Below are 54747 nucleotides of genomic sequence, written 5' to 3'. Positions count from 1 at the left end.
ACCCGGGAATAGCCGGCACGGGCCGCGGTTGATCACACCATGACCTCTGAGACGCGCGAGACATTCGGACGGATCGGTATCTGGAGCGGTGCGCTGCACAGCTCACGGACAGACGACACGGGCAGGAAGGTGATCGCGGAGGCGGTCGCCGAGCTCGAGGAGCTGGGCTACGGGACTCTCTGGCTCGGGGGCAGCCCCTCGGTCGAGGACGCGGCGGCCGTCCTCGCCGCCACCCGCACCATCACCGTGGCCACCGGCATCCTGAGCATCTGGGATCACACGGCCGAGGAGGTGACAGCGGGAGTCGCGGCCATCGAGGCGGGCGCACGTGACCGGTTCGTCCTCGGCCTGGGTGTCAGCCACGGTCCCATGGTGCCCGGGTACAAGAAGCCGTACAGCGCCATGGTGGACTACCTCGACGCACTCGACGCGGCGGCACCGCCCGCGGAAGCCGGACACCGGGTGCTCGCCGCGCTCGGCCCGAAGATGCTGAAGCTGGCGGCCGGGCGGACGCTGGGAGCGCACCCCTACCTCGTCACCGCCGAGCACACGGCGGAGGCCCGCGAGGCGCTCGGCCCCGACGCGCTGCTCGCCCCGGAGCTCTCGGTCGTGCTCGACACCGACATCGACCGGGCCCGCACGACAGCCCGGCACATGTTCGCCATGTACCTACGGCTTCCCAACTACACGGACAACTTGCTTCGCCTGGGATTCACGGAGAGCGACTTCGAGGGCGGCGGCAGTGCCCGTCTTCTCGACGCTCTCTTCGCGCTGGGCGACGCCGAGCACGTGAAGGCCCGTGCGCAGGAGTACTTCGACGCGGGGGCGGACCATGTCGCGCTCCAGGTGGTCACCGCGGCAGACCGCGGCACGGAACTGCCGCGCGCCCAGTGGCGAGAGCTGGCCGGGGCGTTCGCCGGCGAGCTGTAGCGGAAGGCCGGCCACGGAGGCCGGTCCGGCCGGGCGGATCAGCGGACACCCGGCCGGACCGGCCATTTCTCATGCCGTACGGAGCGCGGTCAGCCGGCCCGTACACCGGCCCGCGCGTAGTCGGTGTACTGGTCCAAGGTCCCCGCGCTGGGGACCTGAGCCGGGTCGGCCCTCGTGGCGGTCAGGGTGGGGTTGACGGCCCGGAGCCATACCGGCGGCTCCAGGGGGTAGAGGGCGACAAGTAAGGTCGCCCTGCCCGTTTACCCACAATTCACCAGGTGAGAGATATGTCCAGCCACATAGATGAGAGATCCACGCACGACAGACCCGAGGAAACCTTCCACGAGGAGCGCGCGAAGCGGCTGCGGCGGCGGCTGGAGCGCCTGATCGGCATCGCCGCGACCGAGGGCAACAAGCTCGTCCCGCTCCGCAACGGGGACGAGATCTTCCCCGCGATGCTCGATTCCATCCGTGGTGCCGAACACACCGTGGACATGATGACGTTCGTGTACTGGCGCGGGGACATCGCCTGCGAGTTCGCCGAGGCGCTGGCCGAGCGGGCGCGCGCCGGAGTACGGGTGCGACTGCTGCTGGACGGCTTCGGGTCCCGGCTGATCGAGAAGGAGCAGCTGGCCCTGATGGACGAGGCCGGGGTGGATGTCGCGTGGTTCCGGAAGCCGCTGTACCTCTCTCCGCTCAAGCAGAACCACCGCTGCCACCGCAAGGTCCTCATCACCGACGAGGAGACCGCGTACACCGGCGGGGTGGGGATCGCCGAGGAGTGGTGCGGCGACGCCCGCAACGAGAACGAGTGGCGGGACACCCATGTGCGGGTTCAGGGTCCCGCGGTGGACGGTCTGGCCGCCGCGTTCGCACAGAACTGGGCCGAGTGCCACGACGAGCTCTTCACCGAGCGCGACAGGTTCGTGGACGCCACACGGCACGGCGACTCGGTCGTCCAGGTGGTGCGCGGATCGTCCAGCTTCGGCTGGCAGGACATGCAGACCCTGCTCCGCGTCGTGCTGGAGTCCGCGGAGGAACGGGTCCGGCTCACCACGGCGTACTTCTCGCCCGATGCGTACTTCGTCGAGGTGCTGTGCGCCGCCGCCCGCCGGGGTGTGTCGGTCGAGATACTGCTCCCCGGGCCGCACACGGACAAACGGGTGTGCCAGCTGGCAGGCCAGAACTTCTACGAGGATCTGACCGCTTGCGGCGTGAAGATCTACCAGTACCAGCCGACCATGATGCACACCAAGGTGCTGACGGTGGACGGGATCGGCTCGCTGATCGGATCGACGAACTTCAACCGCCGCTCGCTCGAGCACGACGAGGAAGTGATGCTCGCGGTGCTGGACCGGGAGTTCACCGCCACGCTGGACGGCCACTTCGAAGAGGACATGGAGAAGAGCGTCCTGATCGACGGGAGCCGGTGGAAGCGCCGCTCAGTCGTGCAGCGGGTGCGGGAAGCAGCGGTCCTGCCGATCCGGCGCTGGCTGTGACACCCGCGCTGCGGACGCGTGCGCGTACGCAGGTACCGGCCTGAATCACGGCAATATACGTGTACCCCGCAACTATATGCGCCAGGGGCTCAGGCGGTACGGCCCCCCAGGCGGTGCGGGTGCGCCGGATACACCCCGAGGACGCGCACCTCGGAGGAGAAGAAGCGGAGTTCGTTCAGCGCGAGGTCGACGCGGGGGTCGTCGGGGTGCCCCTCGATCTCGACGTAGAAGTGGCTGGCGTTCAGCCCCGCGCCCATCTGGTAGCTCTCGATCTTGGTGAGGTTCACGGAGCTGCTGGCGAACCCGCCGAGGGCCTTGTAGAGGGCGCTCGGAATGTTCCGCACGCTGAAGAAGAGGCTCGTCATCGTGGGTTGGCCCGTGTCCGGTGCGATAACCGCGTCCCGGGAGAGGACCACGAACCGGGTGGTGTTGTCCGGGTCGTCCTCGACACCGGCCCGCAGCACGTCCAGACCGTGCAGCTGAGCCGCGGCGGGCGGGGCGAGGGCCGCGTGCCGCGGGTCGCCCAGTTCCGCGACCTCGCGCGCCGCACCGGCGGTGTCATCGGCGACGAGAGTGCGCCAGCCACCCTCTCGCAGGACCTTCCGGCACTGGCCGAGTGCGTGCACATGGCTGCGTACGCACTCCACGTCCTCGGGGGTGGCGCCACGCACACCCATGAGGTCGAAGCGGATGGCGAGGAAGTGCTCGGCGACGATGAACAGCCCCGACTCGGGGAGCAGGTGGTGTACGTCGGCGACGCGTCCGGCCGTCGAGTTGTCGACGGGGATCACCGCGAGGTCTGCCGTACCGAGGGTCACGGCGTCCAGGGCCTGCTCGAAACCGGTGCAGGGCAGTTCACCGCATTCCGGGTAGAGGAACCGGGCGGCCGTCGCCGAGTTCGACCCGGGCTCGCCCTGATATGCAACGGTCGTCGTCACCGTGTCTCGCCTTCCACCGTGCTGATCGCGTCCATGAACGGCAGAAGCTCCACCGAAATCGCGTGTACTCCAGTATCGGGGGTACGCCCGGGGCCGGATTCACAGGGGTGCGGCCCTTCACCTGGCAGACACCCCGGCCGAGCGCGTGCGACGACTACCGCCGCGTCCTGCGGGACATGCGCGCCAACCGGAACCGTCCGGGCGGCTTCTGGGTGGCCAAGGACGATCCCGGGGCAGCGGAGGAGGCGATCACCGGCAGCTGTCAGGTCTCCGGGCTGAGCGCTGCCGCGCTGCTCAGCAATGGCGCCGGCCGCATCGTGGACCTATTCGGGCTCACCGACTGGCCGGGGGTCATGGCCACCCTGGCGTCGGGCGGCTCCTCCGACATCATCCGCCGGGTCCGCCGGGCGGAGGACCGCCGCGCGGTCGCGGCGGACGACGCGACGATCACGTACTGCACCTGCCTCGGCCCGGCCTGACCGCCGCCTTGGGGCGCCGGTCGGGGCCGGGTCGGGTGACGGCATGCCGATGAGGTCCCGGGGGCCGAACACCGGTGAACGCACCGGTCGCCGCCGGAACCGGGCCGGTGACCGGCGGGCGGGCAGCTCATGGGCTGTCCGCCTGCCACGCCCACCGCTTCGGGTCGGCGTCCACCGGTCCGTACACGGCGCTGCCTCCCGCGCCGAACTTCCCGAGCTCCGTCCCGAGAGCCGCGCCCACCGCGCGACGGTCCTCGGGCCAGCCGGTCACGTCCAGGAGCAGCCCGTCCAGCGGGCCGCCCACCAGCTCCACGTAGACGTGACCGGGCCGGGGCCCCGGATCGGGGTCGTCGTGGTCGGCGCCGTAGACGCGGCGTCTCATCAGTTCGTCCATGCCTTCCAGCATCACAGCCACCACTGACAATCCACCGTGGAGCACCGGGAGGGGGGCGGTGCTCAGCCGCGCGTCGGCGGGCGCCAGACGGTGAAGTCGCTGATCCTGAAGTGGCTGGTGACCGTGCGGAACGCGAAGTGACCGCTGGTGTACGGCTCGGGGTCCTGGTAGTCGAAGACGAGGCTGCCGTTGTTCCACCACTGCACGGTCGGCCCGTCCGAGACGATACGGACCCGGTTGGGCTCGTTGGCCGTCAGCAGCGGGGCGGTGTAGTCGAGCAGCAGCGGGCGGCTGCCCGCCTCGCCGACGTAACGGCGCAGCCTGGACGTGGTGTTGGAGTTGGCGCCGTAGCCCACGTAGTAGGTCTTGAGATGGTCGTACTCCGCCAGGGCTCCCCCGCGTCCGGTGCCGAATATGTCGTCGGGTGAGCGGACGTCCGTGGCGTTCCAGAAGTTGTTCAGGTCGGACACCCGGTCGTTGGCTCCGCCGGCGGACACCGCGGTCGCCGTGTACTCGATCTCGTACGGTCCGCTGAGCCTGCGGTCGAACCAGACCGTGGCTCCGGCGGGCACGTCGATGTCGAGGACTCCGTCGGCGGCCGTCACGCTCCCGCCGTCCTGGAGCTCGGAGGTCCACAGGCCGGTGCCGGAGCGGAAGGTGTCACCTGCGATCGCGGTCCAGGCCCGGTCGGGGCCCGTGTCGGTCCGGATCGCGGGCCTGGACGGGTTCTTGGAGCCGTAGCCGAGGTAGTAGTCCGTGAACGTGGACTGGAGGTAGCCGCGCACGGTCCAGCCGAGGCGGTAGGCCGGGTTGTGGGCCAGGGTGTAGAGACGGGTGGAGGTGGGCTCGGTGGTCGTGTAGAGGCGCAGGGCCCTGTGGTCCTCGGTCTCCGCGAGGATCTCCTCACGCCAGTCGCCGAGGATGTCCCCGTAGAAGGGGGTGGCGTTGCGGGCGCCCGCGACGACTCCGCTGGGGTCGAACACGCGGGTGCTCGTCTCGGTGGTGGGGCTCCACTTCTCGACGTGCGTACCGTCCAGGAGTTCGGCCCCCTTGTCGCCGTCCCACCACACACGGAAGTTGACGCTGGGTGTGGTGGCGGAGACCTTGCCGTCCCGGACGTTGCGCACGCCCGCGCCGGGTGCGGTGACGTCGGCGGTGGACGTCCAGTATTCGAGGCCCTTGTGACGGGGGTCGATGTCGGCCGTGGTGCCGCGGCCGACGTCGAGGTCCGCCTCGCTCGCGGGGTCGGCGGGGTGCTCGCCGGTCACCAGGCGCTCGCCGGTGTCCGCGTCGTAGTAGTACCAGGGGAAGCGGGAGACGACGCCGAGTTCGGACTGCTGGATCGCGAAGCCTTCCAGCCCCGGCCTGTCGGGGTCCAGGTCGGCGATGTGGAAGCGGTCGCCGTGGCCGGCGCCGTCGACGACGTAGCGCAGGGTTCCGTCACTGTTGACGACGTAGTTGCCGTCGGCGATGTCGTCCTTGCCGTCCCGGTCGACGTCGACGGTGCGGATCTGGTGGAAGCTGGTGGCGCCGCTGTCGGCCGGCACGACGTACTTCCAGTTCGGCTTCAGCGCGCGGCCGTCGAAGTCCCAGGTCTGGATGAGCGTCCGGAAGGCACCGCGCTTGGCACCCACCCGTGTGACGAGCTTGGTCACCAGGCTCGGGTGGACGCCGTCGAGGTAGGCGATGCCGAACTGGCCGCCGGAGGGACCGTCGGGGGTGAAGTCGCCGGGCACCGGCTGCCGTGTGCGTTCGACGCCGGTGGCGCCGTCGATGACGGAGACGAACTGGTCGGCGGGCGATGCCGCCCGGACGCTGCCCCCGTCGGCGAAGGTGGTGCCGTCCGCCGTGTGGACCAGCACCTCGGCCCTGCCGTCGCTGTCGAGGTCGTACACGGTGACGTTGTCGTCGTTGCGGTATCCGCCGATGGCGGTGGAGCCGCTGATCGCGGCCGGTGCCGGGTCGTTCGCCCCGTTGCCGGGCAGCTGGGTGTACGAGCCGGGACCCTGGTCGACGCGCCACAGGCGCTCGCCGGTGAGGGTGTACGCCTCCAGCAGGTCCGGCCGGTCCCGGGTGCCGGACAGCCGGCTGACCACGAGCTCGTAGCTGCCGTCACCGTCGAGGTCACCGGGCCAGGCGTGCTGGACGGTGTACCCGGCGGCATCGGCCAGCGGTATCTCCGCGTACCCCTTCGCGAGGTCCAGGGCGCCGCCGCCACTCGCCTTCCTCTCACGGCCGTCGACGACCGCGCGCACCGTGTAGGCGCCGTGCCCGCGGCTGTCGTCCTGGTAGGTGGTGGAGGAGGTGACGGGCCGGTGGTTCAGCCGCTTGCCGCCCCGGTAGACGTTGAAGGCGATGTCGGAGCCGTACTCCGTGCCGAGCAGCCGCCAGCTGAGGAACGTGCCCTTTCCCGAAGGTACGGCGACGAGCCCCCGGTCGAGGGCCTCCATAATCCTGCGGGTCTGTGGCTGGGCGGCGTGACCGGCCTTGTCCCCTGCGGGAGCGGCGTGTACGGACGGGGCGGCGAGCAGGCCGGCGAGAGCGGCCACAGCGCTCACCGCCGCGAATCTGCGGCGCCCTGGACGGACGGGGAGCATGGTGGATCCTCCGAAGCTTGGAAAGCGCTGTCTGCGAAGATCCACACTGCGGGCGGGGAAACCCCGCTGTCGATGATTTCCGGCGCGCTGCCACGTGACCGCAATCTGCGGCACATCCGGCCGTCACGGACCGGGCGCGGCAACGGAGTGACGTGGAACGGCACGGAACGGACCGGGAGCGCACGGCGTTACGGCGCACATGGTCACGGTGTGGGGCCGGACGGCGTTTCCAGGTGCGCGCCGGCACCCTGCCGGGTGATGGTGGACCTCCTTCGGACTCCGCCGCGGCGCCCTCCCCGTCCCGGCTCGGCCGAGGGCGACCCATTCCCGCCAGGCGTACTGGCTCTGCTGAGGAGGCTCCATGAACTGGACACTCGAGGTCATCCCCGTCCCCGTCACCGACATGGACCGGGCGAAGGAGTTCTACGCCGAGAAGGCAGGCTTCAAGCTGGATCTGGACGACGAGGTCGCTCCGGGGATGCGCATCATCCAGCTGACCCCGCCCGGCTCACGGTGTTCGATCGCCATGCTCCAGGGCATGCCCGCGGCTCCCGGTATGGAGGTGATGGCTCCCGGCACGCTCCAGGGACTCCAGGTCTGCGTCACGGACATCGAGGCGGCGCGTGCGGAGCTGACGGGCCGAGGCGTCGACGTGTCCCCGATCCGGCATGTGGGGGCGACGGGCTGGGAGGAGGGCAAGGGTGACACCTGGAACTCGTTCATGTCCTTCTCCGACCCGGACGGCAACGGCTGGGTGGTCCAGGAGGCGCCCACGGAGCTGTCGGAGCGCTGACGCCCCGTCGGCCCGGCGGGTCACGGGGGCTCGACGCCACCCCTGCCCGCCGGGCGGTCCGTTCCTCAGGCGTAGGAGTCGAAGGGGATTCCGGCCGGTTCGGCCTTTTCCAGGTGGTTGTTGAAATTGCCGTCCTTGAGGCCGAAGACGGCGCTGCCGAAGTCGGCCTGGCTCAGTTTGTCGCGCAGCCCTGCCGGGTAGCCGTTCCAGCCGACGAGGGCCGGGTAGCGCCAGCCGTGGTAATGGTTCTCGGGCGGCTCGTCGTTGGAGTTCGCGGGGCGGAAGCAGTGGGTGCTCAACCCGTCCTTGTGATACACGATCTTGGGATGTGTTCCGTCCCAGCGGATCGCCCCGGCGGCGTGGACGTCGAAGTCGCCGTGGGCTGAGGTGGAGACGTAGCGGGCCACGTCGTCCTGGATCCAGACCACGACGTGCTCCCAGTCGTGCCTGTGGCCGCCGAGCCCGCTGCCCGCCACCGCCTGGTCCTTCTCGAAGTAGAGGCCGTACATGACCGCGCACCAGCCGTTGTTGCACTTGGAGCGGGCGTAGCCGTTGGTGTTGTCCAGATCCACGGCGTCACGGCAGCTCCCGTTCACGGCGCCGGTGGTGTTGAGTCCGGCGGCGATCGTCCCGTCGGGGCCGATGGCCGGCGTGGGATAGCAGCCGTCCGTGTCGTAGTCGTACGCGGGCTGGAAGGTCTGTTCCAGTCCGTCCGCGGCGGCGGGCAGCGCGGCCGGCGGGGCCGCGAACGCGCTGCTTCCCGATGCGACGACCAGTGCGACGGCACTGGCGACGACGAGTGAGACCTTGCGGATCGGGGCTCTGCTCTTCACTGTGTCCTCCCGGTCGGCGCGTGGTGGGGGCACGCGGCTACGCCTGACATGCCCATCGCAAGCACATCGAACCGCGCGGGCCCGAGTCGACGGCCGCCGGGAGTACGGACAGAGGTGAGGGGCCGGGGCCTACGGCGCGGGGCGGCGCGCGGGCGCCCCGGCTGACGTCGCGGCACCCGCCGCGCCGGCCTGGGCGTTCCGGCCGGGGCGCAGGGTCCACGGCACCGGATCGGTGTTCATCAGCCACCCGTCGGCGATCAGCCGGCGGATGACGAAGATCCGCAGGTCCCTGGACATCTTTCCCCAGCCCATCCCCTTGCAGAGCTGCTTGACGGAGGGTCCGTGGCCGTGCGAGGCCCGGAAGGAGGCCGCGAACCGGGCCGCGGGAGGCCCCTGGTCGGGATACCTCGCCTCCCAGACGCCGTAGGCCCTGCGCACCTTCTCCTCGAACTGGGCGGGCACGGCCTTGCGCATGAAGGCCTCCGACACCCTGACGGTGGACAACGAGCAGTCGGCGCACTTCTCGACGGCCTCGACGTGCCGCCGCAGGGCGACGCTCACCCCGGCCTTCCACTCGTCCCAGCTCGGCGTCTGCTCCACCGGGCCGTCGTCCGCCCGGGGCGGGACAACGGGCACGGGGCGCATGCCCGAGAGGTGCCGCACGGCTTCGCCGAGCAGATAGCCGCTTCCGTCCAGCTCCCGCAGGAAGCCCTTGGCGAGCAGTTCCGGCAGAGCGGGCAGGCAGTCCGCAGGCAGGTCGGCGGGCAGGGTGCCGCGCTCGTCGGCCGGCCCGTGGGCCGCGAGGTAGAGGGCTGCCAGCCGTGCGGCGGTCGAGGTCTTCTTGACGGGCTTGGCGGACAGCGTCCTGGTCGTCCATCCCGAGACCCGGGACCGCATCACCTTGCCGAAGGGCAGCCGGCGGTCGGCGAATTCCGGCAGAGTGATCGCCACAGGAGTGACGAGGTCGTCCCCGAGCAGCGCCTCCTGACCCTGCCAGCCGAGGGCGGAGACGGCGACGACGGCCCCCTCGGCGTCGGCCAGGCGGAGGGAACGCAGATCCTGGCCGGTGAGATTGCCGATCCCGCTCCGCGCCGCACGGATGGTGACCACCACCGCGAGGAGCCGCGCATCGGCCCCCTTCAGCGGCAGCGAGGACACATGGGCCAGGAGCTCACGTGCTGCTTCCCCCTGGCGGGGCGTCAGCAGGAAGGGATTCGGCTTCACGGCCGGCGGGGCCGGGGCGGGGGGCGAACTCGGAGAGGAGGGAGGCACGCCCTGTACAACGCGACCGACGGGCCGAGGTCACCCTTCGTACGGACATTCGCAGCACGGCCCGGCGGAAACGACACTCAGGACTCGTTCCGTGACGGCGGCCTCCGACGTGAAGGGGGCAACGTTCCGGGCCACGGCGACGACTGTCCTTCCGTCAGCCGCCTCATCGTGAACCGGGAGCTCGTATGCGTATCGTCGGCCCGTCCCTGGCAGTGGTCCTGGGGGCCGTCATCTCAGCGGCACCGGACGACGCCTCGGCCGCCACGTCGCCCATCGTCGTGGCGGTGGACGGCGACGACGCCGCCGCGGGGGCGCGGGCGACGCTCACCGCGAATCTGTCCGTCTCGGACGCACGCCCGGCCGCGGTCGGCGCGGATACCGCGTCCAGCGGCAACTCCTGGGACATCGGCGGCACCTGGAACGACGCCGCGGTCATCAGCACGGACACGGGCCCGATCACTGGAGCGCGCGGGGCGGTCGGCTCCCTGCCGTCGTCCCCGGCCTTCCTCGTGCCGCGCAACGGCGCCGCTGTCGGGGCCCGGCTGTGAGCGCGGACCGCACGGCCGGGCGGCCTGGGCAGCACTCCCCCGGGGGTCCCGGCGGCAGCGGCTCTGTATCGTCGCCGCATGACCGTCCTCGAGCGCCTTCGCCCTGATCACGCTCCGGCCCTGCTCGCCTTCGAGCGTGAGAATCGCGCGTACTTCGCCGCCTCGATCCCGGACCGGGGGGACGATTTCTTCACCGGGTTCGCCGCGCGTCACGCCGAGCTGCTCGCCGAACAGGCGGCGGGACTGCACCACTTCCATGTCGTGGCGGACAGCGGGGGCGCGGTGCTGGGACGGTTCAACCTCGTCGATGTCGAGGACGGGGCCGCCGAGCTCGGGTACCGCGTCGCCGAGCGGGCCTCGGGGCGGGGGCTCGCCACCTCGGCGGTCCGAGACGTGTGCGCGCTGGCCCTCGCGGAGTACGGACTGACCGTGCTGAGGGCCAGGACGACGGTGGACAACGCGGGTTCCAGGACGGTGCTGGCCCGTGCGGGATTCGCCGAGGCCGGCACCCTCACGCTGATGGGGAAGCCCGGGCTCCGCTTCACCCGGTATCTGGCGGCCCCCGGCGGCTGAGCCTGGCGCCCTCCGGCCCGCGCGTGCCGGGAATGCGCATCGGCGGCGCACCGCGAAGCGGTCCGCCACCGATGAGTGGTCCGGGATGGTGCGGTGATCAGTTGTCGTCGACCTGCTCGTCCGTGATCGTGCCCTTGGCAGCGTCCACGTCGAAGACGGTCTTGTTCCAGTCCTTGGTGACCACGTCGATCTGCCAGACCAGGACCTGGCTGTCGTTCTCGTCGAGGCTCATCGAGGTGACCCAGCCGTCCGCCTTGTCGGTGGCGACCTTGGCGGCCTGCTCGGGGGTCTGTGTCGCCTTGGCGACCTGATCCGCCAGCTCCTGCTTGTCGGCGTCGCTCTGGTCGGGGTCCGTCGTGGAGTCGAGGACCTTTCCGGACACGGCGTCGATGGTCACGTCGTGCGCGGTGCCGTCCTCCTCGACGACCTCGGCGACCCACTTCGGCGCGTCGGAGCTGCCGCTGGGGCTGGCGGAGCCGGTCGGGCTCGGACTGCCGGTCGGGCTTCCGGTCGGGCTGGGGCTGCCGGTCGGACTGCCGGTCGGGCTTCCGGTCGGGCTGGGGCTGCCGGTCGCGTCATCGTCATCGTCCTCGTCGAGGGGCTCGAGGTCGAGATCGACCAGCTTGCCGCCGGACACCTCACCGACGGCCGTGGTGGCCGCCTTGTCGAAAGTGATCTTGACGTTCGAGAGCAGGTCCTTGCGCTTGGTCTGCGCCTCGGTCAGCTGGGCCGTCGCGGACGGGCTGCCGGAGGGGCTGGTCGTCTGCTTCGGAAGGACCTTCGCGGCCTCCGAGGTGGCCGCGGCGGTCTTGTCACCGCTGTCCTGGCCGCAACCGGTCACAAGGGTGGCCGCGAGGGCGGCGGCACACAGGGCGCCTCCCGCGACGCGGAGGCGGCGGGAACGCAGGGAAACGGTCTTATTTCGGCGGGGCTCAAATCTCATGCTGGCATGCCTAGCCGCCCACACGAACAGTCATGTTGTCCGACCGGCGGGTGTCACCCGATCGACGGCATCGTCCGCCCATTCGGCGTGTCGCCCGGCACCCCCGGGCGACACGCCATCCACACACGCGGATGACGCCGGTTCCGTGGAACCGGCGTCATCCCCGTGGGCACTGTGCGGCGTCAGGCGGTCAGCTGCACCTCGGCCGGTCCGGCCGACTTCCCGAGCGGACCCGCGGAGGGCACGGCGCCCAGCCGGGCCGCCGCCGCGGCCAGCGCGTCCGGCACGGTCCTGGTCCCGGTCGTGACGCAGAGGGTGTACGACACGTCCTCCAGCCGACGGCTGCTCTCGGAAGTACCGAGCCGCGCATGGGCACTTCGCAGTGACTCGTAGCGCTTGACGAGATTCCGCAGCGTTGCGGGATTGGCCATCAGCACGGCAGTTCCTCTCCACAGGGCGGCCGGGAGCCCGTGGGCCCCGCGCCGACGAAGTCCGATCGCGCCGGCGGAACCGCCTGGCGTCACGGGCGGCCGTGCGAAGCCGACAGCACGCGTCCGATCCCTTGCAGATGATGGTCGCCCCGGCTCACCCATTCCGCATCCGCAGTCACACAAGGTCACTTATCCGGGCTCCCGAAGCGCCGTGCTCCCCCGTGGGAAACAATGGAGGACGACGGGCGGTCGCCGCCACGTGCCCGCCCGGTCGGGAGGTCGGTCATGGATTACCCGGAGAGTTACGAGCTCATGTTCCAGGCGGGCGGCGCCGAGGACGACGTGGTCGTCGTGCACCTCACGGCCCGCTCCGGTGCGGGCGGTTACCCCGTCTACGAGGACGAGACCGGAATCGTGCGCGCCGAGATCAGCGAGCGCGGCGAGGTGCGCATGCAGGCCAGCGGCGGCCACCAGATGCTCGGAGCGCCCCTGCGGGTCCGACCGCTGAGCCGGTCCGCGGCCACGCACCGTCCCCGCTGAGCACCTCGGGCCCCCACGGAGGGGCCCGGGCCGCGCGACGGAGTCCGAAGTTCGTCCCCGCCCACGTCTCGTCCGAATGTGTTTACTTTCTTGAGGCGTGTCCGTAGTCTGCCGGTGAAACAACAGACTCGGGCATGAAACGGAAACGTAACCACATGTACGCACCGGAGCGGCAGCAGGAGATTCTCCGCATCGCGAGCGAGAGCGGCCGTGTCGACGTGCTGTCCCTGGCCGAGCAGTTCCAGGTGACCGCGGAGACCGTGCGCCGTGATCTCAAGGCACTCGACAGGGCGGGGCTTCTCCGCCGGGTGCACGGCGGAGCGATCCCGGCCGGGAGGCTCGGTTTCGAACCGGATCTCGCCGAACGCGACACCGTGGCGGCCGGCGAGAAGGACCGCATCGCGGCCGCCGCCCTGAGCGAACTCCCCGCCGACGGCAACATCATCATCGACGCCGGAACCACGACCGTCAGGCTGGCCGCCGCCATGCCGATCGACTCCCGCCTCACCGTGGTCACCCACGCCCTGCCCGTGGCCGCCCGTCTGTCCGACCACCCGGACATCGCCCTGCATCTGGTCGGCGGACGGGTCCGGCACCGCACCCGCGCTGCCGTGGACGCCTGGGCCCTGAGCGCGTACGCCGAGATCAACGCGGACGTGGTCTTCCTCGCCACGAACGGCTTCTCCCTCGAGGGCGGCCTCACCACCCCGGACCTGGCCGAGGCCGCGGTGAAGCGCGCCGTGATCGCGGCAGCCCGCCGGGTGGTCCTTCTCGCCGACTCGGGCAAGGGCGGCCAGGAGCACTTCGCGCGCTTCGGCGACCTGTCCCAGGTCGACCTGCTCATCACCGATGCGGGGCTCAGCCCCGAGGCCGCCCGGGACATCGAGAGCCGGGGCACGGAAGTAGTGCGCGCATGATCCTCACCGTCACCCCCAATCCGAGCCTGGACCGGACCTATGAACTGCCGGGTCTCACCCGCGGTGCCGTCCTGCGGGCCACCGCCGACCGGGTCGACCCCGGCGGCAAGGGTGTCAACGTCTCCCGCGCGATCGCCGCCGCCGGGCACCGTACGGTCGCGGTCGCGCCGCTGGGCGGGCCGGAGGGCGCACTGCTCGCGCGGCTCCTCGGCGAGCACGGCATCGAGGCCGCCGGTGTGCCGATCGCCGGCAGCACCCGTGTCAACATCACTCTCGTCGAGCCCGACGGAACGCTCACCAAGGTCAACGCCACGGGCCCCGAGATCACCACCGCCGAGGCCGAGTCCCTGCTGGACACGGTCAGGGCCCGGTCGGCGGGGGCGGACTGGATCGCCTGCTGCGGAAGTCTGCCGCGTGGCCTGCCGCCCCGCTGGTACGCCGAGCTGGTAGCCCGAAGTCACCGCGCCGGTGTCCGGATCGCTCTCGACACCTCCGGCGCCGCGCTGCTCGCCGCGCTGCCGGAGCGGCCGGATGTGATCAAGCCGAACACGCAGGAGCTCGCCGAGGCCGTCGGCCGTCCGCTCGCCACGGTCGGCGACGCGCTCAAGGCGGCGCAGGAGCTGTGCGAGCTCGGCGCCCGTTCGGTGCTCGCCAGCCTGGGAGCCTGCGGACAACTGCTGGTGGAGCCTTCGGGAGCGCAGTTCGCTGCCGCCCCGGTGGATGCGGTGCGGAGCGACGTCGGAGCGGGAGACGCCTCCCTGGCGGGGTTCCTGTCCGCCGGCGGCACGGGCAGGGCTGCCCTCGCCGCAGCGGTGGCGCACGGCGCCGCCGCCGTGCAGCTGCCCGGGAGCGTCATGCCGACGCCCGATGACCTCGATCCGTCCGCGGTCGTCACCACCGCGGACGTCCCCGTGGACCTGGTTCTGCCGGAGCGGGCCCTGTGACCGCCCGGCCCCCGTCCGGTCGTACGACTCCCCGTCCCCCCGCGCCGTCCCCCGGACGGTCCACGAGCAAGGAGCCCCGCGATGAGTGAGCTGATCACCGCGGAACTGGTCGATCTCGATCTGTCCGCCGAGACGAAGAGCGCTGCCGCCCGTTCACTGGCCGACCGGATGGTCACGGCCGGCCGTGTCACGGACCTCGACGGGTTTCTCGCCGATGTGGCGGCCCGTGAGGCCCAGATGCCGACCGGTCTCGACGGCGGCATAGGCATTCCGCACTGCCGGAGCGAGCATGTCACCGCGCCGACGCTGGCGTTCGGCCGCAGCCCCCGGGGCATCGACTTCTGTGCTCCGGACGGGCCCGCGGATCTGATCTTCCTGATCGCCGCGCCCGCGGGCGCGGACGACGACCACCTCACCATCCTGTCGGCCCTGGCCCGGCGGCTCATGGACCCCGGATTCACCGGCGCGCTGCGGGCGGAGAGCGATCCCGCTGTCGCCGCCGCCCTGATCAGCGGCGAACAGGTCCCCGCGGAGGCCGGCGCGACCGGGGCCGCTGCCGGCCCGGAGGCCGCCGAGCCCGCGGTCGCCGAGCCTTTCAGGATCGTCGCCGTCACCTCCTGTCCGACCGGCATCGCGCACACCTACATGGCAGCCGAATCGCTGGAGGCCGCCGCACGCGCCGAGGGTGTCGTGCTGCACGTGGAGACCCAGGGCTCGGCGGGGTTCGAGCGGCTGGATCCGGCAGTGATCGCCGCAGCGGACGCCGTCATCTGGGCTCATGACGTGGAGGTGCGGGAGAGGGCGCGGTTCGGCGGCAAGCCGGTCGTCGACACCGGGGTGAAGGCCGGGATCAACCGGCCGGCCGAGCTCATCGCCGAGGCGCGGCGCAAGGCCGAGCGGGGAGAGATCAGCCGGATCTCCGACGCCCGCGAGGACGCGGGCGCAGGTGGCCCCGACGCCGCTCCAGGGCACTTCGGCGTCCGGCTGCGGACCTATCTGATGTCCGGCGTCAGCTACATGGTGCCGTTCGTCGCGGCCGGAGGACTGCTCATCGCCCTCTCGTTCGCCATCGGCGGCTACGAGATCGCGAGCGCGAAGTCCGTGGCCGACCACTTCGTGTGGGGCGAGGCGGACAGCTGGGCCGCCCTGCTCAACCAGATCGGCAGTGCCGCCTTCGGCTTCCTGGTCCCGGTGCTCGCCGGGTACATCGCCTACGGGATGGCCGACAGGCCCGCTCTCGTGCCCGGGTTCGTCGGCGGCGCCATCGCCCTCACCATCGACGCGGGATTCCTCGGCGGCCTGGTCGCGGGTCTGCTCGCGGGTGCGGTGGTGAGGGCGATCCAGCGGGTCAAGGTGCATCCCACGCTGCGCGGCATCATGCTGGTGCTGGTGATCCCCCTGCTTGCCTCGGCCGCGGTCGGCTTCCTCATGTTCATCGTGGTCGGCAAGCCGATCGCCTCGCTCCAGAACGCCCTGACCGACTGGCTGAACGGCCTCTCGGGCTCCAACGCCGTCATCCTCGGCGTCGTGCTCGGGCTGATGATGTGCTTCGACATGGGCGGCCCGCTGAACAAGGTGGCGTACGCCTTCGCGGTCGGCGGCCTGGCCGATCCGACCCCCGGCAGCCTCAAGGTCATGGCCGCGGTGATGGCGGCCGGGATGGTGCCTCCGCTGGCGCTGGCCTTCGCCACGACCGTGCGCGGCAGGCTGTTCACCCGGACCGAGCGCGAGAACGGCAGGGCCGCGTGGGTCTTGGGCGCCTCCTTCATCACCGAGGGTGCGATCCCGTTCGCCGCGGCCGATCCGCTGCGGGTGATCCCGTCCGCGATGGCGGGCGGCGCGGTCACGGGTGCGCTCTCCATGGCCTTCGGCTGCACGCTCCGGGCCCCGCACGGTGGCGTGTTCGTCGTCCCGCTGATCGGCGAGCCGTTCCTTTACCTGCTGGCGATCGCCGCCGGAACGGCGGTGTCCACCGCCCTGCTCCTCGCCCTCAAGGGAATGCGCCGCGATCCGGAGACCGCCTCCCCCGCGAAGGGCGCCGAGGTCGCCGCAGCTGTCTGATCCTCTGCTCCTCACCATCCGTCACCACAGATCCCCACACCACAGGAGTGAACCCATGTACCAGCGCACCGTCTCCGTCGGCTCCCGCAGCGGACTGCACGCCCGTCCGGCCTCGCTCTTCGTGCAGGCGGCCACGCGTCTGCCGGTCCCGGTGACCGTCGCCCGCGACGGCCGCGATCCGGTCGATGCCCGGAGCATGCTCTCGGTGCTCTCGCTGGCCGCCCAGCACGGCGATGAGCTGGTGCTGTCCGCTGTGGGCGAAGGCGCGCCGGAGGCGGTCGACGAGCTGGCTACCCTTCTGGCGGAGGACCACGACGGGAAGGCCTGAGCAGCGCCATGGACAGCTGGAATCCGGCAGGTGAAGGGGTGCTGCGGCTGCCTTCGGGGCGGCTTGTCCGAGGGCGCGGTCTGCGGCGCCCGCTCCCCGAAGGGCTCACGCCCACCTTCGCGGTCCACCTCCTGGGCGCTTCCCCACCCCCGGTGGCCTGGGAGTCGAGGTGGCTGCGCTGGCCGGACTTCCTTCTGCCCGCCGACCGCCCGGCCGCGCGTGCGGTGCTGAGCGAGACATGGCGGCGGGCAGAGCTGGACCGGGTGGAGGTCGCGTGCGCGGGCGGCAGGGGACGCACCGGTACGGCGCTTGCCTGTCTGGCCGTGCTGGACGGCGTGCCGGCGGCCGAGGCGGTCGCGTACGTACGCGGGCACTACCACCCCAGGGCCGTGGAAACTCCCTGGCAGCGGCGGTACGTCATGCGCTTCGCCGAGGGCTGACGTACCGGAGCCGCCGGGGTCGGTCACTCCACCGTGTGCGGAACCGGAACCGTTGCTCCGCCGCCGGCGCGTACGGCGTCGACGACACTCTGGTGGAAGGTCCGGCTTTCCTCCTCCGAACGGCACGGCACCGGACTGCCGGCCAGTGTGAACCAGTCCGAGGCACCGCTGTACTGCACGGCTACCTCTGCCTGCCCTTCGGTCCACGTCGTGTGCACGGTGAGATCACCGCTCACGACACCTACCTCTTCGGTGCGCACTCCGCCGGTTCCCGCGAAGACACCGAGGGTAGTCCACGATGCCCAGTTCATGACGCGTCGCCTTTCGGAGACAGTGACAAGCCTGTCAAGCGGACTTGGTTCGAGTATGGCACCGGGAAGCATCACCCGCACGGGTGTGCCCGGGAGTATCCGGGCGGTGACGCCGGGGCACCGGTCAGGGGTGCATGGAAGCGCCCTTGAGGATCTTGTCCACGGCGTTGCGGGGCCCGTGGACGGCCAGGCCGACCAGGTCCATCGCGTCCCGCGACACGGCACGGACGGCTGCCCTGTTGGCCTCGTCATGGCCGGTGGCGAAGAGGTCGGAAGTGAACACGGCCAGGGTCGCGCCCCGGCTCACCGCCCGGGTGTGGGCGGTCGTCAGCAGTTCCTTCGAACCGGCGAACACGAGGACCGGCTGGCGGAACATGGGCAGGTAGGGGGTGTCGTCGGCGTCCGCGTACGGTTCGCCGACGACTTCGGGGACCTTCGTGCCGAGGCCGCTGACCAGGAAGGCGGTGACGTTGAGCCGCTGCCAGGTCTCCAGGTCGTCGCGGAGCAGTACCGCGATCTTGGTGTCGAAGCGTACGGGTGCGTTCTCGTCGGTCATGGAGACAGCCTGGCGCCGGCCACCACCGCGGGTCTTGTACGAACTTTGCACGCCGGGCCACGGTGGGGTTCTTGTATGGTTCAACCATGGGTGCACGTCCGGACATCACCGCGTGGCGTCCGCGGGTCGAGGGAATCGACGAGGTCTTCCACGCCCACTTCGCGGACCACGCGTATCCCATGCACACGCACGACGCGTGGACGCTGCTCATCGTCGACGAGGGAATGGTCCGCTACGACCTGGACCGTCATGAACACGGAGCGCCCAGCTCGGTGGTGACGCTGCTGCCTCCGCACGTCCCCCACAACGGCGACGCGGCGACTCCCGAGGGCTTCCGCAAGCGCGTCCTGTATCTCAACACCTCGCAGATCGACGCCGGGCTGGCCGGGCGCGCGGTGGACCGCCCCGTGCTGCACGATCCCCGGCTCCGGCACCGCGTCGACCAGCTCCACCGGACGCTGGAGCGGCCCGGCGACGAACTGGAGGCGCAGAGCCGTCTCTCGCTCGTCTCCGAACGCCTCGCCCACCACCTGCGCGACGAGTCCGCCGCCCCGCCGGTGCCCGATCCCAAGCTCGCCCACCGGCTGCGGGAGCTGCTCGACGAGCACGTCGTGGAGGGTGTGACGCTCCGCGAGGCGGCGGAGCTGCTGCACTCCCACCACACCCACCTGGTACGGGCCTTCAGCCGTGAGTTCGGTATGGCCCCGCACCAGTACCTGACGGCGCGCCGGGTCGATCTGGCCCGGCGTCTGCTGCTCGGGGGGATGCGCGCGCCGGAGGTGGCGACCTCGGTGGGGTTCTACGACCAGTCGCACTTCTCCCGGCACTTCAAGCGGGTGGTCGGCACGAGCCCGGGGCACTACGCGCGGGCCGGGCAGGCTGCCTACCGGCGCTCCAGCGCACCGCGGACGAAGGCTGCCTGACCGGCGTGCTGCAGATCGTCGGCGATGACGCTGACGAGCCGCACGCCCAGGGTGACCGGGGGCGACCAGGAGTCGTCGACCACGCGTTCGAGGGCGCGGCCGTCGAGTCCGCGGACGAAGTCGAGGGTCCGCGCGTGCACGGCGTCGAAGTAGTCGAGGAGGAGGGCGGGCGACTCCACCCGTACCGAGGCGACCTGCGCGCTGCTGTGGCCGTAGCCGGTCGAGCCCTTTTCGAGGGGCAGTTCGAAGCGGGACGCCCAGTCCTTCGCGAACCAGAGCTGTTCGGTCCCCGCCGCGTCGGCGACATGGTCGTCCTGGACACGGGTGAGGTGCCAGACGAGCCAGGCGATCGAGTTGGCGTCGTCGTCGAGCCTGGCGTTGAGGTCCTCGGACGGGAGACCTTCGACGGCGGCGTGCACCGCTTCATGGATGCGCTCGAACGCATCGGCGAGAATCCCTGCACTGTTCATACGACCACCATGGCCCGTCCCCCGTCCGGCCCCCGACTCCGACACGCGGCGGTCACGGGTGCACGGTGTGCAGCCACTTCGTGAGCAGGGCGTTGACCTCCGCGGCACGTTCCTGCTGGATCCAGTGGCCGCACCCGTCCAGGATGTGCGAGGAGACGAGCCCGGGGAGCGTGGTGGGGTAGGCGGCGATCGCGTCGGCCATCCAGGTGGTGGAGGAGTCCAGGGCACCGCCGACGAAGAGCGCGGGGGCGGTGAGCCGGGCCCCGTCCCACACAGCCAGGTCCTCCCAGTCGCGGTCGACGTTGCGATACCGGTTGAGTGCGCCGGTCATGCCGGTCCTCTCGAACTCGGCCGCGTAGACGTCCAGTTCGGACTCGGTGAGCCAGGACGGCAGGGGGCCGCGGGTGAAGCGGCCGCTCATGGCCGCGCCGGCGGGCACGAAGAACGGGCTCTCGGCGCCGGGCCCCGGCATCGTGTCGGCGGAGAGCGAGGTGTAGAAGCCGGCGAGCCATCCGCGTACGTCGGGTTCGATCTCCGCCTCGGCGCGGCCGGGCTGCTGGAAGTAGCTGACGTAGAACTCCTCGCTCCCGCCGATACGGGCGAAGCCGTCGGTCGGCCGGACCGGGTTCCAAGGGGCGTAGGGGACGCTGAGCATGCCCACGGCGGTGAACATGTCGGGCCGCAGCAGCGCGCAGTTGGCGGCGATGGGAGAGCCCCAGTCGTGGCCGACGACTGTCGCTGTCTCCTCGCCCAGCGCGTGGACGACACCGACGGCGTCGGCGACCAGCGCCGTCATCCGGTAGGCCTCCACGGGATCCGGGGCCGAGGAACGCCCGTAGCCGCGTACGTCGACGGCGACCGCGCGGTAGCCCGCGGCGGCGAGGGCCGCGAGCTGATGACGCCAGGAGTACGAGGTCTCGGGGAATCCGTGGACGAGGAGGACGAGAGGGCCCGTCCCCTGTTCGAGCAGATGGATCCGGCCGCCGGGGACGTCCACCAGACGGTGGACCGCCCCGGGGACGGTCACGGAGGGCTCTGCGGCGGGAAGGGGCTGGGGCATGTCTCTCCTCGGGCTGCCGGGGCCGGCCCACGTCGGTCCGTGGGGCCGGCTGCCACCATGATTCGGCTCCGGCGCAGGAGCGGACAAGAGAACTTGCCGTTCCGGCAAACCGGCCCGCCGCCCGCTCAGCCCGCGCCGACGAGGAGGCGCATGAGGTGTGCGCAGGCCGAGGCCTCGTCGGGGTGCCGGGCGATCACCTCGTACGTCCCGCGCTCGTACGCACCGGTCTCCCACACCCCGTCGGGCGCCTTCCTGAGGAGCAGGAAGTCCGGGGGTGTGGGGACCGGTTCGTGAACGCCTTCGATCCTGTAGTAGCCGTCCGCGACGCCTGCCGCGTCCAGCGCTTCCCGCAGTTCCCGGCGTTCCATGGGCTGCTCCCGCCTACCCGCCCGCGGGGGTGAGGTAGTCGTGGTCCAGCAGCCACTTCACGTTGAGCCGCTGTCCCTCGCCCGGGCCGAGGAAGACGGCGTCGAGCTTGATCTGCTGACCTCCTCCGGACTGCTCGACCCAGGGGGCGATGCTGCCCTGCCAGACCCAGAACGGCTTGGCGACCTTGTAGACGCGGTAGTCGCAAGGGACGTCCGCGTCAGGGGTGTTCAGGTTCTGCGGGGGCAGGGCGCGCTCCTCGTACGCGTCTCCGGCCGGCGCGAGGTAGCCGCCGTGCTCCGAACCGAAGCGGTCCAGGCGCTGACCGGTGCGCAGCCACTGGGGGCCGGGCCGCGCGTCTCCCAGGAACTCGCCGGTGCAGGGGTCGTGGCGGACGGCCGCCGTTGGGTAACCGTCCAATTCCGCACAGTCGTCACGCCATGCCGTGGGGGGCGCTCGCCGCTGAACAGCCGTGCCCCGAGGGCCCTGGTGCCGCCGCGGCACGGGTGCGCGGGGTCAGGTGGCCGCATCGGTGTAGGTGACGGTCACCTTCTCGAATCCGAGCGAGCCGAGCAGTCCCTGGAGCATGGAGGTGGTGTTCTTCTCCGCCCGTTCCGTGAGCCCGCTCTCCTTCGCCGCCTCGCCGATGTGCTTGGCGGCCAGTTTGTTGACGGCCTGTTCGCTGCCGGGGTTGTCGGAGAAGAAGTCGCCCAGCCGGTCGAGGAGTCCCCGCTGCTTGGACACGGCGTAGGAGCGGTCCGGATTCAGGGCGGGCTTGCCCAGCACCGCGTGGGGCAGGCGGAGTTCGGCCGTGGTGCGGTCCTCGTTGACGCGCACCCCGTTCGCCCCGACCTTCCCGAGGTCGACGGAGGCCCCGACCGTGCCCGCGCCGACGTACAGAGTGCGGGTGCCCCGGATGGCGTCGGGCAGGAACTTGGCGTCCTTCTCCAGGTCGACGACGACCTGGAAGTTGCCCGACGCGGCCTCGTAGGCGCTCATGTCCTGGATGGACTTGAGGACCGCGGGACCGGAGCGGTCGGTGGTCTCCTCGCCGAAGAGGTCTCCGAATCCGGGCACCAGGCTGAGCCTGCTGCCCAGGAACAGCAGGACCAGCGCCGCCGCGCACACCCCGGCGAACGGCAGGCATCCTCGCGTGCGGGCGCGGCGGCGCGGCGTGTCGCCATGGCCGGGTTCGCCCTTGCTGTCTGTCCTTACGTCAGTGGACGTCATACCTTCCGTGTGACCCCGTCGGGCGGTTTCAGTCCGCCGGGTTGTGCCGACTACGCCAGATCCTGTAGTGCAGGCGCAGCACTCAGGCTCCGGTGCTGCCGTCGAGGCGTTCCCGCAGCAGGTCCGCGTGGCCGATGTGCCGCGCGTATTCGGCGATCATGTGGACGTGCACCGTGCGCAGCGAGTAGAGCGTGCCGCGCCGGGTGAAGGTCTCGTCCAGCGAGGCTCCGGCCGCGGCCTCGTCGGCGAGGCGGATCTCCTCGACCAGGCGGGCGTAGTCGTCGGGGGCGCGCTCCGGTGACAGGTCCTCGAAATCGGCGTCCTTGCCCTTCTCCGGGTCGTACATCGGTTCCAGCGAACGGCCCGCGAAGCCCTCGCGGAACCAGATGCGTTCGACCTTGGCCATGTGTCTGATCAGGCCGAGCAGGGTGAGGTTGGAGGGTTCGACGGTCTGGGAGGCCAGTTGCTCGCCCGTCAGACCGGCGCACTTCTGCAGGAGTGTGCTGCGGTAGAAGGCCAGGAACCCGGCCAGGGTCTCGCGCTCACCTCCGGTCAGCGGTCCTGTGGTGCGGATGGCTTCGGGTGCTGTCCATGTCATCGCATGATCATGCCCGGGGACGCGGATGTCCGCGAGCCCCCTGTGCGCGCTGAACGGGGTCCCGGCAGCCGGCGGCTGCTGCCGACGGCCGGGACCCCTGGGGAAGCGGTCGTTCAGGTGCGGTCAGTCACTCCAGGAGATCCGCGTATGCCCCCAGAGCCAGGGCGATGTCGGCCTGTGCCCAGAACCGGTGGTAGGTGAAGACCGGGGCGGCTCCGCCGTCCAGGTATGCCTGCACCTTCGGCCAGTTCGGGTCGTCCTTGTAGAACGACCGGATGGAGAGGAACGTCGAGTCGTTGTCGACGGTGTCTCCGTTGGGCATGGCGCCCGTCCAGCCGTTCGGGACGTACACCGGGTCGTCGAACCGGTTGTAGTCGGCGCGCGTCTCGGGCACCGCGACACCGGCGTCGTCCTGGTAGTGGCTCCACATGCCGTCGAGCAGACCCTCGGCGACGGTCTTCGCCTCCGTGTCACCGGACTTGGCGGCGTAGTAGGTCAGCGTCCTGGCATAGGCACCGGCCACACCGACGTCGTTGGTGTAGTCGGCGACCGTGACGTGGAGTCCGGCGTTGGCACCGGGGCTCGACGCGTTCCAGGTGTCGGGGGCGCCGGACCACTTGAGGGTGGACGGCATGAGATAGGTGCCGTCCGGGTTGATGGTCGTCTCGGAAAGGGCCCAGTCGACCCACTTGTCCAGCACGGCCTTGGCCTGGGCGTCGCCCGACTCGTGGTAGTACTCGGCGACGCGCTCCATGGACCACGCCTGGAAGCCGAACCACTGGTTGGACGGCGGGTCGTGGTACACGGGCTTCTCGTCGTAGTACATGCCGTAGAAGGTCGGGGTACCGGCCGGCGGCTGGGCGTAGCTGCCCTTCCAGCTGTTGGTGGCGCCGCCCGCGATGGCACCCTCGTCGGACTGGAGCCACTGGTAGAAGTCCATCTGCCGGTCCAGGCTCTTGGCCCAGTCCTGCTGCCCGGTGGCCGACTTCGGCTTGAGGTCGGCGACCGAGCTCAGCGCGTAGGCCGCCATCGGGTTCTGGTATCCGCCGTGGGCGTGGCTGGATCCGATGCGCCAGGACCAGCCTGCCGAGGTGTTGGTGGCGCCGCCCCAGGCGTAGTACCAGGACATCAGGTAGTGCGCGCTGTCCTTGCCGCTGCCGGCCGGGCAGGTGGTCGGGCCGACGCAGTTGCCGACCTTCTTGAAGTACTTGTCGAACATGGAGTAGCGGAGATAGTCACCCATCTTCGCCGCCTTGCCGACGGTCGCCGAGACCTCGGCCGACTTGCCCTGCTCCTTCGCCCAGACGTCCGCCCAGTAGGCGGCCTGTACTGCGCGTGCGTCCGCGTCGGGGGCGTTGGTGAACTTCCACTGCTTGGCGTAGGAGGCGTCACCCGTGAACAGGTCCAGGTAGCCGTTGTCCCCGCCGTAGGTGAAGTTGTCGCAGGTCGGGTGGGTGACGGTCTCCCAGACCGACTCCTGGGACCCGCGCTGGAAGGTGTTGATGTACGAGGGCCCGGTCTCCGTGGGACCTGCCGAGCACTTCCCGGGCGTGTTGCCGAATCCGTAGACGTTGTCCACGTCCTGGATCCAGTGCATCCCGTAGATGTCATCGGTGCCGTACGCGCTCTTCAGCTCGGCCGCGATGGGGTCCGATCCGGAGGTCGCCGAACCGTCGAGGACGGCCGGGTACTCGTTCGGGGTGTCGTGCTCGGGCGCGTAGGTGGCGGGCTTGGACGCGTTGTAGAAGGAGTTCGTGGGCTGGTCGGCGTGGGTGGGGATCATGTACTTCTCCATGGTGTCCCACGCACCGTTGAACTTCGTCCAGTCCCCGGTGATCTTTCCGTACATCGCCTGGATCCAGATCAGGTAGCTGTACGCTTCCGAGGTCGTCTCATGGCCGTGGTCGGGCGCCTCGACGATCAGCGTCTCCACGGAGTGGTAGGGGATGCCCTCCGAGGAGAAGTAGCCGTTGGCCGGGTCCGTGATCTTCCCGTACAGGTCGAGGAAGCGGGCGTCGTAGTCCTTCGCCTCCGCGAGCTGGGTGACGGTGACCTCGGACTTGCTGTGGCCCGGGGCGGTCACGGTGAAGGTCGCGGCCCCGGTGCCGGAGGCGTCCGCCGTGACGGTCACCTTCTGGGGCGTGGACCAGTTCGCCGAGGTGAAGGTGAGGCTCGCACCGCCGGTGACGCTGAGGCCCGTGTTGCCCGCGGTCCTCGCCACCGTGACGGTGACCGGGGAGGTGGGCGCGGTGGACAGCGATACGTTGAAGGTCCCCGACTTGCCCTGCTGAACGCCCAGTTGGGCGGGTGTGGCGACGACGGCCGGACCCGCGACGACGGTGATGCCGGCGGGTGTCGACTCGGCGGACGCGCCGAGGCTGTCGTACGCCCTGGCATACACGGAGTGGCCGCCGGCTGCGAGGCCTGTGGCGCTGAACGTGTACGGGGACGTCGTGTCGGTGCCCAGCAGCGTGGTGTCGTCGTAGAACTCGACCTTGCTGATTCCCGCCCCGTCCGCGGCCGCCGCGGTGGCGGCCATCGGAATCGCGTCGCCGGCGGAGAAGACGGCGCCCGCCGCCGGACTGGTGAGGACGGCGATCGGCGGCTGGTGCGCGCCCGTGCACGCCGTGCCGTTGACCGCGAAGGTGGTCGGTGCGGTGTTGGTGCCGCTGTAGGAGAACTGCGCCCCTGTGGTGACCGCCGCTCCGGCGGCCACGGTGCCGTTCCAGGCAGCGTTCTTGACGGTGACGTTCTTGCCCGACTGGGACCAGGTCCCGTTCCAGCCGTTGGTGAGCTGCTGGTTGCCGGCGTACGCGTAGGTCAGGGTCCAGCCGTCGATCGCGGCCGTGCTCCTGTTGGTGACGGTGAGTTCGGTGCTGAAGCCCGAACCCCAGTCGTTCGCCTTGTAGTCGACGCTGCATTGGACGGCTGCGGCCTGGGCCGGTGTACCGGCTGCTGCGGTCATACCCAGTGGGAGGGCCAGTGCGGCAACGAATGCTGTCCACAACCGTCGGTTTCCGGCTCCGGTTCTTCCCGGTCTTCTCGGTAACCACGTTCTTCGTGCGCGTCCCGATGGCATGCGCGGTACCTCCTCGCGGCTCGGCGACATGGGGGGCGTGCGGGGTTGAGCACAAGCCTTGAACCAGTGGGAGCGCTCCCAGCATGGGGATGAGGAAAAAGAGAGTCAAGAGACTTGAAGAGTCGAATTATTTCGATAGCAAGAGTTGAGAACTGGTGTGTTGACCGACACCACTTGACGCTCTAACGTCATGCCACACCAGTGGGAGCGGTTCCATCAGTGGACGTGCCGTAGGGGGCATGCCCGATCTGCAAGGAGTCGCTCATGCGTCACCCCTCGCACTTCTCGCACCTGTTCAGGCTGCTCCTCGGAGCAGTGTTCGCCACGGCCGGCCTCGTTGCCGCCCGCATGGCCGCTGCTTCCGGATCCGCCCCCGTACGCACGGTGGACGGCGGCATCCAGGAGGCCGGCACCGCGGCAAAAACGAGACCGGACGGGACATCTGCGATCGGTGCGAGCCCCGGTCCGACCGGATCCACTGCGCCGGCGGTTCTCTCCGCCTCCACCCACGGGCTGCCCGAACCGGGCGCCCGGAACAGCGAGCTACTCGACGACGCCTCCGTGCGGGCGGCCGACGACGAGCACGCCGGGACCCCCCTTGCCCCCTCGACGAAGGAGTACCGGCTGGGCCGGACCACGATGAAGCCGCAGTATGCGGGCGAGAACGACCACAGCGCCGTGAAGGACCCCTCTCCGTACGGCGAGGACCACGGCACGGCTCCCCCGGGCCGGAAAGCACCCGCCCCGGGAACACCACACCGGCGACATCGCCGGCAGCTCCGACGCGCACCCCGGCCGTACCTGTCCGGGCGACGGCCACGAGGCCGCGGGCATCCAGAGCCCGCCGCCACCGCCCGGCGCGTCCACAACTGAGAAGTCCGTGCGAACGAGGACCGCTGGAAGTCCCCGCTCGCACCGGTCGACACCGAAGTCCCCCTCGCCACAGGCGAGACCGGTGTGAACCCCTGTCCCCACGGCTTCGGCCGACGGGTCACGCAGCGGTTCGACGACCGCGGACCCCGCTCCACCGGACGGACCTGTAACGCGTGGGACCACTCCACAGGCCTGTCCTTGATCAGCGACTACGAACGGAATCCCCACCCCGTACGGAATCGGGCCGCGTCATCTCCGCGCGCCCTCTACAGCTGAGGAAACGGAATTCGCATGAGCCGCACGAGCCGCACCACCCTGCGCCGACCCAGAATGGCGCTCATAGCGGCGGGAGCCCTCGTCGCCGCAGCCGCGGGATCCGCCGCCGCGGCGGTCCCCTTCGGTACCGCCGCAGCAGCGGCGGCCGGCTGCACCGTCGACTACAAGATCCAGAATCAGTGGAACGGCGGGCTCACTGCCTCGGTGAGCGTCACGAACACCGGTGACGCCGTGTCCAGCTGGCAGCTGGAGTGGTCGTTCGCCGCCGGCGAGAAGGTCAGCCAGGGCTGGAACGCCACCGTCACCCAGAGCGGGGCCGCGGTCACCGCGAAGAGCCTCTCCTACAACGGCGCGCTGGCCACCGGTTCATCCGCCTCCTTCGGCTTCAACGCGACGGGCAGCGGCAACAGCACCGTCCCCGCGACCTTCAAGCTGAACGGCGTCACCTGCAACGGCGATGTGACGGGTCCGACCGACCCGCCGGACCCGACCGACCCGCCCACCGATCCCCCCGCGGGCAGCAAGGTGAACAACCCCTACGAGGGCGCCAAGGTCTACGTGAACCCGGAGTGGTCGGAGAAGGCCGCCGCCGAGCCGGGCGGAAGCCGGATCTCCAACCAGCCGACAGGTGTCTGGCTCGACCGGATCGCCGCCATCAAGGGCGCCAACGGCGGTATGGGCCTGCGCGACCACCTGGACGCGGCCCTGACGCAGAAGGGCTCCGGCGAGTTGGTCGTCCAGCTCGTCATCTACAACCTGCCCGGACGTGACTGTGCGGCTCTCGCCTCCAACGGTGAGCTCGGCCCCACCGAGATCGGCCGTTACAAGACGGAGTACATCGACCCGATCGCGGCGATCCTCGCCGACTCGAAGTACGCGGGTCTGCGCATCGTCACCACCATCGAGATCGACTCGCTGCCGAACCTGGTCACCAACACCGGCAGCCGCGCCACGGCCACCCCGGCCTGTGACGTGATGAAGGCCAACGGCAACTACCAGAAGGGCGTCGGCTACGCGCTGAACAAGCTCGGCGACGCGCCCAACGTCTACAACTACATCGACGCCGGGCACCACGGCTGGATCGGCTGGGACGACAACTTCGGAGCCTCCGCGGACCTCTTCCACGAGGCCGCGACCACCGAGGGCGCGACCGTCGCCGACGTCCACGGCTTCATCACCAACACGGCCAACTACAGCGCGCTCAAGGAGACCAACTTCAAGATCGAGGACTCCGTCAACGGAACCTCGGTGCGTCAGTCGAAGTGGGTCGACTGGAACCGCTACACGGACGAGCAGTCGTTCGCGCAGGCCTTCCGCAACGAGCTGGTCTCGGTCGGCTTCAAGTCCGACATCGGCATGCTGATCGACACCTCGCGCAACGGCTGGGGCGGCACGCAGCGTCCGACCGGGCCTGGCGCCACCACCAGCGTCGACACCTACGTGGACGGCGGCCGTATCGACCGGCGCATCCACCTCGGCAACTGGTGCAACCAGTCCGGTGCGGGTCTCGGCGAACGGCCGACGGCGGCGCCCGCGGCCGGCATCGACGCGTACGTCTGGATGAAGCCCCCGGGGGAGTCGGACGGCTCCAGCAAGTTGATCGATAACCCCGATGGCAAGGGATTCGACCGGATGTGCGACCCGACCTACACGGGTAACGCACGCAACAACAACAGCATGTCCGGTGCGCTGCCCGACGCCCCCATCTCCGGCCAGTGGTTCTCGGCGCAGTTCCAGGAGCTCATGAAGAACGCCTACCCGGCGCTCTAGGCTCCACGTCGGCGGGTTCCGGGCGCTCTCCCGCCCGGGTCCTCCCGATGACCACGCCACTTGTCGAGAAGAGCGCGTCCGCGAGCTACCGGCGCGGGCGCGCTCCGGCGTGCGCCGGAGTCGGCCTTCGCACCGGCCCCGGTGCGGGGCTTGACCTTCGCCATCACGCCCGACTTTCCCTGCCCGGCCTTCGTGCCGGGAGCGGCCTTCGTGGCGGGGGCGGCCTTCGTGCCGGGCCTGGCCTTGGCGGCGGGCTTTGCCTTGCCGGCCTTCGTCTTCGTGCCGGCCGTGTCCACGGGAGCCGGCTTCACGGACAGTTCGTGGTAGCGGTGGCTGATGCGCCGCCCCAGCACCAGGTATCCCAGCAGCGCACCCGTGGTGTTGAGGATGACGTCGTCGATGTCGAAGGCCCGACCCGCCACGAGCGCACCCTGCGCCAGTTCGACGACCGCTATGACCAGCACGGTCAACACGATCATCCTGAACATCCGCAGCCGGCGCGGCACCATGATCGGCAGCAGCACCCCGAACGGCGCGCCGAGCAGCAGGTTTCCGCCCGCCTGCTTGCATGCCGCGAGGAAAGTGTAGTCCTCCGCGTACTGCCGCAGGGACCGCCCCGGCCGCAGGTTGGACGTCACGATGCCCTCCGAAGCGGGTGACGGGGTGAGCGTCACCTTCGCCAGTACGACGGAGAAGGCCACCAGGGCCAGGAAAGCCGCCGCCAGAACCACCGCCCGCAGCAGAAGTCGTGCCATACCTCTGCGTCGTGCACTACGATCCGCCTCTGCTGTCATGGCGGATCGGATGCCCCCAACTCCGTCGGCCACACCCACCGCCGGGTGCGACCATGTGCGCATGAGCGCACAGAACAAGGACGAACCGCTGGCGGAGGCCGTACGGCTTCGCGAACAGGGCCATCCCGAGCAGGCCAGGGAACGCCTCCTCGCCCTCACCGCCTCGTTCCCGGACGACGCGGACGTCGCCTATCAGACCGCCTGGGTCCACGATGTGCTCGGCCTGGAGGCGGAGGCCGTGCCGTACTACGAGCGCTGTCTCCAGGGCGAGGGGCTCACCGAGGAGGACCGCCGGGGAGCTCTGGTGGGACTCGGCAGCACCTACCGCGTGCTCGGCAGGTTCGGGCAGGCCGTCGAGACGCTGCGCCGCGGCGTGGAGGAGTTCCCGGACGACGGCGCCCTGCGCACGTTCCTGTCCATGGCCCTCTTCAACACCGGCGAGCATCACGAGGCCATGCAGCTCCTGCTGCACCTGGTGGCGACGACGAGCGACAGCCCGCACGTGCGGAGCTACCGGCCCGCGATCGAGCACTACGCCGCGGACCTGACGCGGACCATGTGATGCCGGTCCGACCCCTGCGAGGGGGGGCAGAGGGAAGCCCCGGCCGGATCGGGGGAATCCAGCCGGGGCGGTCTGTGTGCGGGGGCGAAGGCGGCTCGCTGTCCAGCGGGCTCCGCCCGGCCGCTCCCACGTATAGATGAACGATAAACCACCACGCCGCGTTCCCTGGAACCGGCACCCCTTCATGTGATCCACACCACGACCGCACAGGTCAGAGGGGTGCGCCGGCGGCGGCGCGACGGCACTGCCGAAGGTCAGCGGGCCTCGCGGAACACGACGTGACGCCCGGCGGCCGGGTCGAACTTCCGCAGCTCCAGCCGGTCGGGGTCGTTGCGCCGGTTCTTCCGCGTGACATAGGTGTGGCCGGTTCCGGCCGTCGACCGGAGCAGCACGACGGGCCTGGTCTCGTTGCGCGCCATGAGGCCTCCAGAGAAGGTGCCGACCCCAGCCCCTGGATGGGAATGGGTGTCGTTTTCTTTACTGACCCCTCCAACGCACGAGGGCGCGCCGTCATTCCCGCCGCACGAGGCGCCGGAACACCCCGTCGCGGCGCCCGCACGACCGCTTCCGAACGGGCGACCGAGGGGCACCTGACCGCCACTCCGAACACACCGTCGAGCCGCAGGCCGGCCGGAGCGCGTTCCGCGCCGGGCCGCGACTTCGCACCCCTCCGCATATGCCCTGATCCCGGCAGGTGCGAGCCGCGCGAGTCCCCGTGCGCGGGCGTACGCCGGACTGCTCGCGCCGGGTGACTTGCGTCAACTCCCCCACAACAGCAAGGGTGTTCGGCAGACCTTCGCTCCACCGCGCCGATGGCATATGCCGGAAGCAAGAACGTATCGAGTGTTGCCAAACCCCTTACGGGCCCCCGCCGGCTGTGCAACAGTCGTGTTCGGTCCACCCCCACGAATCGGCCGTACCGCCTGTATCGGAGTACCAGATGCCGTCCCATCTGTTTGCGGACCGCCCCGCCCCACAACCGCCCGAGCGGGAAGCCGTCGATGCCCTGATCAACCGCGCTCGACTGCTCCGAGGCGATGTGGACGCCGTGCGGCGCGACACATCCGTGATCGACGACGACGATCTTCAGCTGCGCTGGCAGCGGGCCCTCTGCGAGCTCGCCGTCCACCAGCTCGACGACCTCGGCGAGCACCTGGGACAGCTGCGGGACGGCATATCCGGCGGCCCGGCGGCTACCGGGTCCGCGGGCACGGCCTCCTCCGAGGCGCAGGCCGGCCCTCCGACGGGGTCGCTCCTCAGCAGGGTGGGCAGTGCGGAGTGGAATCTGCTCACCGACGAGGTCAGCTGGTCCGAGGAGCTGTACCAGATCTTCGGCAGGGACGCGGGGAAGGGAGCACTGTCGCTGGACGAACTGCCGTCCGTGCTTCTCTCGGAGGACCAGCCGCTCCTGACGTCGATGGTGACGGACTGCCTGGTGGACGGCAGGCCGATAGACGGCGAATTCCGCATCCTGCTGCCCGACGGCGGCATGCGCACGCTGCACATGATGGGCGAACCCGTCCTGGACGCGGACGGCTGCACCGCCTCGATGTGGGCGGTCCTGCGTGATGTCAGCAGGCTGAGGCGCAGTCAGCACATCGTGGGCAGGACCCGGGACACCCTGCGGCAGCGGGAGCACAGGGCACACACGGAGCACCGGATGGCGGTCGAGCTCCAGGAGGCGGTCGTACCCCCTTGGAGCGGCTCGCTGCCGGTGTCCGGCCGGAGTGCCGGCCGCCTGGACATCGCCGCGCACTACCTTCCGTCGGGGTCGAGCGATCTGATCGGCGGCGACTGGTACGACGCGCTGCCGCTCCCGGACGGAAGGACGCTGCTCACCGTCGGTGACCTCACGGGCCATGGCATCCCGGCCACTTCGGCCATGGCGATGCTGCTCGGGGCCCTGCGGGGCATGGCGGTGGCGGGCGTCGAGCCAGGGGCCGTGATGAGCCATCTGAACCAGCTGATCGAGTGCTCGGCACAGCCCGCCCTGGGAAGCGCGGTGTACTGCCGCTTCGACCCGGTGGCGTCCACGCTGACCTGGGCACAGGCAGGGCACCCCGCACCGCTGCTGTTCCGCAACGGAGTGGGGCGCCCTCTGCCCGCGCCGGACGGGGTGCTGCTCGGTGCCGCGTCCGGGGTCACCTACGAGCAGGACCAGGTGGACCTGCTGCCCGGCGACGTGCTGGTCCTGCACACCGACGGACTGACACGGCACGACGAGCGGAGCGCAGGCCCGGACACACTCCTGGGGCTGGCACCTCGGTTCGCCGCGGCCCGCACGGCGCAGGACTGCGTACGGGCCGTCGTCGAGGAGATCGGATCAGCCGAACGACGCGACGATGCCTGCGTGTTGGTGGCCCGCGTCGAGGCATGAGGAATCGCCTGAGGGCGCGGCGCCGGTGAAGGACCACGGAGAACGGCAGGGCTTGCCCTCGCCCGGACACGGCTGATCCCGCCGTTGACGGGTCTTCCCTGCCCCGGGCCTCCGGCCGGACTCCCTCGTCGCTCTTCCTTGCCGAGTCCGCCTGCGTGTCTCTGACCGGGATCCGGTTCAGATCTGCGAGCCTCTGGCCTTCTTGGTCATCGACTGCGGGGGCAGGACGCGTTCGATCTCCTCACGCAGGTCCTCGATCTTGCCGTATCCCGCGAACTGTCCGGTGAGCCGGTACATCTCGCGCAGCCTGTCCCAGGTGCGGTGCGAGGAGGTCTCCCCCATCGACACCAGGGCCAGCCGTGCGTAGCGGTCGGCCTGCTCCGGGTCGTTGGCGATGAAGCAGGCCGACGCGAGCGAGATGTAGTCGAAGATCTTGGACCGCTGGCGACCGTTTATCCGCAGGTCGAGTGCCTGCTTGGCGTGCCGCTGAGCCGTGGTCGCCGCCGACGGATCGTGCTCGGCGAGCGTACGGAAGGCCAGGGCCTGCATCCCGTGCATGTCCGCCTCGTCGAACATCTGCATCCAGCTGGGCGACGGCACGTCGCCCTTGTCCGAGACGAAGAGTTCCTCCGCCTCGCCCAGGGTGCGCCGCATGGCCTGTCCCCGGCCCATCGACGCCTGCGCCCAGGCCTCGATGGTGTGCAGCATCGCCCGCGTACGGGGCAGGGTCTCCTCCCCCGAGCCGGACTTGGCAAGCTTCATCAGGTCCAGGGCGTCGTCCGGCCGGCCCAGATGGACCATCTGGCGGGCGGCGCGGGAGAGGGCCTCGCCGGCGCGCGGGCGGTCGCCGCCCTCGCGCGCCGCGTGGGCGGCGATGACGAAGTACTTCTGTGCGGTGGGTTCGAGGCCGACGTCGTGGGACATCCAGCCGGCGAGGACCGCCAGGTTGGCGGCAACGCCCCACAGGCGGCGCTGCAGATGGTCCGGATGACGGTAGGCGAGCATGCCGCCCACCTCGTTGAGCTGGCCCACGACCGCCTTGCGCTGGAGTCCGCCGCCTCTGGAGGCGTCCCAGGCCCGGAACACCTCGACCGAGTGCTCCAGGGCCTCGATCTCCTCGGATCCGATGGGCGCCGCCTCGTAGAGGTCGAAGCCCGCTTGGTCGGCGTACTGGGGGGCGTTGAGGTGGGAGGTCCGGGCCGCCGGAGCGGGCTCGGAGTGCAGCCAGTCGTGCATGGCGCCGGTGAGAGCTGAGCCAGCGGCGAGCGCGGCGCCCGCGCTCACCAAGCCGCGTCGGTTGAGCATGAGGTCCATTCCCGTGAATTCGGTGAGGACCGCTGCCGTCCGTTCGGGCGCCCACGGCAGTCCGTCGGGATTGTCCTGCGTCCCGGCTTTCCGCCGTTTCCCCACACGCCCGCGCCGGCCGAACCCGAGGTCCTCGATGGTCACGACACGGCCGAGTCGCTCGGTGAACAGAGCTGCCAGCACTTCGGGCACCGGATCGCGGGGGGACTCCCCCATGTCGATCCAGCGCCGGACCCGCGAGGTGTCGGTGGCGAGTTGGAGGTGGCCCATGGCCGCCGCCTGCCTGTTCACCATTCTCGCGAGTTCGCCCTTGGTCCATCCGGCGAGGCCGAACAGGTCGGACAGGCGGGTGTTGGGTTCTCCGGTCACGTCAAGCCCCCAGGTTCTCGGCTGACTTGACCCTAGCCCCCCAGCGGATGCCGGGCGAATATTCGCCAGGGTTCGCCAGGGGTCGCCAGATGTTCCACTACCCGCAGGTCGGTGTCAGGTAGGAAAGCGCCACCCCGCCCGGCAGCCCTAGGTACTCCCCAGGGTGCCGAACGGCCGCCGGCCGGGGCGGCGCACGCAACTTGTCGGCGCACGAAGGGATCTGTCTCGCCCATGTACACAGCATCGTCCTCCGTGTCCGCCCCGCCCCGGCCGCTCCGTCCCATGGGGACGGGCAGCGGGCCGTATCTCGACCCCCGCGCCGCACCGGCGTCCGGCACGGGTCGGACCCGGCGGGCGGCGGGGCCGGGCACCCAACCGCTCAGCGGACGGCTCGACCTGTCCGGCGCCCAGGGCGCACAGCTGAGGATGGCCATCGCCTCCGTGCACCGCATCTGCCCGGAGTTCAATCCGGTGCAGGTGCTGCGCCGCAGCGGCCGCTCGGTCCTCATCGTGGGCACCACCGGACGCGCGACCGCGGTGGCCAAGTGTTTACTCGATCACTCCCCCGCGTGGACCGAGCGCTTCCGGCACGAAATAGCTGCATATCGTGCCTTCGTCAGGCACCGTCCGCCGGTCCGGGTCCCTCGGCTCATCGCAGCCGACCCGGAGAACTGCACCCTGGTCATCGAGCGGATGCCCGGCCGGGTCGCGGCTCTGACGAGGCATCCTGCGGAGGCCCCGCCCCGCGCGGACCTGCGCGCCGTTCTCGGTGCGGTCAGCCGGGTCAACGCCTGGCGTCCTCCGGCCGGACTCTTCGACGCTCCACTCGACTACGCCTCGCGCATCGCCCGCTATCACGAGTTGGGGCTCTTCACCGACCGTGATCTCGGCGATCTGCAGAAGCTGCTGCACGGTCTGGCCCACGCGGGCGGCCGGCAGGGCATGGGCCAGTTCTGCCATGGCGACGCCCTGCTCTCCAACATCCTGCTGCCGCCCACCGGCCCTGTGCTGGTCGACTGGGAGCACGCCGGCTGGTATCTGCCGGGGTACGACCTGGCGACGCTGTGGGCCGTGCTCGGCGACGCCCCGGCCTCGCGCCGCCAGATCAGCCAGCTGGCGCAGGCCTCCGGCGCTGCGGCGCGTGACGCCTTCCTGGTCAACCTGATGATCGTGCTGACCCGGGAGATCCGTACGTACGAGACGGCCGTGCAGAGGGCCATGCGCGAAGGTGCGCCGTCCGGAGGCGGCCAGGCGCGGCAGGGTGTGCTGTCCTCCGGCGAGGAACAGCGGCTGCTGCTCCGCAGACTGCACGACGACTGCGCGATGGCGCGGCGGGCCGTGCGCGCCGCGGTGGGCACCCGCTGAGCACGCGGGGACGACAGGCCTGACCGACGGGGGACGAGAAAGGCGCGCTGCGGGACCGGTGCCGACACACGGGTCCCGCAGCGCGTTGTCGGTGCTGCTCAGCCGCGGCTCATGAGCCGGCCCGCACCACATCGACGTCGGACGCCTTCACGAAGCCGATCCGGTGGCCGATCTGGACCGTGACGTACTTCTGCGTTCCCTGGAAGTACGTGTGGTCGTACGGCTTGGACGCGTCGATCGTCGGTGCGTAGTAGTAGCCGGTGGGTGCCTCGCCGCCCCCGGGGAAGGCCTGCCCCTCCTTGATGGTGTAGACGAGCGGGCTGCCCACGGTCGGCTTGACGAAGTCCGCGGGATATTCCGCCTTCTCCGGGTACGCCACGCCGTACACGGGCACCTCCGTCCTCCCCGCCTTGGGCCGGACGACACGGCCGGATGTGGGGGTGACGACCCGGGAGCCTGCCGGGGTGCGGAACCACGCCTTCTCCCCGTACCACCAGATCGCCGTCCAGCCCTTCTCCTTGCCCGCGACGACGGCCTGCTGGGTGGCGCTGATCTTGCTGCCCCAGTCCGCGGCGCAGTTCGTGCCCGGAGAGCCGTCCGGGTGCAGACCCGGGTCGGAGAAGAGCGGCGCGTCGTCGGACGGCCCGGTGTGCAGGGGGACGGCGCTGCTGCCCTGCCGGGGGAGGTCGACGCTCTTCTCGCAGTCCCGGAACTCCTGCTGGTTCTTCCGGAAGTCGGCGCTGACGGTGACCAGTTCGCTGCTCGCGGGGGCGCTGGGCACGGTGGGCTTCCCGAGCATGGCCATGAAGCGGTTCCAGTCCCAGTAGGGGCCCGGGTCCCAGTGCATGTTCTTCGTGCCCGCGGCGCTGGTGGGCGGCACGCCGTCGTGGCCGAGGATGTGCTGCCGGTCGAGCGGGATGTCGTACTTCGCCGCCAGATGACGCACCAGTCGTGCGGTCGAGCGGTACATCTCGGGCGTGTACCACGTGGCGCCCTCGGCCGCCACGCCCTCCTGCTCGATGCCGATGGAGTGGGTGTTGAGGTACCAGTTGCCTGCCTGCCAGGCGACGTCCTTGTTCTTGACCATCTGCGTGACATGGCCGTCCGAGGAGCGCACCACGTAGTGGGCGGAGGTCTGGTTGGCCGGGTTCTGGAAGATCTTCAGAGTGGTGTCGAAGTCGACCTCGGTGTCGTGCAGGACGATGAACTTGACGGCGTTGCTGTCGGGCCGCTCCGCCGTGTCGTAGTTGCCGTACGTCTCCTTGTCGGCGGGGTCGCCGGTCTGCTGGTAGGCGGCCGGCACCCAGTCGCAGTCCAGGGTGCGCGGACAGTCGGGCCGTACGGTGTCCGCGCCGGCCGCCGCCGGGGAGAGGAGCGCCACACTCAGCGCCCCCGCCGTGGTCAGAGCGAGCGCGAGTCTGATCCTCTGCTTCGACGTCATGACAACCCTTCCGGGGCCGGGGGTGGCGGAGCTGTCCTGCGGTGCTCGCCGCGTTCGTATGTCGGCGCACACTCTGTGGCGGGAGGTGTCGGTGCGTCAAGAGTGCAGTGTGCAACTAGACCTGAGCTTGTGTGACTATTCCGCGCGGTGCGTGCCCCGGATGGCCGAAGGGTAGTGCTGGCGCCGAAAGGACCGGTCCATGTGGACCGGTCCGGGTTACCGGAAAGGCCTGACGCACATGGCACAGCCCTTCTCACTGCCGGACTTCTACGTGCCGTACCCGGCGCGTCTCAATCCCCATCTGGAGGCCGCCCGGAGCCACACCCGGGAGTGGGCGCGCGGCATGGGGATGCTGGAGGGGTCCGGAATCTGGGACGAGAAGGACCTCGAATCCCATGACTACGCGCTGCTCTGCGCGTACACCCACCCCGACTGCTCGGCGGAGGCCCTCTCCCTGGTCACCGACTGGTATGTGTGGGTCTTCTTCTTCGACGACCATTTCCTCGAGCTGTTCAAGCGCACTCCGGACCGTGAGGGCGGCAAGCGGTATCTGGACCGGCTGCCCGCTTTCATGCCGATGGAGCGGGGCGCGGCGACACCCGAGCCGACGAATCCGGTGGAGGCGGGCCTGGCCGATCTGTGGGCCAGGACGGTGCCGGCCATGTCGGACGCCTGGCGGGCGCGCTTCGCGGTAGCCACGGAGAATCTGCTCAACGAGTCCCTCTGGGAGCTCGCCAACATCAACGAGGGGCGCATCGCCAACCCCGTCGAGTACATCGAGATGCGCCGCAAGGTGGGCGGGGCACCGTGGTCGGCCGGGCTGGTGGAGTACGCGGCGAACGCGGAGGTGCCGGCCCCGGTGGCGGGCTCGCGTGCGCTGCGGGTGCTGCGGGACGCGTTCTCCGACGGTGTTCATCTGCGCAACGACCTGTTCTCGTACCAGCGCGAGGTCGAGGACGAGGGGGAGAACAGCAACGGTGTGCTGGTGCTGGAGAGGTTCCTGGGCTGCTCCACGCAGGAGGCGGCCGAGGCGGTCAACGATCTGCTGACCTCGCGCCTGCATCAGTTCGAGAACACCGCCCTGACGGAGCTCGGTCCGCTCTGCGCGGAAGCGGGGCTCGCCCCGGACGGGACTGCAGCCGTCCTGGCGTACGTCAAAGGGCTCCAGGACTGGCAGTCCGGCGGGCACGAGTGGCACATGCGTTCCAGTCGTTACATGAACGGCGGCGGTGCGGGAGAGAGCGTGCCCGGCTTCGGCATGGCCGCTGCGTCGCTGCGTTTCACGCCCCGTTCGGAGTCCTTCCGGCTGCGCAGCCACGCCCATGTGCCGTTCCACCACGTCGGTCCGTCGCTGCTGCCCGACTTCGAGATGCCGTTCACCACGACGCTGAGCCCGCATCTGGACGGGGCGCGGGTGCGGATCGTGGAGTGGTCACGCCGGATGGGCCTGCTGGAGGCGCAGCCGGGTGTGCCGGGTTCGCACATCTGGGACGAGGAGCGGCTCGTCGCGACCGATCTGCCCCTGTGCGCCGCCGGGTTGCATCCCGACGCCACTCCGGACGAGCTCGATCTGTCGTCGGGCTGGCTGACCTGGGGGACGTACGGCGACGACTGGTTCCCGGTGGTGCACGGCCGGACGCGTGATCTGGCCGGGGCACGGCTGGCCAATGAGCGGTTGTCCCTGTTCATGCCGCTGGACGGCTCGCCGGTGCCGGAACCGGTCAACGCGCTGGAGCGCGGGCTCGCCGATCTCTGGGAGCGCACGTCCGGCCCGATGGACGAGGCCGCACGGCGCACGTTCCGTGAGGCGGTGGAGTCGATGACGGCGAGCTGGCTGTGGGAGCTGGCGAATCAGGCGCAGAACCGGATTCCGGACCCGGTCGACTACATGGAGATGCGCCGGGCGACGTTCGGCTCGGATCTGACGATGAGCCTGTGCCGGCTGGGTCACGGCAGGAAGGTGCCCGAGGCGGTCTACCGCAGCGGCCCGATGCGTTCCCTGGAGAACGCGGCCGCCGACTACGCGTGCCTGATGAACGACTTGTTCTCGTACCAGAAGGAGATCGAGTACGAGGGCGAGGTGCACAACGGCGTCCTGGTCGTGCAGAACTTCTTCGGGACGGACTACCCGACGGGGGTCGCGATCGTGCACGACCTGATGAAGTCGCGGATGCGTCAGTTCCAGCATGTCGCGGAGCGGGAACTGCCGGTGCTGTACGACGACTTCGCGCTGGACGCGGAGGCGCGGGAGATCCTGGCGGGCTATGTGGTGGAGCTCCAGCACTGGATGGCGGGAATCCTGATCTGGCACCGGGACTGCCGGCGCTACCGCGAGCAGGATCTGCGGCGGGGCACAGGAACCCCGTGGCACATCAGTGGTCCCACGGGGTTCGGGACGTCGGCGGCGCGGGTGACGCGCCTGCTGACGGCGCAGGGACGTTTCAGCCCTGTTGGAACAGCTCTGCCGGAAGCGGCTTCAGCAGGGCGTACAGATCGTCGGTGATCGGCCGGTCCCAGCTGGCGATGGTGACGAGCACGCCGTCGCTCCGGTCGAACTGGACACAGGAGATGCGGCTCTCGGAGAGCTTGATGCGGCGCACGATCAGCAGGCTGTCTCCCTGCATGACGGGCACGTCCTCGGTGCCGGTCACCTCGACCGGCTCGTCGTTCTCGAGCGCGAGGAGGAGCTGGGCGACCTCGAAGGGGACCTGGCCCTCCTCGGTCTCGCGGGCGGGTGATCCCTCGGGCAGATTGCCGATGATCATCGCGGGGCCGCGGCCGCCGAACAGGTCGTAGCGCAGGAAGACGCCCTGGCAGCTCCCGTCGGGGGCGGGAAGGAGACCGGCGCCGAGGTTGCCGGGCCAGTCCCCCGGATCCATGGCCAGGACATCGAAGTCCGGGCCCGCGGGTGTGGCGGCGCTACGGCGGCGGAGGAAGGACATGGGGCCATGTTACGTGTCCCGGCTCACCTTGCGGAGCCGGGCACTCCTAAGCCCCTTCGCCCGGATCACGTGTCATCCGGGCGGAAGCCATGGCCGGACTCCGCCGCCAGTGCTTCCAGTACCCGGACCGCTTCGGCCGCACGCGCGTGCGGAACGAACAGGTGGTCGTGGTGGAATCCGGCGACCACGTTGCAGCTGATCCCTGCATCCGTGAGGGCCAGTGAGACCGCGGCGGTCAGACCGACGGCGTCGAGCGCGGAGTGCACACGGAGAGTGATCCAGCCCGCGACGAAATGGAACTCCAGTCCCGACGCGACCGCCTGCCCCTCGGGCACGACAAGCGTCAGACCCTCGCGCTCGGCAACGGTGACGACGGGGGTGACACCGGCCGGCGCCTCACCGCCGGGCACGGCCGTGAAGACGTAGCGGCCGGGATTCAGTTCCGGCCTCATGCCGTGCAGCAGCGTGCGCAGATCGCGTTTACCCGTCATGGGGGCCAGGCTACGGCCGCGCGCGGGCACCCGCGCGCCTGCGCGGGATGCGGCCCTGTCCGGACAGGTAAGCCATTCGGGCACGCCATGTATCCATACGCTCACCTTGCGTGGCACCGGTGCTTGATCGCCCATAACTTCGGCTCATGAGAAGAAAACACATGAAATGCCTGGCGGGTATCACCGTCAGCACTGCCACGGCCCTGGGTCTCGCGGCCGTCCCCTCGGCCGCCACCGGACACGGTGATCATGTGGTGCGCCCGGGCGAGTCCATCCAGAGCGCGGTGGACGCCGCGCACCCCGGGGACACCATCGTCATCCTGCCGGGCACGTACCACGAGAGCGTCCTGGTCACCAAGCCGGGCCTGACCCTCCAGGGCATGGGCCGGCGGACGGTCATCACGCCCGCGGCGGCGGACGGCAAGAAGGCGGCCAACGCCTGCGCCGCCGGAGGGAACGGCATCTGCGTCATCGGCGCCAAGGGCCGCACCGTCGACGGTGTCACCATCCGTGCGCTGACCGTCTCGGGTTTCAGCAAGAGCGGTGTCTGGGCCTCCTGGACCGACGAGCTGGCCGTCCGCAAGGTGACCGCCCGTTCCAACGGCACCTGGGGCATCGCGCAGGAGCGGTCGACCCGCGCCGACTTCCGGCGCAACACCGCGACCGGCAACGGCGACGCGGGGATCTTCATCGCCAACTCGGTCAGCGAGGAGGGCGGGGCGACCGACACCGGGGGGACGGTGGTCCTCGACAACTCGGTGAGCGGGAACCGTATCGGTGTCACCGCCCGCCGGGTCAGGAACCTCGTCATCGACGGCAACACCCTGACCGGCAACTGCAGCGGTGTCTTCGTCGTGGGTGACGAGTCCAAGCCCGCGGCCGGCGCGATGACGGTCAGCGGCAACCGGATCGTGAAGAACAACAAGTTCTGTCCGGCGACCCCGCGTCTGTCGGCGATCCAGGGATCCGGGATCGTCCTCACCGGCAGTGAGCGCACCGTCGTACGGTCCAACGTCATCCGGGACAACGTCGGCTCGACGCCGCTCTCCGGCGGGATTCTCCTGTTCAAGAGCTTCGTGGGCGCGCTGAACACCGACAACACGATCAGCGAGAACCTCGTGCGGGGCAACCAGCCCGCCGACCTCGCCAACCGCGACACCTCCGGCAAGGGCAACACCTTCGTCAGCAACACGTGCGGGACGTCCGTACCGGCTGGGATGTGTGCCGGATGACGGCTGACCACCGCACCAGCAGAAACGAGACGGCATGACCACCGTGAGTCCCACCCCCGACACCACTCCCCTGAAGTCCACCATCACCACCGCGAAGCCCGCCGAGGCCCCGTCCCCGCCGCCGTCCATGCGCCTGCGGGAGCTGGCGTTCGGAGCGGCCGTGGCCGCCGCCGTACGCGCCGCGGCCAGGCTGCGTGTCGCCGACGCGCTGGACGAGACGCCCGCGTCCGCCGCCGAGCTCGCCCTCGTCGTGGACACCGAGCCGGCACCGCTGCGGCGGCTGCTGCGCGCGCTGTGCTGCTACGGGATCTTCAGCGAGACTCCGGAGGGGAAGTTCGTCCACACGGAGATGTCCCGGCTGCTGCGCGAGGACGACCCGAACAGCCTGCGCTACATCTCGCTGTGGTGCACCGAGCCCTGGACCTGGGACGTCTGGCCGCGCCTGGAGGACGCCGTGCGCTCCGGCACGACCGTCTTCCCGGAGACGTTCGGCAAGGGCTTCTTCGAATACCTCCACCAGGACGCGGGCGAGTCCGCCCAGGTGTTCAACCGGGCCATGACCACGTCGAGCGTGCAGTCCGCCCGGGACGTCGCCGAGCTCCTCGACCTCACCGGGGTGTCCTCGGTCGCCGACATCGGCGGCGGTCAGGGGCATGTGCTCGCCAGCCTGCTGGAGAAGCACCCGTCGGTGCAGGGTACGCTCCTGGACCTGCCGGGTGTCGTGGCGAGGGCTGACGCCCGGCTGCGGGACGGCGGCGCGCTCGCGGACCGCGTGCGGATCGTGCCCGGTGACTGCCGTGAGGAGATCCCGGTCGGCGTGGATCTCTATGTCATCAAGAACATCCTCGAATGGGACGACGAGAGCACGCGCAGGACCCTGCGCAACGTGGTCGAGGCGGCCCGTCCCGGTGCCCGTGTGGTGATCATCGAGAACCTCGTCGACGACACCCCGTCGATGCGGTTCACCACCGCCATGGACCTGCTGCTCCTGCTCAATGTGGGCGGTGCGAAGCACACCCGCGAGAGCCTGGTCTCGCGTCTGTCCGAGGCGGGCCTGCGGGTGGGCGAGATCAGCCCGGTCAACGCGTACCTGCACGCTTTCGAGTGCCGCGTCCCATAACCCGCGCCCCCGGACACGAATCGCCCCGGGCCCGGCACGTGAGTGCCGGACCCGGGGCGGTCGTCCGTCCGTCAGGAGGCGCCGTCGCGCTGCCACCGGTAGAACGGCTGGGCCATGGCGTCCTTCGGACCGCGCCAGGTCTGCGGGTCGTAGGGACTCACGAAGGCGGTGAGCCGGTCGCTGATGGCCTTGAACTCGGGGTGCTCCGTCACCTTGGCGATCTCCGGGCCCGGGGGCCGGTCGGACTCGATCAGGTGCAGGTACACATCGCCGAACTGGAACAGCGTGCGCCTGTTGACGCCGACGAGGTGGGGCAGGTCGGTGTTGTCGGAGGCCTCGAACAGCTTCGCGATGTCCGGTGCGGACTCGGGTGCCATCCGGGCGACGATCAGTGCGTGGTGCATCCGGCTGCCTTTCGGGGCATCAGTTGGCGGGGACCGCGGCGGAGCGGCGCTCACGGTCGCGCTGCTCGATCTTGTCGCGGATGAGTTCGAGCTGGACGCGGGAGTTCCGGTTGATGTTGTCGGTCATCCACGCGTCGTCGACCGGCGCGTCGGGCCGCATCGCGAAGTCCTGCCGCCAGTGCATCCGCGTACCGCCGGGGACCTCCGAGTACTCCCACCGGATGTCCATGTGCTGGAAGGGCCCGGGCTCCACACGCCGGGCGCGTACGTTGCGTCCCTGGCGGTCGGTGGTGCGCTCGGAGACCCAGCTCCAGACCTTGCCGTTGTCGTCGGGGTGCATGGTGAGCCGGAAGGTCGTCTTCTGGCCCTCCCGCTTCAGCACCTCGACGGCCGCGTACTCGCTGAACAGCTGCGGCCAGTTCTCGAGATCGTTCGTCATGTCCCAGACGAGGTCCAGGGGGGCGGCGATGGTGATCTCGTTCTCGGTGTGTCCGGACACGTCAGGCTCCTGTCACGAGGGTGTTGTTCACGAGGTCGAGGAACTCCCGGGGCGTCTTGCACCGGTCGGCGTCGACGGGCAGCGGGTGGCCGTACCGGTTCTCCAGTGCGGCGACGATGCCGAGCAGGCCGAGGGAGTCCAGGCCGTAGTCACCGAAGGCCGCGCCGGGGCTGCCCTCCATGAGCTGCGGGTCGACCGAGACGCCCGCGCCGCTCTTCATCAGCGCGGCCAGCTCCTCGTACGTCAGTTGTGCGGTCATGGTGGTACTCCTTCTCAGAGCGGGGTGTCGGTGGGGCGCCGCAGCACCAGGGCGGAGTTCGAACCCATCAGTCCGCGGCTCAGCACCAGCGCCGTCCGCAGTTCCGCGGGGCGCGCACGGCCGGTGACCACGTCCAGGTCGTGGCAGACCTCGAACACGTTGGGCGTCGGCGGGATCAGACCGTGTTCCATGGCGAGCGCGGCGGCGGCCGTGTCGAGCACGGGCGCGCCGCAGTAGGCGCGGCCCGTCCCCGTCTTGGGGGCGGTCACCGGGACGCGTCGTCCGTGCGCGCCGAGGGCGTCGGCGATCGCGAGGGCCTCGGCGCGGTCCGCCGCGGGCACGCCGAGCGCGTCCGCGAAGACGACGTCGATCTCCTCCGGGGCGCAGCCGGCCTCGCGCAGTGCCCCCTCGATCGCGTGGGCCAGCCCCTCACGGGACTGCTCCCAGCGGGAGGCGCCGGTGAAGGTGGCGGCGTGTCCGGCCAGTTCCGCCCGGATCCTGGCGCCGCGGTCGCGGGCCTTCGCCTCCTCCTCGACCACCAGCATGGCGCCGCCCTCGGCCGGCACGAATCCGCAGGCGTCGGCGGTGAAGGGCCGGTAGGCGCGCGAGGGTTCCTCGCAGCGGCTGAGGTCCTCGTAGCCGAGCTGGCAGACGACCGAGTACGGCGCGAGGGGTGCTTCCGCGGCGCCGACGACCACGGCGTCGGTGCCGCGTCCGATCGAACGCGCGGCGTGCATGACCGCGTCGAGGCCGCCGGCCTCGTCGCTGGCCACGACGGCGCAGGGTCCCTTGAAGCCGCCCCGGATCGAGATCTGGCCGGTGCTGGCCGCGTAGAACCAGGCGATGGACTGGTAGGGGCCGACGAACTTGGAGCCCTGGCCCCAGAGCCGTTGCAGCTCCCGCTGGCCGAATTCACCGCCGCCGGAGCCGGCGGCGGTGACCACCCCGACCTTGAACGGCTCGTCCTCGTAGTCGGCGCGGCCGAGCCGCGCGTCCTCGAGGGCGCGATCGGCGGCCGCCATCGCGTAGTGGGTGAAACGGTCGGTCTGGACGAGGTAGCGCTCCTCCACGGCCGCGACCGGGTCGAAGTCCCTGACCTCGCCCGCGACCCGCAGCGGGAGGTTCTCGCAGCCCTCGCGCGAGACCGTGTCCAGGACGCTGACGCCTTCCTGCGTCTGCTTCCAGAAGGCACCGGTGCTGCTCCCGTTGGGAGCGATGACACCGATTCCCGTGATGACGGACCGTCGGTGTGCCGAGCTGGTCATGGGGTCCTCCCGCCTGATCGGGTCAGGGCGACGGCGGACTGGAAGCCGCCGAACCCGCTGCCGACCGAGAGCACGCTGCGCAGCTTGAGCGGCCGTGCGGTGCGCGGTACGTAGTCGAGGTCGCACTCGGGGTCCGCGGTCTCGTAGTTGGCCGTCGGGGGCACCGTCTGGTGTTCGAGGGCCAGGACGCACGCGGCGATCTCGATCGCTCCGATGGCGCCCAGCGAGTGTCCGACCATCGACTTGATCGAGCTCATCGGCACCTTGTACGCGTGTGCGCCGAGGGCCCGCTTCACGGCCGCTGTCTCGTGCCGGTCGTTCTGCTTGGTGCCCGAGCCGTGCGCGTTGACGTAGTCGACCTGCGATCCGTCGAGCCGGGCGTGTCCGAGGGCGGTGTTGATGGCCTCGGCCATCTCCAGTCCCTCACTGGTCAGCCCGGTCATGTGGTAGGCGTTGCCGAAGGTGGCGTAGCCGGATATCTCGCAGTAGACGGTCGCTCCGCGAGCCCGTGCGTGCTCCAGCTCCTCGAGTACGAGGACGGCTCCGCCCTCGCCCATGACGAAGCCGTCGCGGCGGGCGTCGAACGGCCGGGAGGCGTGCTCCGGGTCGTCGTTGTTCGCCGAGGTCGCCTTGATGGCGTCGAAGCAGGCGACGGTGATCGGGGTGATCGGGGTGTCGGAGGCCCCGGCGACGCAGATGTCGACCCGGCCCTCCTCGACGGACTGGAAGGCGTATCCGATGGCGTCCAGTCCCGAGGTGCAGCCCGTCGAGACGGTCTGTACGGGACCGTGCGCGCCGACCTCCTCCGCCACGGCGGAGGCGAGGGTACTGGGCGAGAACGCCCGTTCGAGGTGGGCGCCCGCCTGCCGGTGGTCGACGTCCCAGCGGGCACCGCTGCCGCTGACGGCGACGTAGTCGTGTTCGAGGCGGGTGGTGCCTCCGACCGCGGTGCCGAGGGAGACCCCCACGCGCCAGGGGTCCTCCTTCTCCATGTCGAGCCCGGCGTCGCCGAGTGCCTCGCGCGCGGCCACCAGGGCGAACTGGACGTACCGGTCCGAACGTGCGATCAGCTCGTCGTCCAGGCCGTACGCGACGGGGTCGAAGTCGCACTCCGCGGCGATGCGCGAGCGGAAGGCCGCGGGGTCGAAGAGGGTGATGCCCCGGGTGGCGGTGCGGCCGTTGGAGAGCAGGTCCCAGAAGGCCGGGGCTCCGATGCCACCGGGGGCGACGACGCCGACCCCGGTGACTGCCACACGCCGTGTCATGACGCGGCCCCCGTTCGTTCTGGCGGCGCGTAGCCGTCGCTGGGGTCCGCGCTCTCCGTGACCTCGGTGTCCACGTGTCCGAGTTCGGGGCGCGGGGCGAGCGGGCCGAGGTGGAAGACCATGCGCGCCTCCACGTCGCCGACGTTGCGGAAGCGGTGACGGACGTGCGGCGGGATCAGCAGTCCCTGGTCAGGGCGCATGGAGAACGTCTCGCCGTCCAGGTCCACTTCGAGGAGCCCGTCCACGACGTACACGAACTCCTCGGAGTACGGGTGGTAGTGCTCACCGATGCGGTCACCGGGTTCGACGAGGGCCAGCCCCATGAAACCGCTGGTGGCACCCACGGCCGTGGGTGTGAGCAAGGCGCGCAGGTCGCCTCCGCGCCTGCGGTTGGGCTGAGTCTCGCTGAGGTCCACGATGCGAGGCCGGTGGGTGGTCATGGCTGGTCTCCTCCAGGCACGTTGTGCGGTGTGACGGCAGTGGGGTGTGCCCTCGCTGCCGGTGACGCGGGTCAGGCCTCGGCCGCCCGGCGGTCGGTGATCAGATTCATCTCCGCCTGCGCCAGGAAGCGTGCGGCCTCCTGGTCGGTCGTCGGCATGCCGTTGGCGCCGCCGTCCAGCAGTCGGCCGAGCATGGCCGCCTTGCGGCCGCCGCCGATCCCCAGCGCCTGGGTGGGCTGGGCGTCGAGCGGGCCGCTGACTTCGAGGAGCCGTACGACGATGTCGTCGCGCTGGAAGATGGTGCTGCTCTCGATGGGGCTGGTGGCGTCGTCCGCCGCCTCCTCGTCCTCACCGGCGAGCAGCCGGGCCAGCGCCATTCCGCAGCCTTCCTTGGCCTGGTAGAACAGCGCGTGCCGCTGGACGTCCGCCGAGCTGTGGCGGCCGGCCGTCACGTGGTGGACGGTGGGGAGGGCCGCTCGGGTGAAGAACATCCGGGCGGAGTCGGGGTCGCTGAGGTCGCGGTCCTGCTCCAGGTACTCGTTGATGGCCTCCTCGACGGCCCTGACCTCGGGCTGACGCGAGACGTGGCGCAGGGCTGCCATCAGATCGCCCTCGACCTCGACCGCTCGCACGACACGGTTTCCGTGCATGAAGAGCGAGGTGCGGCGCAGCCGGGTGTTCTCGTCGACGCGCGCCTGCGGGGAGTCGTAGTCGGCGAGGATCTTCGCGACCCGTTCCTCGGTACCCGGCTTCACCGTGAAGGTGAGAGCGTGACGCACGACGCCGTCACCGAGGCGCGGCGCGGCCTGCAGATTGCGCTTGGCCGGCTCGGGGCTGCTCTCGAACGCGGCTCCGGTCTCCCGCAGGACGCTGAAGCGCAGCGAGCGCGTGTCGCGTACGCAGCTGTGCAGCGGCTGCACCGTCGCGACGTGCTCCTCGCTGTTCACCCAGGCGAGGAACGGCGGCGCGCTCTCCCACTCACTGGTGATGAGCCACTGCGAGGGGTTCTCGATGGACTGGCACAGCTGGTCGCTGATGTGCCCGGGGATCGAGGCCACCTGGTTGCGCATGTGCTCGTACGCCTCGAGGAACTGGTTCTGGGCGCCGTCGTGCAGGTCGAGCAGCAGTATGACGCGGAGCCTCGAACCGTCGAAGGCCGACTGAGATATACGTTCCGAAAGGGTGGTCGTCATCCTTGGCTCTCCTTCGATACGGTGCGGCGGCCACGTCCGGTGGCCTCGTCATCCGTCGGTTTCGGTGGAAGCGGCGCGGATCCCTGTCCGCTGACGCGTGACGTCCTCCCCCGCATCACGGGCATCGCTCCCGCGACTGATCGTGGAACGCTGGTACGGGTGGCGCGAGATTTATGAACCGTTCAGGTGAGGGACCGTCCGAAGCCCTCGCGAAGGGCTCGTGGCAGGGCATGGACACTGCATCCCCCATGCGTCCGAGCTGGAGCAACTGATGAACGAGAACGTCGACCTCCGCGTACCGGTCCTCATCGTGGGCGGCTCCCTGGTGGGCCTGTCCGCCTCCCTCTTCCTGAGCCGGCTCGGCGTCCACCACCTGCTGGTCGAGAAACACAGCGACACCTCGACCCACCCGCGTGGGCGCGGCAACAACGTGCGCACGATGGAGCTGTTCCGCACCGCGGGCGCCGAGCAGCTGATCCGTGACGCCGCGTCCGTCCTGGCGGACAACCACGGGATCCTCCAGGCCGCTTCCCTCACGGGCGACGACCAGGAGTGGCTGTTCAAGGAGATCGACCCGGGCGGCGGGCTCGCCCGGTTCAGCCCGAGCGGGTGGTGCCTGTGCAGCCAGAACGACCTGGAGCCGGTGCTGGTGACACACGCCCGTGCGCAGGGCAGCGAGCTGCGGTTCTCCACCGAGCTGATGAGCTTCGAGCAGGACCAGGAGGGGGTCACCGCGGTCGTGAAGGACCGGGAGACCGGGAAGCACACCACGGTCCGGGCGGACTACCTGGTGGCCGCGGACGGGCCCCGGAGCCCGATCCGGGAGCAGCTCGGCATCGGCCAGACGGGCCCAGGGGACCTGTTCCACAACGTGAGCATCACCTTCCGATCACGGGAGCTCGCCTCCGTGGTGGGTGACCGGCGCTTCATCGTCTGCTATCTGACGAATCCGGAGGCGGACGGGGCGCTGCTGCCCGTGGACAACGTGGAGCGGTGGGTGTTCCACGCCCCCTGGCAGCCCGACCGGGGCGAGACGCTGGAGGACTTCACCGACGAGCGGTGCGCGGAGCACATCCGCCGGGCCGTCGGAGCGCCGGATCTCGACATCGAGATCACGGGCAAGGCCCCGTGGCACGCCGCGGAGCGCGTCGCCGAACGGTACGGCTCGGGCCGGGTGTTCCTGGCAGGCGACTCGGCCCACGAGATGTCCCCCACCGGGGCGTTCGGCTCCAACACCGGTATCCAGGACGCGCACAACCTGGCCTGGAAGCTGGCGGCCGTGATCGACGAGGCGGCCGGACCGGGGCTGCTCGAGACGTACGAGGCGGAGCGGCTGCCCGTGGCGAAGGCCACGAGCGCACGCGCGTCGGCCCGTTCCTCGGAGCACAGTCACCCGGGATACGCCGGCTCGCCCGGTCCCGGCGGCGGGCGCAAGGGCGGCATGCTCACAGTCGCGCTCGGCTACCGCTATGTGCGCGGCGCGGTCCTGGACGTCGATCCCGGTCTTCCCGTGGTGCCCGACGGGATGGGCCTGTCGGGCGAACCCGGCACCAGGGCACCGCACATGTGGCTCGGCCGTGAGGGCGGGCGGGTGTCCACCCTCGATCTGTACGAGCGGTCGTTCGTGCTGCTGAGCGACGCCCGGTACAAGGACTGGCGCATGGCGGCCGAGCAGGTGGCGAAACGTCTGTCGGTCCGTCTGGACGCCTTCGGCATCGGTCCCGACGAGGGCGCGGATCTCCGGTCCGAGGAGGGTGCCGACTGGGCCACCGCCCACGGCACGTCCGCCGAGGGCGCGGTTCTGGTGCGCCCCGACGGGTTCGTGGCCTGGCGTTCCGAGGGAGCGGCGGCGGACCCGGAGGGGACGCTGTACGAGGTCCTGGCGACGCTGCTGCACCGCGTCTGACGTGCCGGGTGGCCGGCCGCGCCGTGCGGCGCGGCCGGTCAGCCGATGCCGAAGGACCTGAGGGCCGCGAGGAAGGCCTCCGGATTCTCGCTGTGCACGAGGTGGCCGGCGTCGACCGCGGCGAACCGGCCGCCGGGGATCTCCTGGGCCATCCAAGCGAGTTGCTCCTGGTCGATGTGGCTCCGGGTGCCTCCGACGATGAGCGCAGGGGCGGTGATCTTGCCCAGGTTCTCCCGTGCGGCCGGGTCGGGGGCGTTCAGCTGGGCGTCGATGGAGGGGACCACCTGCCAGTCGAAGCCGAGCTCTCCCGACGGCCGCTCGGCCGGCGGGCGTGGCGGGTCGAGGGGAAGCAGGGCCGGGGCGTCCTCGATGACCAGTGACCCGATCAGTGCCGGGTCCCGCTCGGCGAGCAGCAGGGCGGCCGCACCTCCCATGGAGTGCCCGATCACCGTGGCGCCGGAGAGATTGCGGGCCTCCAGGAAGGCGTGGAGGTCGTCGCGGAAGAACTCGAAACTGTAGCGGCCGGGCCAGTCGCTGAGGCCGTGGCCCCGAAAGTCGAGGGCGTAGACCCGGTGGCGGGCGGCGAGCTCCTCGGCGATGCCCGTCCAGTCGAGACTGCTGCCGCACCGGCCGTGTGCGAGGACGACCGGAGGGGCGGACGGATCGCCCCAGGTGCGGTACGCGAGCCGGATTCCGCCCGCCTGCACACTGCTGACCTCGGGGTCCAGGAAGGCGGTGACGGTGCGGACGAAGGCGCCGGGGTCGTCGATCCAGGGAAAGTGGGAGGCGCCCCGCTGGACGGCGAACTCCGCGTAGGGGAACAGCGCGGCGAGCTTGGCCGCGCGGTCGGGGGTGGGGCCGCCGTCGTACTCCCCCGCGAGGACGAGCACGGGCGCGCACAGCTCACGCAGGGCTGCGAGGGCGGGGGCGGTGTCGAGGCCGTTCTCCGGGTAGTAGAGCGACGCCGCCAGGGCGTTCTTCTGCCCGGGCGAATCGGCCGCGTGCGCCTGGGCCTCCGCGTCCCAGCGCCCGTAGGTGAGCGGCCTGATCCCGGCCCAGTCCTCGGGGGTGGCGTGTCCGGCCTGGATGTGTGCGAGTGCGGCCGCGGCCTCGGGATACCAGGGCTCGTGGGCGCGCAGCGCGGCGGCGTCGCGCCGGTCCTGGTCGGTGGCGGGAAGCCCCAGGATGCCGGCCGCCGGCGTGACGAGGGTGAGGGACCGCAGGCGCTGCGGGTATCTCGCGGCGTAGAGCGCCGCGAGTTCGCCCGATGCGGAGTGCCCCAGCAGGTCCGCCTTCTCCAGGCCCAGGTGTGCGCGGAGCGCCTCGACGTCCTCCACGAGCCGGTCGATCCGGTAGCTCGCCGTGTCCTCGGGTGTCGCGGAGTCTCCGGTGCCGCGCAGGTCGAGCAGGACGAGCTGCCGTACGCGCGCGAGTCCGCCGAGGTCGCCGAAGTAGCGGGCGGCCCGCATGGGACCACCGGGCAGGCAGATCAGCGGCTCGCCCTCGCCGCGGAGGTGGTAGGCGAGCTCGGTCCCGTCGTACGTGCTGAAGATCGGCATGGCTGCCATCCAAACAGGGTCGGGCGCATGGTGCGCACGCCTACGCCCACAGCGAATCAGGTGACCGCCCACAGGAGTTTTCCACAGGCCGGGTCTCCCCCCTTGCCAGGACGGCCCGCCTCCTGAATTACTGATCACAGGGGACGACCGAATGGTCGGTCGTCAGTCGGCGAGGGGATGATCCGTATGACCGTGCTGCTTGACGCCGGCGAACGGCTCGGCCGCGACGAGCTCGAGGCGCTGCAGTTGGAGCGCCTCCGGGCCACGCTGCGGCATGCCTACGACCACGTCGACTTCTACCGGGCGGCTTTCGACAAGGCCGGTGTGGGGCCGGAGGACTGCACCTCGCTCGCCGATCTCTCCCGCTTCCCGTTCACCGTGAAGTCCGACCTGCGCGACAACTATCCGTTCGGGATGTTCGCCGTTCCGGAGGACCGGGTCCGGAGGATCCACGCTTCCAGTGGCACGACAGGCCGTCCGACGGTCGTCGGGTACACCGAGCGCGATCTGGACATCTGGGCGGACGTGGTCGCGAGATCGATCAGGGCTGCGGGCGGACGTCCGGGACACAAGGCCCATGTGGCCTACGGATACGGACTGTTCACCGGAGGTCTGGGAGCGCACTACGGCGCGGAGCGGCTCGGCTGCACCGTCATTCCCGCGTCCGGGGGCATGACCGCGCGCCAGGTGCAGCTGATCCAGGACTTCCGGCCCGAGATCATCATGATCACTCCCTCGTACATGCTGACCCTGCTGGACGAGTTCGAGCGCCAGGGCGTCGATCCCCGCACGACATCGCTGAAGGTCGGCATCTTCGGCGCGGAGCCGTGGACCGAGCAGATGCGCGCCGAGATCGAGGAGCGGTTCGCGATCGACGCGGTCGACATATACGGGCTGTCGGAGGTGATGGGGCCCGGCGTGGCCCAGGAGTGCGTCGAGACCAAGGACGGGCTGCACATCTGGGAGGACCACTTCTATCCGGAGGTGGTCGATCCGTTCACCGGGGAGGTCCTGCCGGACGGGGAGGAGGGGGAACTGGTCTTCACCTCGCTCACGAAGGAGGCCATGCCGGTGATCCGCTACCGGACCCGGGACCTGACGCGTCTGCTGCCGGGGACGGCTCGCGTCTTCCGCCGCATGGAGAAGGTCACAGGGCGCAGCGACGACATGGTGATCCTGCGCGGGGTGAATCTGTTTCCCACCCAGATCGAGGAGATCGTCCTGCGCACGCCGGGGGTCGCCCCTCACTTCCAGCTGAGGCTGACGCGGCAGGGGCGCCTGGACGCCCTGACCGTGCGGGCCGAGGCGCGGGCCGGCGCCACGTCGGACGAGCGGGCGGCAGCGGCTCGGTCGATCGCGGCCGCAGTGAAGGACGGCGTGGGTGTGAGCGTCGGGGTCGAGATCGTCGACCCCGAGACACTGGAGCGGTCGGTCGGCAAGATCAAGAGGATCGTCGATCTGCGGGAGGACATCTGAGACACGCACGAACGTCGCGGGAGGCAACAAGGGGCACAGGGATGGGCCGAAGGGTCACGGGCGACTCGAATGCACGGTGACGCGAGTCTCGCGCGCGGTGCGAGTTTCACGGGGGAGGGAGGAGCCAACATGAGCGGAGCCGAGGTCGGAGTCAGCGTGTGGCGGTCAGTGTCGCGAATACGACGACGTTGTCCTGGTATCCGGACTTCTTCCTGTAGTCGCCTCCACAGGTGATCACCCGCAGTTCGGGCCTGGCGGAGGGGCCGTAGACTTTCTGGTCAGGGAAGTTCTTCTTGCTGTAGACCTCGACGGCATAGACGGTGAAGACGGCGGTGCGCAGATCGGCCCGGTCGATCTCGACCGTGGCGCCCTTGCGCAGCAGTCCCAGTTTCTGGAAGACACCGGGCCCGAGCCGCGTGTCGACATGCCCGGCGGTGATCGCGGTGCCTTCGACACCGGGCATGGTGCCGCCCGCGTACCAGCCGGCAAGTACGGGGTTGTTGTCGGGCGGAGGCTCCAGGGCGCCCGCCTTGTCCAGGCCGAGTTCCATCAGGGGTGCGTTCACCTTGAGCGTCGGGATCCGCAGCCGGAGCGGCGCCGAGGGCGGGAGTGGCCGGGCGGCGGGACGCGCCGGGGCAGCGGCACTGCGGCTGGGGGCAGGAGTGGCAACGGCGCTCTTCGCCGGCAGCGACGACGAGCTCGGCGGGAGGGGGCGGAGGGGGGCGGGACGGACATAGGGCCGGGGAAGGAGCATGGGGGGTGCTGTGGCACGGCGCACGAAGGAGGGCGGCCCGGCGGCGGGACGCTCCGGGGCCAGGTACGCGGGTACCTGGCCGGCAGGCACCACCGGGGCAGGCGTGCGGCCCCCGGACGGCTCCGGCGAGGCGGATGCCGGGGCGCCGGGTGGAGCGGGGGCCGAGACGGACTGGGCAGCGGGCGGCTGCGGCGGCCTGTCGTCGGGCAACCCGGTGGCCACCAGCACCGTGCCCGCCACGAAGGCCCAGACAAGGTGCTTGACCGCCGGGAACGACTGGCGTGACGGGGTGCTGGTCCTGCGCCCGGTTTCCATCGCGTGTGCCTCTGGTTCGCAGCGGGTGGGAGGGGAGTGCGTGGGCCCCGCGAGCCGGATCGGCTTCGGGGCCCACGGGTGGGACGAACGGTGAGCCGGGAATGACCGGGCCGGGACAGGAGCGACTGCCCGGGCCTGCGGGTCAGCATGTTCGGTCAGCGTGCACGGCACGACGCCGAACTGGCGCCCTGACCGTACGGTCAGCCGCGGCCCGCGGCCGGGAACAGCGCCCGGGCCCCGTACCGTCAGCCGCGCATGGCCTGCAGTCGGAGTGGTGCCGCGGCCGGTGACGGGGCCGTACCGCAGCCGCACGTGGCCCGAAGCCGGAGTCAAGCCCCGACCGGGCCGTACCGTCAGCCGCGCATGGCCTGCAGTCGGAGTGGTGCCGCGGCCGGTGACGGGGCCGTACCGCAGCCGCACGTGGCCCGAAGCCGGAGTCAAG

General features: G+C 70.5%; 53 protein-coding genes and 2 pseudogenes. 23 read left to right on the top strand and 32 right to left on the bottom strand.

Going from position 1 to position 54747, the window contains the following annotated elements:
- Positions 1–39 precede the first annotated feature (39 nt).
- Both ACWCQM_RS33585 and ACWCQM_RS33580 read left to right on the top strand, forming a co-directional pair.
- Entirely contained in the window at positions 40–930 is an 891-nt protein-coding gene (locus ACWCQM_RS33585) for an LLM class F420-dependent oxidoreductase (protein ID WP_450918848.1), read from the top strand.
- Between the two features lie 287 nt (positions 931–1217).
- On the top strand, positions 1218–2429 hold the full coding sequence (locus ACWCQM_RS33580; protein ID WP_450918847.1) for a phospholipase D-like domain-containing protein: 1212 nt from the start codon (positions 1218–1220) through the stop codon (positions 2427–2429).
- Positions 2430–2518: 89 nt separating this feature from the next.
- Here ACWCQM_RS33580 and ACWCQM_RS33575 read toward each other — a convergent pair whose 3' ends face one another.
- A complete protein-coding gene (locus ACWCQM_RS33575; RefSeq protein ID WP_450918846.1) occupies positions 2519–3367 on the bottom strand; it encodes a prephenate dehydratase in 849 nt (282 codons plus the stop codon).
- Positions 3368–3429: 62 nt separating this feature from the next.
- Between ACWCQM_RS33575 and ACWCQM_RS33570 the strand changes: the two genes are divergently transcribed.
- Positions 3430–3846 carry a hypothetical protein gene (locus ACWCQM_RS33570; protein ID WP_450918845.1) on the top strand — a complete coding sequence of 139 codons (417 nt, stop codon included), beginning with the start codon at positions 3430–3432 and terminating at the stop codon, positions 3844–3846.
- 127 nt (positions 3847–3973) lie between these two features.
- Here ACWCQM_RS33570 and ACWCQM_RS33565 read toward each other — a convergent pair whose 3' ends face one another.
- The 3 genes and pseudogenes from ACWCQM_RS33565 to ACWCQM_RS33555 form a co-directional block, all read right to left on the bottom strand.
- Positions 3974–4240: a hypothetical protein gene (locus ACWCQM_RS33565; RefSeq protein WP_450918844.1), complete on the bottom strand. Its 267-nt coding sequence runs from the start codon at positions 4238–4240 to the stop codon at positions 3974–3976.
- A 62-nt stretch (positions 4241–4302) separates the two neighbouring features.
- Positions 4303–4911: pseudogene (locus ACWCQM_RS33560) on the bottom strand (DUF6250 domain-containing protein); the annotation flags it as partial.
- Between the two features lie 54 nt (positions 4912–4965).
- A pseudogene (locus tag ACWCQM_RS33555) lies at positions 4966–6690 on the bottom strand (rhamnogalacturonan lyase family protein); the annotation flags it as partial.
- A 508-nt stretch (positions 6691–7198) separates the two neighbouring features.
- Here ACWCQM_RS33555 and ACWCQM_RS33550 point away from each other — a divergent pair.
- Positions 7199–7630 (top strand): VOC family protein, encoded by a 432-nt coding sequence (locus ACWCQM_RS33550; RefSeq protein ID WP_450918843.1) that lies wholly within the window; start codon positions 7199–7201, stop codon positions 7628–7630.
- A gap of 65 nt (positions 7631–7695) precedes the next feature.
- Here the strand turns inward: ACWCQM_RS33550 and ACWCQM_RS33545 are convergent, their stop codons facing one another.
- On the bottom strand, positions 7696–8463 hold the full coding sequence (locus tag ACWCQM_RS33545) for an NPP1 family protein (protein WP_450918842.1): 768 nt from the start codon (positions 8461–8463) through the stop codon (positions 7696–7698).
- Positions 8464–8592: 129 nt separating this feature from the next.
- Positions 8593–9687, bottom strand: a complete 1095-nt coding sequence (locus ACWCQM_RS33540; RefSeq protein WP_450918841.1) for a hypothetical protein — start codon at positions 9685–9687, stop codon at positions 8593–8595.
- Positions 9688–9920: 233 nt separating this feature from the next.
- Here ACWCQM_RS33540 and ACWCQM_RS33535 point away from each other — a divergent pair, with 233 nt between their 5' ends.
- Both ACWCQM_RS33535 and ACWCQM_RS33530 read left to right on the top strand, forming a co-directional pair.
- A complete protein-coding gene (locus ACWCQM_RS33535; protein ID WP_450918840.1) occupies positions 9921–10283 on the top strand; it encodes a hypothetical protein in 363 nt (120 codons plus the stop codon).
- 78 nt (positions 10284–10361) lie between these two features.
- Positions 10362–10856, top strand: coding sequence for a GNAT family N-acetyltransferase (locus tag ACWCQM_RS33530; protein ID WP_450918839.1), 495 nt, complete (start codon positions 10362–10364; stop codon positions 10854–10856).
- Between the two features lie 97 nt (positions 10857–10953).
- Here the strand turns inward: ACWCQM_RS33530 and ACWCQM_RS33525 are convergent, their stop codons facing one another.
- On the bottom strand, positions 10954–11799 hold the full coding sequence (locus ACWCQM_RS33525) for a PepSY domain-containing protein (protein ID WP_450918838.1): 846 nt from the start codon (positions 11797–11799) through the stop codon (positions 10954–10956).
- A gap of 182 nt (positions 11800–11981) precedes the next feature.
- On the bottom strand, positions 11982–12236 hold the full coding sequence (locus ACWCQM_RS33520; RefSeq protein WP_450918837.1) for a DUF5133 domain-containing protein: 255 nt from the start codon (positions 12234–12236) through the stop codon (positions 11982–11984).
- Positions 12237–12515: 279 nt separating this feature from the next.
- Between ACWCQM_RS33520 and ACWCQM_RS33515 the strand changes: the two genes are divergently transcribed.
- The 6 genes from ACWCQM_RS33515 (at position 12516) to ACWCQM_RS33490 (ending at position 17460) form a co-directional block, all read left to right on the top strand.
- Positions 12516–12770, top strand: a complete 255-nt coding sequence (locus tag ACWCQM_RS33515) for a DUF6296 family protein (RefSeq protein ID WP_450918836.1) — start codon at positions 12516–12518, stop codon at positions 12768–12770.
- A 155-nt stretch (positions 12771–12925) separates the two neighbouring features.
- Complete coding sequence (locus ACWCQM_RS33510; protein ID WP_450918864.1) at positions 12926–13687, top strand: DeoR/GlpR family DNA-binding transcription regulator; 762 nt, start codon at positions 12926–12928, stop codon at positions 13685–13687.
- Positions 13684–14631 (top strand): 1-phosphofructokinase, encoded by a 948-nt coding sequence (gene pfkB / locus ACWCQM_RS33505; RefSeq protein WP_450918835.1) that lies wholly within the window; start codon positions 13684–13686, stop codon positions 14629–14631. Before ACWCQM_RS33510 ends, pfkB begins: the two co-directional genes overlap by 4 nt.
- Before the next feature lie 81 nt (positions 14632–14712).
- A complete protein-coding gene (locus ACWCQM_RS33500; protein WP_450918834.1) occupies positions 14713–16692 on the top strand; it encodes a PTS fructose transporter subunit IIABC in 1980 nt (659 codons plus the stop codon).
- Positions 16693–16747: 55 nt separating this feature from the next.
- Positions 16748–17020 (top strand): HPr family phosphocarrier protein, encoded by a 273-nt coding sequence (locus ACWCQM_RS33495; protein ID WP_450918833.1) that lies wholly within the window; start codon positions 16748–16750, stop codon positions 17018–17020.
- 8 nt (positions 17021–17028) lie between these two features.
- Positions 17029–17460 (top strand): protein-tyrosine phosphatase family protein, encoded by a 432-nt coding sequence (locus ACWCQM_RS33490; RefSeq protein WP_450918832.1) that lies wholly within the window; start codon positions 17029–17031, stop codon positions 17458–17460.
- 23 nt (positions 17461–17483) lie between these two features.
- On the opposite strand, the gene ACWCQM_RS33485 is transcribed toward ACWCQM_RS33490, so the two are convergent.
- Both ACWCQM_RS33485 and ACWCQM_RS33480 read right to left on the bottom strand, forming a co-directional pair.
- Positions 17484–17771 carry a hypothetical protein gene (locus ACWCQM_RS33485; protein ID WP_450918831.1) on the bottom strand — a complete coding sequence of 96 codons (288 nt, stop codon included), beginning with the start codon at positions 17769–17771 and terminating at the stop codon, positions 17484–17486.
- Positions 17772–17895: 124 nt separating this feature from the next.
- Complete coding sequence (locus ACWCQM_RS33480; protein WP_450918830.1) at positions 17896–18327, bottom strand: DUF2000 family protein; 432 nt, start codon at positions 18325–18327, stop codon at positions 17896–17898.
- Positions 18328–18413: 86 nt separating this feature from the next.
- Here ACWCQM_RS33480 and ACWCQM_RS33475 point away from each other — a divergent pair, with 86 nt between their 5' ends.
- Positions 18414–19250, top strand: coding sequence for an AraC family transcriptional regulator (locus tag ACWCQM_RS33475; RefSeq protein ID WP_450918829.1), 837 nt, complete (start codon positions 18414–18416; stop codon positions 19248–19250).
- Here the strand turns inward: ACWCQM_RS33475 and ACWCQM_RS33470 are convergent.
- The 7 genes from ACWCQM_RS33470 to ACWCQM_RS33440 all read right to left on the bottom strand — a co-directional run bounded on the left by ACWCQM_RS33470 (position 19211) and on the right by ACWCQM_RS33440 (position 26053).
- Positions 19211–19720: a mycothiol transferase gene (locus ACWCQM_RS33470; RefSeq protein WP_267077632.1), complete on the bottom strand. Its 510-nt coding sequence runs from the start codon at positions 19718–19720 to the stop codon at positions 19211–19213. The genes ACWCQM_RS33475 and ACWCQM_RS33470 overlap by 40 nt on opposite strands.
- A gap of 52 nt (positions 19721–19772) precedes the next feature.
- Positions 19773–20780 (bottom strand): alpha/beta fold hydrolase, encoded by a 1008-nt coding sequence (locus ACWCQM_RS33465; protein ID WP_450918828.1) that lies wholly within the window; start codon positions 20778–20780, stop codon positions 19773–19775.
- A 125-nt stretch (positions 20781–20905) separates the two neighbouring features.
- On the bottom strand, positions 20906–21148 hold the full coding sequence (locus ACWCQM_RS33460) for a hypothetical protein (protein WP_450918827.1): 243 nt from the start codon (positions 21146–21148) through the stop codon (positions 20906–20908).
- Positions 21149–21161: 13 nt separating this feature from the next.
- Positions 21162–21650 carry a TNT domain-containing protein gene (locus ACWCQM_RS33455; RefSeq protein WP_450918826.1) on the bottom strand — a complete coding sequence of 163 codons (489 nt, stop codon included), beginning with the start codon at positions 21648–21650 and terminating at the stop codon, positions 21162–21164.
- A 12-nt stretch (positions 21651–21662) separates the two neighbouring features.
- A complete protein-coding gene (locus tag ACWCQM_RS33450; RefSeq protein WP_450918825.1) occupies positions 21663–22376 on the bottom strand; it encodes a DUF4230 domain-containing protein in 714 nt (237 codons plus the stop codon).
- Positions 22377–22458: 82 nt separating this feature from the next.
- Positions 22459–22974, bottom strand: coding sequence for a DinB family protein (locus ACWCQM_RS33445; protein WP_450918824.1), 516 nt, complete (start codon positions 22972–22974; stop codon positions 22459–22461).
- A 127-nt stretch (positions 22975–23101) separates the two neighbouring features.
- Entirely contained in the window at positions 23102–26053 is a 2952-nt protein-coding gene (locus ACWCQM_RS33440; protein WP_450918823.1) for a glycoside hydrolase family 48 protein, read from the bottom strand.
- Between the two features lie 1164 nt (positions 26054–27217).
- On the opposite strand from ACWCQM_RS33440, the gene ACWCQM_RS33435 reads away from it, so the two are divergent.
- Positions 27218–28972 carry a glycoside hydrolase family 6 protein gene (locus ACWCQM_RS33435; protein WP_450918822.1) on the top strand — a complete coding sequence of 585 codons (1755 nt, stop codon included), beginning with the start codon at positions 27218–27220 and terminating at the stop codon, positions 28970–28972.
- Here ACWCQM_RS33435 and ACWCQM_RS33430 read toward each other — a convergent pair.
- Positions 28969–29727, bottom strand: coding sequence for a VanZ family protein (locus tag ACWCQM_RS33430; RefSeq protein ID WP_450918821.1), 759 nt, complete (start codon positions 29725–29727; stop codon positions 28969–28971). The two genes, ACWCQM_RS33435 and ACWCQM_RS33430, sit on opposite strands and share 4 nt — an antisense overlap.
- A gap of 100 nt (positions 29728–29827) precedes the next feature.
- Here ACWCQM_RS33430 and ACWCQM_RS33425 point away from each other — a divergent pair, with 100 nt between their 5' ends.
- Entirely contained in the window at positions 29828–30328 is a 501-nt protein-coding gene (locus tag ACWCQM_RS33425) for a tetratricopeptide repeat protein (protein ID WP_450918820.1), read from the top strand.
- Positions 30329–30582: 254 nt separating this feature from the next.
- On the opposite strand, the gene rpmG is transcribed toward ACWCQM_RS33425, so the two are convergent.
- Positions 30583–30747, bottom strand: a complete 165-nt coding sequence (gene rpmG, locus ACWCQM_RS33420; protein ID WP_073749536.1) for a 50S ribosomal protein L33 — start codon at positions 30745–30747, stop codon at positions 30583–30585.
- 521 nt (positions 30748–31268) lie between these two features.
- On the opposite strand from rpmG, the gene ACWCQM_RS33415 reads away from it, so the two are divergent.
- Positions 31269–32705, top strand: a complete 1437-nt coding sequence (locus tag ACWCQM_RS33415; protein WP_450918819.1) for a PP2C family protein-serine/threonine phosphatase — start codon at positions 31269–31271, stop codon at positions 32703–32705.
- A 177-nt stretch (positions 32706–32882) separates the two neighbouring features.
- On the opposite strand, the gene ACWCQM_RS33410 is transcribed toward ACWCQM_RS33415, so the two are convergent.
- Complete coding sequence (locus ACWCQM_RS33410) at positions 32883–34379, bottom strand: DNA-binding protein NsdB (protein ID WP_450918818.1); 1497 nt, start codon at positions 34377–34379, stop codon at positions 32883–32885.
- A 231-nt stretch (positions 34380–34610) separates the two neighbouring features.
- Between ACWCQM_RS33410 and ACWCQM_RS33405 the strand changes: the two genes are divergently transcribed.
- A complete protein-coding gene (locus ACWCQM_RS33405) occupies positions 34611–35744 on the top strand; it encodes an aminoglycoside phosphotransferase family protein (protein WP_450918817.1) in 1134 nt (377 codons plus the stop codon).
- Between the two features lie 109 nt (positions 35745–35853).
- Here ACWCQM_RS33405 and ACWCQM_RS33400 read toward each other — a convergent pair whose 3' ends face one another.
- Positions 35854–37185: an N-acetylmuramoyl-L-alanine amidase gene (locus tag ACWCQM_RS33400; protein WP_450918816.1), complete on the bottom strand. Its 1332-nt coding sequence runs from the start codon at positions 37183–37185 to the stop codon at positions 35854–35856.
- Between the two features lie 238 nt (positions 37186–37423).
- On the opposite strand from ACWCQM_RS33400, the gene ACWCQM_RS33395 reads away from it, so the two are divergent.
- On the top strand, positions 37424–39688 hold the full coding sequence (locus ACWCQM_RS33395; protein ID WP_450918815.1) for a terpene synthase family protein: 2265 nt from the start codon (positions 37424–37426) through the stop codon (positions 39686–39688).
- Here ACWCQM_RS33395 and ACWCQM_RS33390 read toward each other — a convergent pair.
- Both ACWCQM_RS33390 and ACWCQM_RS33385 read right to left on the bottom strand, forming a co-directional pair.
- Positions 39627–40127: a hypothetical protein gene (locus ACWCQM_RS33390; protein ID WP_031095964.1), complete on the bottom strand. Its 501-nt coding sequence runs from the start codon at positions 40125–40127 to the stop codon at positions 39627–39629. The two genes, ACWCQM_RS33395 and ACWCQM_RS33390, sit on opposite strands and share 62 nt — an antisense overlap.
- Before the next feature lie 65 nt (positions 40128–40192).
- A complete protein-coding gene (locus ACWCQM_RS33385; RefSeq protein WP_450918814.1) occupies positions 40193–40618 on the bottom strand; it encodes an ACT domain-containing protein in 426 nt (141 codons plus the stop codon).
- A gap of 146 nt (positions 40619–40764) precedes the next feature.
- Here ACWCQM_RS33385 and ACWCQM_RS33380 point away from each other — a divergent pair, with 146 nt between their 5' ends.
- Complete coding sequence (locus tag ACWCQM_RS33380; RefSeq protein WP_450918813.1) at positions 40765–41850, top strand: right-handed parallel beta-helix repeat-containing protein; 1086 nt, start codon at positions 40765–40767, stop codon at positions 41848–41850.
- Positions 41851–41884: 34 nt separating this feature from the next.
- Positions 41885–42970, top strand: a complete 1086-nt coding sequence (locus tag ACWCQM_RS33375; RefSeq protein WP_450918812.1) for a methyltransferase — start codon at positions 41885–41887, stop codon at positions 42968–42970.
- Between the two features lie 71 nt (positions 42971–43041).
- Here the strand turns inward: ACWCQM_RS33375 and ACWCQM_RS33370 are convergent, their stop codons facing one another.
- From ACWCQM_RS33370 to ACWCQM_RS33340, 7 genes are all read right to left on the bottom strand, one after another.
- Positions 43042–43374 (bottom strand): TcmI family type II polyketide cyclase, encoded by a 333-nt coding sequence (locus tag ACWCQM_RS33370; protein WP_073749545.1) that lies wholly within the window; start codon positions 43372–43374, stop codon positions 43042–43044.
- A gap of 19 nt (positions 43375–43393) precedes the next feature.
- Positions 43394–43873: an SRPBCC family protein gene (locus ACWCQM_RS33365; RefSeq protein ID WP_450918811.1), complete on the bottom strand. Its 480-nt coding sequence runs from the start codon at positions 43871–43873 to the stop codon at positions 43394–43396.
- A 1-nt stretch (position 43874) separates the two neighbouring features.
- Positions 43875–44132, bottom strand: coding sequence for an acyl carrier protein (locus tag ACWCQM_RS33360; protein ID WP_450918810.1), 258 nt, complete (start codon positions 44130–44132; stop codon positions 43875–43877).
- Between the two features lie 14 nt (positions 44133–44146).
- On the bottom strand, positions 44147–45397 hold the full coding sequence (locus ACWCQM_RS33355; RefSeq protein ID WP_450918809.1) for a ketosynthase chain-length factor: 1251 nt from the start codon (positions 45395–45397) through the stop codon (positions 44147–44149).
- The gene (locus ACWCQM_RS33350; RefSeq protein WP_450918808.1) at positions 45394–46662 is read right to left on the bottom strand and encodes a beta-ketoacyl-[acyl-carrier-protein] synthase family protein; all 1269 of its coding nucleotides are present in this window, start codon (positions 46660–46662) and stop codon (positions 45394–45396) included. Before ACWCQM_RS33350 ends, ACWCQM_RS33355 begins: the two co-directional genes overlap by 4 nt.
- Complete coding sequence (locus ACWCQM_RS33345; RefSeq protein ID WP_267077613.1) at positions 46659–47102, bottom strand: cupin domain-containing protein; 444 nt, start codon at positions 47100–47102, stop codon at positions 46659–46661. The genes ACWCQM_RS33350 and ACWCQM_RS33345 overlap by 4 nt, the downstream gene beginning before the upstream one ends.
- 71 nt (positions 47103–47173) lie before the next feature.
- Positions 47174–48295, bottom strand: a complete 1122-nt coding sequence (locus ACWCQM_RS33340) for a TcmI family type II polyketide cyclase (protein ID WP_450918807.1) — start codon at positions 48293–48295, stop codon at positions 47174–47176.
- Between the two features lie 271 nt (positions 48296–48566).
- Here ACWCQM_RS33340 and ACWCQM_RS33335 point away from each other — a divergent pair, with 271 nt between their 5' ends.
- Positions 48567–50201, top strand: a complete 1635-nt coding sequence (locus tag ACWCQM_RS33335; protein ID WP_450918806.1) for an FAD-dependent oxidoreductase — start codon at positions 48567–48569, stop codon at positions 50199–50201.
- Positions 50202–50239: 38 nt separating this feature from the next.
- Here ACWCQM_RS33335 and ACWCQM_RS33330 read toward each other — a convergent pair whose 3' ends face one another.
- The gene (locus ACWCQM_RS33330) at positions 50240–51760 is read right to left on the bottom strand and encodes an alpha/beta fold hydrolase (protein WP_450918863.1); all 1521 of its coding nucleotides are present in this window, start codon (positions 51758–51760) and stop codon (positions 50240–50242) included.
- 186 nt (positions 51761–51946) lie between these two features.
- Between ACWCQM_RS33330 and paaK the strand changes: the two genes are divergently transcribed.
- Positions 51947–53236: a phenylacetate--CoA ligase PaaK gene (gene paaK, locus ACWCQM_RS33325; RefSeq protein ID WP_450918805.1), complete on the top strand. Its 1290-nt coding sequence runs from the start codon at positions 51947–51949 to the stop codon at positions 53234–53236.
- A gap of 151 nt (positions 53237–53387) precedes the next feature.
- Here paaK and ACWCQM_RS33320 read toward each other — a convergent pair whose 3' ends face one another.
- Positions 53388–53801 carry a class F sortase gene (locus ACWCQM_RS33320; RefSeq protein WP_450918804.1) on the bottom strand — a complete coding sequence of 138 codons (414 nt, stop codon included), beginning with the start codon at positions 53799–53801 and terminating at the stop codon, positions 53388–53390.
- A gap of 199 nt (positions 53802–54000) precedes the next feature.
- Here ACWCQM_RS33320 and ACWCQM_RS33315 point away from each other — a divergent pair, with 199 nt between their 5' ends.
- Positions 54001–54399, top strand: coding sequence for a hypothetical protein (locus ACWCQM_RS33315; protein ID WP_450918803.1), 399 nt, complete (start codon positions 54001–54003; stop codon positions 54397–54399).
- Positions 54400–54747 lie beyond the last annotated feature (348 nt).

The sequence above is a fragment of the Streptomyces sp. NPDC002125 genome, assembly GCF_053593715.1.
Note: the sequence above shows the minus strand (reverse complement) of the source record. Positions and strands in the feature narration are given on the sequence as shown.

Excerpts from the sequence above, each read along its gene's own strand:
- ACWCQM_RS33585 (WP_450918848.1), top strand. The coding sequence starts at position 40 with ATGACCTCTGAGACGCGCGAGACATTCGGACGGATCGGTATCTGGAGC.
- ACWCQM_RS33580 (WP_450918847.1), top strand. The coding sequence starts at position 1,218 with ATGTCCAGCCACATAGATGAGAGATCCACGCACGACAGACCCGAGGAA.
- ACWCQM_RS33565 (WP_450918844.1), bottom strand. The coding sequence starts at position 4,240 with ATGGACGAACTGATGAGACGCCGCGTCTACGGCGCCGACCACGACGAC.
- ACWCQM_RS33550 (WP_450918843.1), top strand. The coding sequence starts at position 7,199 with ATGAACTGGACACTCGAGGTCATCCCCGTCCCCGTCACCGACATGGAC.
- ACWCQM_RS33535 (WP_450918840.1), top strand. The coding sequence starts at position 9,921 with ATGCGTATCGTCGGCCCGTCCCTGGCAGTGGTCCTGGGGGCCGTCATC.
- ACWCQM_RS33530 (WP_450918839.1), top strand. The coding sequence starts at position 10,362 with ATGACCGTCCTCGAGCGCCTTCGCCCTGATCACGCTCCGGCCCTGCTC.
- ACWCQM_RS33525 (WP_450918838.1), bottom strand. The coding sequence starts at position 11,799 with ATGAGATTTGAGCCCCGCCGAAATAAGACCGTTTCCCTGCGTTCCCGC.
- ACWCQM_RS33515 (WP_450918836.1), top strand. The coding sequence starts at position 12,516 with ATGGATTACCCGGAGAGTTACGAGCTCATGTTCCAGGCGGGCGGCGCC.
- ACWCQM_RS33510 (WP_450918864.1), top strand. The coding sequence starts at position 12,926 with ATGTACGCACCGGAGCGGCAGCAGGAGATTCTCCGCATCGCGAGCGAG.
- pfkB (WP_450918835.1), top strand. The coding sequence starts at position 13,684 with ATGATCCTCACCGTCACCCCCAATCCGAGCCTGGACCGGACCTATGAA.
- ACWCQM_RS33500 (WP_450918834.1), top strand. The coding sequence starts at position 14,713 with ATGAGTGAGCTGATCACCGCGGAACTGGTCGATCTCGATCTGTCCGCC.
- ACWCQM_RS33495 (WP_450918833.1), top strand. The coding sequence starts at position 16,748 with ATGTACCAGCGCACCGTCTCCGTCGGCTCCCGCAGCGGACTGCACGCC.
- ACWCQM_RS33490 (WP_450918832.1), top strand. The coding sequence starts at position 17,029 with ATGGACAGCTGGAATCCGGCAGGTGAAGGGGTGCTGCGGCTGCCTTCG.
- ACWCQM_RS33485 (WP_450918831.1), bottom strand. The coding sequence starts at position 17,771 with ATGAACTGGGCATCGTGGACTACCCTCGGTGTCTTCGCGGGAACCGGC.
- ACWCQM_RS33480 (WP_450918830.1), bottom strand. The coding sequence starts at position 18,327 with ATGACCGACGAGAACGCACCCGTACGCTTCGACACCAAGATCGCGGTA.
- ACWCQM_RS33475 (WP_450918829.1), top strand. The coding sequence starts at position 18,414 with ATGGGTGCACGTCCGGACATCACCGCGTGGCGTCCGCGGGTCGAGGGA.
- ACWCQM_RS33470 (WP_267077632.1), bottom strand. The coding sequence starts at position 19,720 with ATGAACAGTGCAGGGATTCTCGCCGATGCGTTCGAGCGCATCCATGAA.
- ACWCQM_RS33465 (WP_450918828.1), bottom strand. The coding sequence starts at position 20,780 with ATGCCCCAGCCCCTTCCCGCCGCAGAGCCCTCCGTGACCGTCCCCGGG.
- ACWCQM_RS33460 (WP_450918827.1), bottom strand. The coding sequence starts at position 21,148 with ATGGAACGCCGGGAACTGCGGGAAGCGCTGGACGCGGCAGGCGTCGCG.
- ACWCQM_RS33450 (WP_450918825.1), bottom strand. The coding sequence starts at position 22,376 with ATGACGTCCACTGACGTAAGGACAGACAGCAAGGGCGAACCCGGCCAT.
- ACWCQM_RS33445 (WP_450918824.1), bottom strand. The coding sequence starts at position 22,974 with ATGACATGGACAGCACCCGAAGCCATCCGCACCACAGGACCGCTGACC.
- ACWCQM_RS33440 (WP_450918823.1), bottom strand. The coding sequence starts at position 26,053 with ATGCCATCGGGACGCGCACGAAGAACGTGGTTACCGAGAAGACCGGGA.
- ACWCQM_RS33435 (WP_450918822.1), top strand. The coding sequence starts at position 27,218 with ATGAGCCGCACGAGCCGCACCACCCTGCGCCGACCCAGAATGGCGCTC.
- ACWCQM_RS33430 (WP_450918821.1), bottom strand. The coding sequence starts at position 29,727 with ATGGCACGACTTCTGCTGCGGGCGGTGGTTCTGGCGGCGGCTTTCCTG.
- ACWCQM_RS33425 (WP_450918820.1), top strand. The coding sequence starts at position 29,828 with ATGAGCGCACAGAACAAGGACGAACCGCTGGCGGAGGCCGTACGGCTT.
- rpmG (WP_073749536.1), bottom strand. The coding sequence starts at position 30,747 with ATGGCGCGCAACGAGACCAGGCCCGTCGTGCTGCTCCGGTCGACGGCC.
- ACWCQM_RS33415 (WP_450918819.1), top strand. The coding sequence starts at position 31,269 with ATGCCGTCCCATCTGTTTGCGGACCGCCCCGCCCCACAACCGCCCGAG.
- ACWCQM_RS33405 (WP_450918817.1), top strand. The coding sequence starts at position 34,611 with ATGTACACAGCATCGTCCTCCGTGTCCGCCCCGCCCCGGCCGCTCCGT.
- ACWCQM_RS33400 (WP_450918816.1), bottom strand. The coding sequence starts at position 37,185 with ATGACGTCGAAGCAGAGGATCAGACTCGCGCTCGCTCTGACCACGGCG.
- ACWCQM_RS33395 (WP_450918815.1), top strand. The coding sequence starts at position 37,424 with ATGGCACAGCCCTTCTCACTGCCGGACTTCTACGTGCCGTACCCGGCG.
- ACWCQM_RS33390 (WP_031095964.1), bottom strand. The coding sequence starts at position 40,127 with ATGTCCTTCCTCCGCCGCCGTAGCGCCGCCACACCCGCGGGCCCGGAC.
- ACWCQM_RS33385 (WP_450918814.1), bottom strand. The coding sequence starts at position 40,618 with ATGACGGGTAAACGCGATCTGCGCACGCTGCTGCACGGCATGAGGCCG.
- ACWCQM_RS33380 (WP_450918813.1), top strand. The coding sequence starts at position 40,765 with ATGAGAAGAAAACACATGAAATGCCTGGCGGGTATCACCGTCAGCACT.
- ACWCQM_RS33375 (WP_450918812.1), top strand. The coding sequence starts at position 41,885 with ATGACCACCGTGAGTCCCACCCCCGACACCACTCCCCTGAAGTCCACC.
- ACWCQM_RS33370 (WP_073749545.1), bottom strand. The coding sequence starts at position 43,374 with ATGCACCACGCACTGATCGTCGCCCGGATGGCACCCGAGTCCGCACCG.
- ACWCQM_RS33360 (WP_450918810.1), bottom strand. The coding sequence starts at position 44,132 with ATGACCGCACAACTGACGTACGAGGAGCTGGCCGCGCTGATGAAGAGC.
- ACWCQM_RS33355 (WP_450918809.1), bottom strand. The coding sequence starts at position 45,397 with ATGACCAGCTCGGCACACCGACGGTCCGTCATCACGGGAATCGGTGTC.
- ACWCQM_RS33350 (WP_450918808.1), bottom strand. The coding sequence starts at position 46,662 with ATGACACGGCGTGTGGCAGTCACCGGGGTCGGCGTCGTCGCCCCCGGT.
- ACWCQM_RS33345 (WP_267077613.1), bottom strand. The coding sequence starts at position 47,102 with ATGACCACCCACCGGCCTCGCATCGTGGACCTCAGCGAGACTCAGCCC.
- ACWCQM_RS33340 (WP_450918807.1), bottom strand. The coding sequence starts at position 48,295 with ATGACGACCACCCTTTCGGAACGTATATCTCAGTCGGCCTTCGACGGT.
- ACWCQM_RS33335 (WP_450918806.1), top strand. The coding sequence starts at position 48,567 with ATGAACGAGAACGTCGACCTCCGCGTACCGGTCCTCATCGTGGGCGGC.
- ACWCQM_RS33330 (WP_450918863.1), bottom strand. The coding sequence starts at position 51,760 with ATGCCGATCTTCAGCACGTACGACGGGACCGAGCTCGCCTACCACCTC.
- paaK (WP_450918805.1), top strand. The coding sequence starts at position 51,947 with ATGACCGTGCTGCTTGACGCCGGCGAACGGCTCGGCCGCGACGAGCTC.